Origin of the sequence: Providencia sp. PROV129 (genome assembly GCF_028482245.1) — a bacterium.
GTDB classification, from domain to species: Bacteria; Pseudomonadota; Gammaproteobacteria; order Enterobacterales; family Enterobacteriaceae; genus Providencia; species Providencia vermicola.
Window position 1 is genome coordinate 230686 of the sequence record NZ_JAMPQD010000006.1, and the last position, 57671, is coordinate 288356.

51 protein-coding genes (2 of these 51 only partly in view) are annotated in these 57671 nt (G+C 39.4%); 32 read left to right on the plus strand and 19 right to left on the minus strand.

The annotated features are described in order from the left end of the window. The 3 genes in view from PSF27_RS03920 to fepB are tightly spaced (each overlapping or abutting the next) and all read right to left on the minus strand, a layout consistent with a single transcriptional unit that may run on beyond the window. Window positions 1-826: the 5' portion of a FecCD family ABC transporter permease gene (locus tag PSF27_RS03920; RefSeq protein ID WP_241016838.1), read on the minus strand. Its footprint begins 215 nt before the window's first position; 826 of the gene's 1041 nt are visible here — the first part of the coding sequence; the start codon lies at window positions 824-826; its stop codon lies off the left edge, out of view. Continuing rightward, the gene (locus PSF27_RS03925; RefSeq protein ID WP_272680893.1) at window positions 823-1869 is read right to left on the minus strand and encodes a FecCD family ABC transporter permease; all 1047 of its coding nucleotides are present in this window, start codon (window positions 1867-1869) and stop codon (window positions 823-825) included. The genes PSF27_RS03920 and PSF27_RS03925 overlap by 4 nt, the downstream gene beginning before the upstream one ends. Further along, complete coding sequence (fepB, locus tag PSF27_RS03930; RefSeq protein ID WP_272680894.1) at window positions 1832-2794, minus strand: Fe2+-enterobactin ABC transporter substrate-binding protein; 963 nt, start codon at window positions 2792-2794, stop codon at window positions 1832-1834. Before fepB ends, PSF27_RS03925 begins: the two co-directional genes overlap by 38 nt. Before the next feature lie 116 nt (window positions 2795-2910). Here fepB and PSF27_RS03935 point away from each other — a divergent pair, with 116 nt between their 5' ends. Then, a complete protein-coding gene (locus PSF27_RS03935; protein WP_272680895.1) occupies window positions 2911-4218 on the plus strand; it encodes an NtaA/DmoA family FMN-dependent monooxygenase in 1308 nt (435 codons plus the stop codon). Between the two features lie 37 nt (window positions 4219-4255). Here the strand turns inward: PSF27_RS03935 and pdxK are convergent, their stop codons facing one another. After that, window positions 4256-5104, minus strand: coding sequence for a pyridoxine/pyridoxal/pyridoxamine kinase (gene pdxK, locus PSF27_RS03940; RefSeq protein WP_272680896.1), 849 nt, complete (start codon window positions 5102-5104; stop codon window positions 4256-4258). 633 nt (window positions 5105-5737) lie between these two features. Here pdxK and mdtJ point away from each other — a divergent pair. Then, complete coding sequence (mdtJ, locus tag PSF27_RS03945) at window positions 5738-6166, plus strand: multidrug/spermidine efflux SMR transporter subunit MdtJ (RefSeq protein WP_206084191.1); 429 nt, start codon at window positions 5738-5740, stop codon at window positions 6164-6166. Between the two features lies 1 nt (window position 6167). Further along, window positions 6168-6500 carry a multidrug/spermidine efflux SMR transporter subunit MdtI gene (mdtI, locus tag PSF27_RS03950; protein WP_206084192.1) on the plus strand — a complete coding sequence of 111 codons (333 nt, stop codon included), beginning with the start codon at window positions 6168-6170 and terminating at the stop codon, window positions 6498-6500. A 217-nt stretch (window positions 6501-6717) separates the two neighbouring features. Here mdtI and PSF27_RS03955 read toward each other — a convergent pair whose 3' ends face one another. Continuing rightward, complete coding sequence (locus PSF27_RS03955) at window positions 6718-7065, minus strand: RidA family protein (RefSeq protein WP_206084193.1); 348 nt, start codon at window positions 7063-7065, stop codon at window positions 6718-6720. Between the two features lie 151 nt (window positions 7066-7216). Here PSF27_RS03955 and PSF27_RS03960 point away from each other — a divergent pair, with 151 nt between their 5' ends. From PSF27_RS03960 to PSF27_RS04005, 10 genes are all read left to right on the plus strand, one after another. Next, window positions 7217-9139, plus strand: coding sequence for an ATP-dependent DNA helicase (locus tag PSF27_RS03960; RefSeq protein ID WP_272680897.1), 1923 nt, complete (start codon window positions 7217-7219; stop codon window positions 9137-9139). A gap of 88 nt (window positions 9140-9227) precedes the next feature. Further along, the gene (gene tsaB / locus PSF27_RS03965) at window positions 9228-9926 is read left to right on the plus strand and encodes a tRNA (adenosine(37)-N6)-threonylcarbamoyltransferase complex dimerization subunit type 1 TsaB (RefSeq protein WP_272538470.1); all 699 of its coding nucleotides are present in this window, start codon (window positions 9228-9230) and stop codon (window positions 9924-9926) included. A gap of 214 nt (window positions 9927-10140) precedes the next feature. Then, window positions 10141-10737, plus strand: a complete 597-nt coding sequence (locus tag PSF27_RS03970; protein ID WP_206084196.1) for a Slp family lipoprotein — start codon at window positions 10141-10143, stop codon at window positions 10735-10737. Window positions 10738-10912: 175 nt separating this feature from the next. Continuing rightward, window positions 10913-11788, plus strand: a complete 876-nt coding sequence (locus tag PSF27_RS03975) for an SDR family oxidoreductase (RefSeq protein WP_272680898.1) — start codon at window positions 10913-10915, stop codon at window positions 11786-11788. Window positions 11789-12181: 393 nt separating this feature from the next. Next, the gene (gene fadD, locus PSF27_RS03980; protein ID WP_206084198.1) at window positions 12182-13870 is read left to right on the plus strand and encodes a long-chain-fatty-acid--CoA ligase FadD; all 1689 of its coding nucleotides are present in this window, start codon (window positions 12182-12184) and stop codon (window positions 13868-13870) included. A 91-nt stretch (window positions 13871-13961) separates the two neighbouring features. Beyond that, window positions 13962-15083, plus strand: coding sequence for a ribonuclease D (rnd, locus tag PSF27_RS03985; RefSeq protein WP_272680899.1), 1122 nt, complete (start codon window positions 13962-13964; stop codon window positions 15081-15083). Window positions 15084-15517: 434 nt separating this feature from the next. After that, window positions 15518-16258: a Slam-dependent surface lipoprotein gene (locus tag PSF27_RS03990; RefSeq protein WP_272680900.1), complete on the plus strand. Its 741-nt coding sequence runs from the start codon at window positions 15518-15520 to the stop codon at window positions 16256-16258. An 89-nt stretch (window positions 16259-16347) separates the two neighbouring features. Continuing rightward, the gene (locus PSF27_RS03995) at window positions 16348-17760 is read left to right on the plus strand and encodes a porin family protein (RefSeq protein WP_272680901.1); all 1413 of its coding nucleotides are present in this window, start codon (window positions 16348-16350) and stop codon (window positions 17758-17760) included. Window positions 17761-17778: 18 nt separating this feature from the next. Further along, the gene (locus tag PSF27_RS04000) at window positions 17779-20778 is read left to right on the plus strand and encodes a TonB-dependent receptor domain-containing protein (protein ID WP_272680902.1); all 3000 of its coding nucleotides are present in this window, start codon (window positions 17779-17781) and stop codon (window positions 20776-20778) included. A gap of 67 nt (window positions 20779-20845) precedes the next feature. Continuing rightward, on the plus strand, window positions 20846-21628 hold the full coding sequence (locus PSF27_RS04005) for an energy transducer TonB (RefSeq protein ID WP_272680903.1): 783 nt from the start codon (window positions 20846-20848) through the stop codon (window positions 21626-21628). A 144-nt stretch (window positions 21629-21772) separates the two neighbouring features. Here the strand turns inward: PSF27_RS04005 and minE are convergent, their stop codons facing one another. Genes minE through minC form a run of 3 tightly spaced genes read right to left on the minus strand, consistent with a single transcriptional unit; the run spans window position 21773 to window position 23601 of the window. After that, window positions 21773-22057 carry a cell division topological specificity factor MinE gene (minE, locus tag PSF27_RS04010; RefSeq protein WP_206084203.1) on the minus strand — a complete coding sequence of 95 codons (285 nt, stop codon included), beginning with the start codon at window positions 22055-22057 and terminating at the stop codon, window positions 21773-21775. 3 nt (window positions 22058-22060) lie between these two features. Then, complete coding sequence (gene minD, locus PSF27_RS04015) at window positions 22061-22876, minus strand: septum site-determining protein MinD (protein ID WP_206084204.1); 816 nt, start codon at window positions 22874-22876, stop codon at window positions 22061-22063. Window positions 22877-22899: 23 nt separating this feature from the next. Continuing rightward, on the minus strand, window positions 22900-23601 hold the full coding sequence (gene minC, locus PSF27_RS04020) for a septum site-determining protein MinC (RefSeq protein WP_206084205.1): 702 nt from the start codon (window positions 23599-23601) through the stop codon (window positions 22900-22902). Between the two features lie 129 nt (window positions 23602-23730). Here minC and PSF27_RS04025 point away from each other — a divergent pair, with 129 nt between their 5' ends. Genes PSF27_RS04025 through PSF27_RS04040 form a run of 4 tightly spaced genes read left to right on the plus strand, consistent with a single transcriptional unit; the run spans window position 23731 to window position 26276 of the window. Continuing rightward, a complete protein-coding gene (locus tag PSF27_RS04025; protein WP_206084206.1) occupies window positions 23731-24000 on the plus strand; it encodes a YcgL domain-containing protein in 270 nt (89 codons plus the stop codon). 49 nt (window positions 24001-24049) lie between these two features. Then, window positions 24050-25138, plus strand: coding sequence for a lytic murein transglycosylase (locus PSF27_RS04030; protein WP_206084207.1), 1089 nt, complete (start codon window positions 24050-24052; stop codon window positions 25136-25138). A gap of 20 nt (window positions 25139-25158) precedes the next feature. Then, a complete protein-coding gene (locus PSF27_RS04035; protein ID WP_206084208.1) occupies window positions 25159-25815 on the plus strand; it encodes a fumarylacetoacetate hydrolase family protein in 657 nt (218 codons plus the stop codon). A gap of 20 nt (window positions 25816-25835) precedes the next feature. Next, window positions 25836-26276 carry a YcgN family cysteine cluster protein gene (locus tag PSF27_RS04040; RefSeq protein ID WP_206084209.1) on the plus strand — a complete coding sequence of 147 codons (441 nt, stop codon included), beginning with the start codon at window positions 25836-25838 and terminating at the stop codon, window positions 26274-26276. 36 nt (window positions 26277-26312) lie between these two features. On the opposite strand, the gene PSF27_RS04045 is transcribed toward PSF27_RS04040, so the two are convergent. Continuing rightward, window positions 26313-27062: an SDR family oxidoreductase gene (locus tag PSF27_RS04045; protein ID WP_272573650.1), complete on the minus strand. Its 750-nt coding sequence runs from the start codon at window positions 27060-27062 to the stop codon at window positions 26313-26315. Between the two features lie 973 nt (window positions 27063-28035). On the opposite strand from PSF27_RS04045, the gene PSF27_RS04050 reads away from it, so the two are divergent. The 7 genes from PSF27_RS04050 (at window position 28036) to PSF27_RS04080 (ending at window position 35973) form a co-directional block, all read left to right on the plus strand. Beyond that, window positions 28036-28494 (plus strand): hypothetical protein, encoded by a 459-nt coding sequence (locus tag PSF27_RS04050; RefSeq protein ID WP_272680904.1) that lies wholly within the window; start codon window positions 28036-28038, stop codon window positions 28492-28494. 378 nt (window positions 28495-28872) lie between these two features. Beyond that, window positions 28873-29082, plus strand: a complete 210-nt coding sequence (locus PSF27_RS04055; protein WP_272680905.1) for a hypothetical protein — start codon at window positions 28873-28875, stop codon at window positions 29080-29082. 178 nt (window positions 29083-29260) lie between these two features. After that, window positions 29261-29491 carry a putative hemolysin gene (locus PSF27_RS04060; RefSeq protein ID WP_272680906.1) on the plus strand — a complete coding sequence of 77 codons (231 nt, stop codon included), beginning with the start codon at window positions 29261-29263 and terminating at the stop codon, window positions 29489-29491. A 1563-nt stretch (window positions 29492-31054) separates the two neighbouring features. Continuing rightward, window positions 31055-31675, plus strand: a complete 621-nt coding sequence (locus PSF27_RS04065; RefSeq protein ID WP_206084215.1) for a fimbrial protein — start codon at window positions 31055-31057, stop codon at window positions 31673-31675. 114 nt (window positions 31676-31789) lie between these two features. Beyond that, window positions 31790-32491 (plus strand): fimbrial biogenesis chaperone, encoded by a 702-nt coding sequence (locus PSF27_RS04070; protein ID WP_272680907.1) that lies wholly within the window; start codon window positions 31790-31792, stop codon window positions 32489-32491. Window positions 32492-32500: 9 nt separating this feature from the next. Continuing rightward, on the plus strand, window positions 32501-34987 hold the full coding sequence (locus tag PSF27_RS04075) for a fimbria/pilus outer membrane usher protein (protein ID WP_306803666.1): 2487 nt from the start codon (window positions 32501-32503) through the stop codon (window positions 34985-34987). Further along, window positions 34978-35973 carry a fimbrial protein gene (locus tag PSF27_RS04080; RefSeq protein ID WP_206084218.1) on the plus strand — a complete coding sequence of 332 codons (996 nt, stop codon included), beginning with the start codon at window positions 34978-34980 and terminating at the stop codon, window positions 35971-35973. Before PSF27_RS04075 ends, PSF27_RS04080 begins: the two co-directional genes overlap by 10 nt. A gap of 182 nt (window positions 35974-36155) precedes the next feature. Here PSF27_RS04080 and PSF27_RS04085 read toward each other — a convergent pair whose 3' ends face one another. Then, a complete protein-coding gene (locus PSF27_RS04085) occupies window positions 36156-36467 on the minus strand; it encodes a helix-turn-helix domain-containing protein (RefSeq protein WP_206084219.1) in 312 nt (103 codons plus the stop codon). 497 nt (window positions 36468-36964) lie between these two features. Then, entirely contained in the window at window positions 36965-37564 is a 600-nt protein-coding gene (locus PSF27_RS04090) for a DJ-1/PfpI family protein (RefSeq protein WP_206084220.1), read from the minus strand. 179 nt (window positions 37565-37743) lie between these two features. Between PSF27_RS04090 and grxB the strand changes: the two genes are divergently transcribed. Beyond that, window positions 37744-38382 carry a glutaredoxin 2 gene (gene grxB / locus PSF27_RS04095; protein WP_206084221.1) on the plus strand — a complete coding sequence of 213 codons (639 nt, stop codon included), beginning with the start codon at window positions 37744-37746 and terminating at the stop codon, window positions 38380-38382. 82 nt (window positions 38383-38464) lie between these two features. On the opposite strand, the gene PSF27_RS04100 is transcribed toward grxB, so the two are convergent. Together PSF27_RS04100 and PSF27_RS04105 are read right to left on the minus strand one after the other, a co-directional pair. Further along, window positions 38465-38902: an META domain-containing protein gene (locus PSF27_RS04100; protein WP_206084222.1), complete on the minus strand. Its 438-nt coding sequence runs from the start codon at window positions 38900-38902 to the stop codon at window positions 38465-38467. Between the two features lie 15 nt (window positions 38903-38917). Next, window positions 38918-39916: a 2-hydroxyacid dehydrogenase gene (locus PSF27_RS04105; RefSeq protein WP_272680909.1), complete on the minus strand. Its 999-nt coding sequence runs from the start codon at window positions 39914-39916 to the stop codon at window positions 38918-38920. Window positions 39917-40148: 232 nt separating this feature from the next. Between PSF27_RS04105 and PSF27_RS04110 the strand changes: the two genes are divergently transcribed. From PSF27_RS04110 to PSF27_RS04120, 3 genes are read left to right on the plus strand one after another with little or no spacing between them, the layout of a single operon-like run. Next, window positions 40149-42749, plus strand: a complete 2601-nt coding sequence (locus PSF27_RS04110; protein ID WP_272680910.1) for a YdbH family protein — start codon at window positions 40149-40151, stop codon at window positions 42747-42749. A 49-nt stretch (window positions 42750-42798) separates the two neighbouring features. Continuing rightward, a complete protein-coding gene (locus tag PSF27_RS04115) occupies window positions 42799-42972 on the plus strand; it encodes a YnbE family lipoprotein (RefSeq protein ID WP_206084422.1) in 174 nt (57 codons plus the stop codon). Beyond that, window positions 42969-43298 (plus strand): YdbL family protein, encoded by a 330-nt coding sequence (locus PSF27_RS04120; protein WP_206084225.1) that lies wholly within the window; start codon window positions 42969-42971, stop codon window positions 43296-43298. The genes PSF27_RS04115 and PSF27_RS04120 overlap by 4 nt, the downstream gene beginning before the upstream one ends. A 72-nt stretch (window positions 43299-43370) precedes the next feature. Here the strand turns inward: PSF27_RS04120 and PSF27_RS04125 are convergent, their stop codons facing one another. Beyond that, the gene (locus tag PSF27_RS04125; RefSeq protein WP_272680911.1) at window positions 43371-43970 is read right to left on the minus strand and encodes an FMN-dependent NADH-azoreductase; all 600 of its coding nucleotides are present in this window, start codon (window positions 43968-43970) and stop codon (window positions 43371-43373) included. 229 nt (window positions 43971-44199) lie between these two features. On the opposite strand from PSF27_RS04125, the gene hrpA reads away from it, so the two are divergent. Further along, window positions 44200-48084, plus strand: coding sequence for an ATP-dependent RNA helicase HrpA (gene hrpA, locus PSF27_RS04130; protein ID WP_272681001.1), 3885 nt, complete (start codon window positions 44200-44202; stop codon window positions 48082-48084). Between the two features lie 280 nt (window positions 48085-48364). Here hrpA and PSF27_RS04135 read toward each other — a convergent pair whose 3' ends face one another. After that, window positions 48365-49756, minus strand: a complete 1392-nt coding sequence (locus tag PSF27_RS04135) for an amino acid permease (protein ID WP_272538457.1) — start codon at window positions 49754-49756, stop codon at window positions 48365-48367. Between the two features lie 310 nt (window positions 49757-50066). Next, window positions 50067-51017 carry a DUF1471 family protein YdgH gene (gene ydgH / locus PSF27_RS04140; protein WP_206084228.1) on the minus strand — a complete coding sequence of 317 codons (951 nt, stop codon included), beginning with the start codon at window positions 51015-51017 and terminating at the stop codon, window positions 50067-50069. A gap of 384 nt (window positions 51018-51401) precedes the next feature. Between ydgH and pntA the strand changes: the two genes are divergently transcribed. Beyond that, on the plus strand, window positions 51402-52931 hold the full coding sequence (gene pntA, locus PSF27_RS04145) for a Re/Si-specific NAD(P)(+) transhydrogenase subunit alpha (RefSeq protein WP_206084229.1): 1530 nt from the start codon (window positions 51402-51404) through the stop codon (window positions 52929-52931). A 13-nt stretch (window positions 52932-52944) separates the two neighbouring features. Then, a complete protein-coding gene (gene pntB, locus PSF27_RS04150; RefSeq protein WP_225819499.1) occupies window positions 52945-54333 on the plus strand; it encodes a Re/Si-specific NAD(P)(+) transhydrogenase subunit beta in 1389 nt (462 codons plus the stop codon). A gap of 63 nt (window positions 54334-54396) precedes the next feature. Here pntB and PSF27_RS04155 read toward each other — a convergent pair whose 3' ends face one another. Further along, entirely contained in the window at window positions 54397-55596 is a 1200-nt protein-coding gene (locus tag PSF27_RS04155; RefSeq protein WP_206084230.1) for an MFS transporter, read from the minus strand. 168 nt (window positions 55597-55764) lie between these two features. Here PSF27_RS04155 and PSF27_RS04160 point away from each other — a divergent pair, with 168 nt between their 5' ends. Next, a complete protein-coding gene (locus tag PSF27_RS04160; protein ID WP_206084231.1) occupies window positions 55765-56388 on the plus strand; it encodes a TetR/AcrR family transcriptional regulator in 624 nt (207 codons plus the stop codon). A 58-nt stretch (window positions 56389-56446) separates the two neighbouring features. Here the strand turns inward: PSF27_RS04160 and uspE are convergent, their stop codons facing one another. After that, a complete protein-coding gene (uspE, locus tag PSF27_RS04165; protein WP_206084232.1) occupies window positions 56447-57394 on the minus strand; it encodes a universal stress protein UspE in 948 nt (315 codons plus the stop codon). A gap of 125 nt (window positions 57395-57519) precedes the next feature. Beyond that, window positions 57520-57671, minus strand: the end of a protein-coding gene (locus PSF27_RS04170) for an FNR family transcription factor (RefSeq protein ID WP_068443675.1). The gene runs 604 nt beyond the window's last position; only the last 152 of its 756 coding nucleotides appear in the window; its start codon lies beyond the right edge, outside the window; its stop codon occupies window positions 57520-57522.

The window sequence follows — 57671 nt, forward strand, 5'->3', positions numbered from 1 at the left end:
CAAAGGCAATTGGACCTGCACAGGCCGTAGCTAATGAGGCGAGCAGGACAGCACTGAAAATCATCATCCATCTTACCCGTGCGACATTGACACCAAGTTGCTGTGCCATATCATCACCCATTTCCATTAATGTGAGTGATTTTGCGTGTACCATAATGAAAGGTAACAAAATCAATAGGCCGATAAAAACAGGGTAAACATGTAGCCATGTGCGTGCATTTAACGAGCCAGCAAGCCACAGATTCGCAATCGTGGCATTATCAATATTGCCTTTCACTAATAATAACGCATTAAAAGCATGCAATATTGCCCCGACACCAATACCGGTTAGGATCAGTGTATAGCCTGACATCTTTCCCTGTTTTAGGGATAAAACATAGACGACTAAAGCAGTGGTTAATCCGCCAAAGATAGTTGAAAAGGCAATGGCAGGGACGCTGCCATTGAAAATGATAATTTGTAACAATGCGCCCGTTGCAGCCCCTGTTGTGAAGCCAATAACGTCGGGTGAACCTAAAACATTACGTGATATAGATTGAAATATCGCCCCGGAAACCCCAAGTGCAGCACCGACGCCGATAGCGGTTAATAACCTAGGTAAGCGAATATCCATGACGATTTTTTGTTGGATGGTGCCCTGTTCTTCACCCATTAAAATATTAATCAGGTTTGGTAACGCAATAGAGAATTTGCCTGTTGTGACCGCCCAAAATGAAAGCATAGTTATGATCAACAGTAATAAACCACATATCACCGTGTCTCTGGTGGAAATTACCCAAGAATAGCGGCGAAAATGCAGGGTTTTGAAGTTATTTTTGTTTTTCATAGCGTAATAATCCGCCAGCGTCTAACCAGATAAATAAAGAAAGGCCCGCCAATTAAAGAGATCATGATACCAGCACTGATTTCCCCAAGTGTGCCAATGATTCGGCCAGTACAATCGGCAATGAGCAGAATGGTCGCACCGAGTAACATTGACATTGGCAATATACGTCGGTAGTCACTACCAACCAGAGAGCGAGCAAAGTGAGGCGCAGTCAGTCCCAAAAAACTAATTGGCCCAACGGCAGCCGTTGCGCTCCCAGCGAGTAATACGATGGCAACGGCAGAAAGAAGCCAGACTCGGTTTTGGTTTGCGCCAAGAGAATGGCTTAGGTCATTACCTAAAATGACCACATCCAATGCTCTCGTCAGGGATAAGGCAATCGCACAACCTATCAAAACCAGACCGCTGATCGGAAAAAGGACATCAAAACCCCGACCTTGCAATGAACCGACAACCCAGTGGCGAAATTGGTCAAATACCTGTTCATCACTATTTACGGTCACCATGTGCGTGATAGCGAGCAAAACAATCGAGAGAGCAACACCGGACAACACCATCCGAATGGGGTTCAAGCCTTGGCGGACTCCGGCTAAAAGATACACAATTACGCCTGCGATACCCGCACCCAGTAGACCGAACCACATATAAATTGTCACATCGGTGATACCTGTGAATGCGATAACCAGAACGATAGCAACCATTGCCCCTGCGTTAATGCCAAACAGGCCCGGATCAGCTAAAGGGTTACGTGTTATTGCTTGCATTAGTGTCCCCGCGGCACCAAGAGCAATACCAATGACAATCGCAAGTAAGGTTCTAGGAAAACGCAGGTAGCGAACTAACAAGTGTTCACTACTTGTGTTATCAAACTGAGTGAAAGATTGCCAAGTCGTTGAAATAGCAACAGAACGGCTACCAACACCAAGGCTAATAATGGCAAAAGTGACTAATAATAAGCAGCAAATAACCACTGGCCATTTTAGGGAAGTTCGCGTTAATGGCATATCAGGACTCATGCTTTTTAAAACGCGCAACAATGTCATTAATTATTTCTTGCGCACTGTAATAATCAACACGGAATGAATTTGCACCTAGGCCATAAACTTGCTTATTTTTGACTGCATTGAGATTGGCGAGGATCGGGTCTGCCATAAAGTTTTGCGCTTCTTTATCGGTTCCACGTAATAAAAAAGTGGTTGGCGCATTCAGTTGGGTCAGGTGCTCATATTGTGCCCAAACAAAGTCAGAGACAGGTTTATCTTTCGGCTGCCATTCAGAAGGCGCACTTTCAATGCTAAACCCAAGTTGCTGCAGTAAGATGGCGTGAGGACTAGTTTTTAGTGAAACGGGGTTAACTGTTCCGGGGCCAAAATAGGCAATAATATTTGCTTCGCCATCAGGAAGCTGTAATTGGCTTTTACTTTCTTCGATAAATTTATCGAAACCCTCTAAGAGGTCGGTGGCGGCTTTTTCTTGCCCTGTAGCTTGCCCTAATTGCAGGGCCAGACTCTCCCAACCTTGTTTGCCATAATCTAATACAATCGTTGGTGCAATTTGTTGAAACTGTGAAACTTGTGGGTAAACAGTATCACCGCCATTTATGGACACGACAATTAAATCAGGTGCGACAGCATAGGCCATTTCCAAGTCCACACTGCCAGCAGACCATAACTTTTCAACGCCTTTTTGTTTTGCAATAGCGTCCCATTGTGCAAAAAATTGCCCGTTTGCCGTGGTGGAGCTAGCTATCACTGGCGCATCAATGGCGAGCAATGTACCAGTGATTGAAACAGAGGCGGATAAAATACGCGTTGGTTTACTTTTTATTTCGACCATAGAACCATCCACACTGGTAAAGGTTCTAGGCCATGACTGGCTATCAGCGCCGACAAGGGCGGTTGCCGAAACGATGCTTGAAACACTCAGGGTAGAGAATAGTGTGATAGCGCAGACAAATGTTTTCAACATGGCAGTTTTCCAAACAAAACAGGCTGTTATTAATAGATTAAATATTGTTGTTAATGATAATCATAACCAATATCATTAACAACAAGTATTGAAGTGATCATTAAGGGAAAATGCGAGTGAGAACACAAAAAACGATTTGTATTGGCCTATCACTGTCACCAACTTGGGTAAGTACGCAAAGTGCCAAACAAGATCCTAACCAACGAGAAGCTATTCTGAACCCCAGTTATTATATTGCGCTATCCAAACGCGCAGAGGCGGCAAAACTGGATTTTTTATTTCGACCAGATGCCCAGTTTTTGAATATCGATAAAGGAAACCAAGCCCCAGCTTTTGGCGGAATAGACCCATCTTTATTGATAGCATCAATTGCGCATGCAACAAATCACATTGGTTTTGTTTCCACGATTTCGGCCTTATTTTACCCACCTTATATTGCTGCGAGACAGTTACAGTCTCTAAACTGGATAACTAATGGTCGAGTAGGTTGGAATATTGTCACTGCGCTCAAAGGTCAGCAAAATTTTGGCTTGAAAACGTTACCGGATTCAGAGGAGCGCTATGAAATTGCCAAAGAATTTACGGCTGTTGTTGAAGCTCTATGGGCAAGCCATCCCAATAGCCAACCAGATCAATATCAATCCAGTGAAAGTCGCTACAGCGGTTCATCTATCCAACAAATTAACCACCAAGGGCGCTATTTTAATGTGGAAGGCCCACTGAATATTCCTGCTAATTCGCAGCCTATTCCCTATTTTCAAGCGGGAGCATCACCTGCAGGGCGTGATTTTGCCGCTGCTGTTGCGGATGGTATTTTTGCCGCCACACCGGATATTGACTGTGCAATAGAATTTTATCAGGACATTCAGCGCCGTGTTGTAAGTGCAGGGCGGGAACCTAATGCGGTTAAGGTATTACCAGGTTTGAGTTTTTATTTAGCCGACAGTCGGGAAGAAGCTTATCGTTTGTTTGAACAAACTCACGCCAATGCGGACTCACGAACTAAATTCCGTTATATAGAATCATTAATTAATTTAGACCTAAGCCAGCTACCAATTGACACCGTGATCACGCCCGAAATGTTACCTGAAGGTACCGAAGCGCCATATAGCCAAACGCATGCTCAGTTATTAAGGCGTTATATTTGCCAGCACCAACCTACGATCCAAATGCTGTTATCCGCTCCAGAGGTCAATGGCTCTTCACATTGGCGGGTGATTGGTACGGTGAGTGATTTAGTTGATGAAATTGAGAGGTGGACAGACAAACAAGCTTGCGATGGTTTTATCGCTTTGCCGTGTGGTTCAGAACAATCATTAACGTTATTTCTCGAACAAGTGGTCCCTAAATTAGTCGAAAAAGGGATATTCAGGGCAAATTACCAACAACAAACGTTATGGGAGCGCTTACAAAGTGTCGGGTGATGAAACCAATAGGCCTCAGATGAGGCCTACTCGATCATTACAACACGAGTTCACTGCGGCCAGTAGCAGCCATGTGGATAATCGCTTGTTCTATGCGTAAGCAGGCCATTTTTGCGGCGTCAGGAACGGATAACCCAGCTAATAGCTGCGCTGTAAGTTCTGCACCAAACAAATCACCCGTCCCTTTTGGTGTGACAGGGTAACGTTTGTGGCGGATCACTGCGACATCCCCTTTGGTGACACAAACGACCTCAATATTATCTTCATCGGGTTGGAAAGCACTGGTGATGATTACCCATTGTGTGTTCCCTTGCAATAAACTACGTGCAGCGGCTATTGCATCATCCAAGGTATCAACGTGTTTGCCACTTAAGGTTATGAGTTCGAATTTATTTGGAATAATCCCTGTCGCTAAAGGGATAACGTGATCACGATAAACTTCGGCAATTTCAGGGGGAATATAAAACCCGCTATCCTCATCGCCCATCACAGGGTCAACAATAACTGGCAGGTTTGGGAACGTTTCACGAACGCGAGCTAGCCAGTTAGCTAAGTCTTGTGCTTTCTCTGGTGAGCCCAAGTAGCCTGTTAAAATGGCCCTAACGGAATCTAAACTGCCGCGTTCAACAAAGCCGTTTAAATAGCCACGAAACCATTCACTGGGTAATTCGCCGCCATAACAAGTGGCATAATGAGGGGTATTGCTAAGAACAACAGTTGGAACCGCCGCGACGCGCAACCCTTGTTTTGTCAGTGCAGGGACGGCGATGCTGTTACCGACACTGCCATAAATCACTTGTGATTGAATGGATACAACATCATAAGGTAATGGTGTTGAATCCACGGCATTTTGAAAACTGTTAGAGGTAAGACTAAAGGTGCTCATGACGCTCTCTTAGATGTATGTCAATCATATAGCTACTATAAGAAGCTTGTTCAACTAGGTTGTCAATGTTAAAGATCAAATAGCACGGTGATGTAGTAATGAGAGAAGAAAAAGTGGTGAAATTATAATTTTTCATCAAAAAATTTCGATGGGAAATTTACCACAAACGCTTGGTTATTCGCCTGCTAGTCATTAATTCAAGGGTTAATTAGCATATTAATGAATAATTATGCATATTTTTATTCAATACAAAATGTGTTTATATTCATTGACTTAATAAAAATGGCATGCTAAAAATAGTGTGTAATCAACTATCAACATGAGGGTTCGGAGTAAATTGGGTGGATGTCCGCCTGATGAAAAGAATAAGATATCATGCTTAGCTCAACTAGCGGCAAGATCAGCAAGTCCCAAAAAAGAACGACACACAGGCTTTTCCTTTCAGCTATCCTTTCCAGTGAACACTACTGGTGTGGTGCATTATAGCGTCTCTCTCGATTATTCATTTCGCTGAATAAATTCAGCATCGTATTGTTTTTATTTGAATTTTCAACAACTGCGTTAACGCTTTTTGTTTGCATGATCTGTACAAAAAACAGGCTATGACGCGGCTGTACATAGAGAGATATTATAATGATTTATTGGATATTTTTAATATTAGCTATCGTAACTGAAGTTATTGGTACCTTATCAATGAAGCACGCCAGTGTGAGCGGCGATTTCACTGGCATGGTGGTCATGTATGTGATGATAGCCACTTCTTACATTCTTCTCGCCATCGCAGTGAAAAAAGTTGCATTAGGTGTTGCCTACGCTCTTTGGGAAGGTATCGGTATTTTGTTCATTACCACTTTTAGTGTTATGTGGTTTGGTGAAACATTATCACCTATGAAAATAGGTGGGTTGGTATTATTGATCACTGGTATTGGCCTGATTAAATCAGGAACCAAAAAAGCGACAGTTCGTGGATCGGCTCAAAAAGTAAAACAGGCCACTCAACATGCGGTCAACGCAGCTAAATCAAGTGCCTTAGTTGGACGCGAAGCTAAGTCGGAGGCGTAATATGGCCAGTCATTTTGAATGGTGGCATGCAGCGTTTTTGATCTTAGCGGTGATATTGGAAATTATAGCGAATATCTTGTTAAAAATGTCGAATGGCTTTAAACGATATTGGCTAGGGATACTCTCGCTGTTGGCCGTACTTGGGGCATTTAGCTCTCTTGCACAAGCAGTAAAAGGTATCGAGCTATCCATCGCTTATGCGCTCTGGGGAGCTTTCGGGATCATCGCGACAGTAGCAGCAGGGTGGATACTGTTTAATCAACGCCTGAATTATAAAGGCTGGGGTGGAATAGTGTTACTGTTGTTAGGAATGGTGTTGATTAAGATGTCTTAATGCGCGTCATATTTTGTGTTGTAGCATTGTTGGCTGCTCTTGCTAACCCAAGTCACATACTATTATATGCTCCTTGGGATTAGCGCGATTGCCGCTTAGCGACACCACAAACTATTTAGCGCATGAATGTGTGTAAATGTATCGCTGTTCGCACGGCGGATCTAACAAAAAAGGGCTAACCAAAAATGGTAGCCCTTTTTTCTATGAAGAAATTGACTTAGTCAATTGCCGCAACAACTTTGATTTCAACCTTGTACTCGGGTTTCATCAACAGAGCTTGAACAGTGCAACGAACGGGGGCGCTACCTGCAACAACCCATGCGTCCCATGCTTGGTTCATACCCGCAAAATCGGCTTTATCCGCTAGGAAAATAGTGGCATCTAGAATTTTACTTTTATCAGAGCCGACACGCTCTAACATCACATCAATCGCGGCAAGTGTGTTAGCGGTTTGAGCGATAATATCGGCATCCAAATTTTCGGGAACACTGGTGTAATAAATCACATTATTGTGAATAACAGCTTCCGACCAACGATTATCGGGGTCAATACGTTTAATAGTCATAATTATTCCTTATTATTTATTCTGTTCAAGAATAACAGCTTGCGAGCGGGATGAAAATCGCTTGATCACTGAAACTACAATTAGAACAGCACAGAGCCATAACTCATGGTAAAGTGAGCGTCTTATTTTTGCTAATGAATAGGTTTCTGTAGTGCGCGACGACTTTTCCTCTGACGGCTTTTTGGCTAAAACAATTTCAGGCTTTCAACCTCGCGCTGCACAAGTGACAATGTCTAATGCAGTCACTGAAGCTATTGAACAACAACAGGTTTTAGTTGCAGAAGCAGGGACTGGAACAGGGAAAACGTACGCGTATTTAGTGCCTGCGCTAAGAAGTGGCAAAAAAGTGATTGTTTCTACGGGCTCAAAAGCACTGCAAGACCAACTTTATCATCGTGACCTGCCAACCATTATTAATGCCATGAATTACACTGGGCGTACGGCTTTACTTAAAGGGCGCTCGAACTACTTGTGTTTAGAACGATTAGACCAGCAATCATTAGGTGGCGGGAGTTTAGAACCTGAAATTCTATCAGCCGTTGTGCGATTACGCAGTTGGTCTATCGAATCTGAGCTAGGTGATACCAGTACTTGCCATGACATTGCAGAAGACAGCCCTGTATGGCCTTTAGTGACTAGCACCAATGATAACTGCCTTGGCAGTGACTGCCCGCGTTATCAAGAATGCTTTGTGTTAAAAGCGCGTCGTAAAGCCTTAGAGGCGGATGTTGTGGTCGTTAACCATCACCTGTTTATGGCTGATCGCGTTGTTAAAGACACAGGTTTTGGCGAGTTGATCCCAGAAGCTGAAGTAATGATTTTCGACGAAGCCCACCAAATTCCTGATATTGCTAGTCAATATTTTGGCCAGCAGCTGAGTAGCCGCCAATTACTCGACCTTGCTCGCGATATGATAATGGCCTATCGCACGGAACTAAAAGACCAGGTTCAACTGCAAAAAAGTGCCGATAGGCTTACACAGAGTACTTTAGATTTCCGTTTAAATCTGGGGGAAAACAGTTTCCGTGGAAATCTGCGTGATTTGTTAAAGTTAAATGAAGTCCAACGAGCTCTAACACTACTCGATGATTCCTTGGAACTTTGCTATGAAGTAATCAAAACCTCGCTAGGACGTTCCCAAAGTTTAGACTCTATCTTTGAACGTGTTACCGTTTATCGTAATCGTTTGAATCGATTAAAAGATGTCACAATTCCAGGTTACAGTTATTGGTTTGAAAGTTATGGGCGTCACTTTTTATTGGCGTTAACGCCACTTACCGTTGCAGATAAATTCAGCGAAATGATAGCGGGTACGCCAGCGAGCTGGGTATTTACCTCTGCCACGCTGTCTGTGAATGAAAAATTGAGCCACTTTACTGACCGTTTAGGGCTCACTAAAGCGAAAACGTTGTTGTTAGCCAGCCCCTTTGATTACGAAAGCCAAACGATGTTGTGTGTCCCGCGTTTTTTACCTGAACCAAATCAACGGGGAATTGCACAGAAACTAGCAACAATGTTGCGGCCACTTATCGAGAAAAATCAGGGGCGCTGTTTTTTCCTCTGTACGTCTCACTTAATGATGCGAGAGCTGGCTGAGGAATTTAAAGCCTCGTTGACTTTGCCCGTTATGGTGCAAGGCGAGAGCAGTAAAAACAAACTACTTGCACAGTTTATTGCGGCAGGCAATGCAGTCTTAGTCGCAACGAGTAGCTTCTGGGAAGGTGTCGATGTGCGCGGCGATGAGTTAACCTGTGTGATTATCGATAAACTGCCTTTTACTGCGCCTGATGACCCACTTTTAAGAGCTCGTATTGAGGATTGTGAGCTAAGAGGTGGTGATCCGTTTGCGGATGTGCAGTTACCAGATGCGGTGATCACGTTAAAACAAGGGGTGGGGCGTTTAATTCGTGATACCAGTGACTACGGTGTGATAGTGATTTGTGATAATCGCTTAGTAACGCGCCCTTATGGTGAAGTGTTTTTGCGTAGCTTACCGCCTTCGCCACGAACACGCAGTCTAACCAAAGCGATAAATTTTCTAGCAGAAAAAAGTGTGCTAGCAGCCGAGAAATAACTGTGTTTTTCTGCGAACCTATCGGCGGTTTATGCTACTATAAGCCGCATCTTTCAATTGAAATCTGTTAATTTGCCGGAGTTTAGGCATGTCGAGTCGTATTCTTGCTGTCGATACAGCAACTGAAGCCTGTTCCGTCGCACTATTATGTGGTGACGATATTATCTCACGTTTTGCTATTTCGCCTCGTGAACACACGCAAAAAGTTTTACCAATGGTAGAAGAAGTGTTAACTGAAGCGGGAGTCACTCTTAATCAACTGGATGCGTTAGCTTTTGGTCGCGGGCCAGGAAGTTTTACTGGAGTACGTATTGGGGTAGGTATCGCTCAAGGCTTAGCATTAGGGGCTGATTTACCAATGATTGGCGTGTCATCATTGATGGCGTTGGCGCAAGGTGTATTCCGCACAACCCGTCAATCAAACGTGCTGGTGGCGATAGATGCCCGTATGTCTGAAATCTATTGCGCGCAATATTCACGTACTGCTGAAGGTGTTTGGCAAGGCGAAGAAACGGAAGCTGTCTTATTACCTGATGATTTTAAACGTAAGTTTGCAGGTATTTCAGGGCAATGGAGTTATGCAGGCACAGGCTGGGATGCATATCCATCCTTACTCAGTGGTGATGAACCCATTAAGAACAGCCAAATAACATTGCCTGATGCTCAAGACATGTTACCGATTGCAGCACAATTATGGCTTCAAGGTAAAACTATTGCGGTTGAAAATGTGGAACCGACCTATTTGCGTAATGAAGTGACGTGGAAAAAACTGCCAGGTCGTGAATGAGTCTAACAACGACATGATCAAAATAATAGGCTATTTTTTAACAGATAGCCTTTTTTAATGCATAAAAAACACATCGAATCATTCATAAAGATAGGTTATGATTAATAAGTATCCTATTTATATCTATCCAATTTAACATATCGTGTCTTCTTTGCTACAGACTATTTTAAACCGTATGACCTGAATTTATACTGTTGCTAATCGGAGGTAGTCTATGAACATTGAATTGAACTGCCGTAATGTACTGAAAGGCCTTTTTGTTGCCAGTGTATTAACACTAACTGGGTGCGTTTCTATACCTGCATCAATCCAAGGGTCAGTTCAAAACCCCGCTGATAGCTTAACATCCATTCAAAATGCCCCTGAAATGTATATTGGTCAGGAAGCACGCTTTGGCGGTAAAGTCCTCGCAGTAGCGAATGAGCCTACACGGACACGTTTAGAAATTGCGGTGATGGCACTGAGCAAATACGATGCAGCACCAGAACTCAATGCGCCTTCAGTTGGGCGTATCTATGCCTATATTAACGGTTTTCGTGAGCCAAGTGACTTTACGAACCGCTATGTCACTGTTGTTGGGAAAGTGACGGGAGAACAGCAAGGGAAAGTTGGGCAAGTTCCTTATAAATATGTCACCCTTGATGTTACAGGTTTTCAACGCTGGAATGTCGCGCAAAGTGTGATGATCCCGCCATCAGGCCCATGGGGTTATGGTTATTATGGCGATCCGTACTACTATAACCACCCATGGGGTTATGGTTACGGCTACCCAGGTGGCCCCGCACAAGTCCATACTTATCTTACTGAATAACCAAGATATTCCCAAAGCTGGCATAGGGGTACAATATGCCAGCTTAATTCCCCCTTCAGGAAAAATAATAATAACGATGTGATAAATATAGTTGTTATTGTTGGCATTTCAGGTTTTCTCTTCAATAATGCACTTTATTTGTGGGAGAAAGATCTGTGTGTCCGCGGGAGAGAAAATGCAAAAAGTCTTCGTTGCTGGCGCAACAGGGTACTTAGGCCAGTACCTTGTTTGTGAATTGAAGCGCCAAGGGTATTGGGTTAGAGCATTAGTGAGAAATACAGGTCAGGTAAATTTAGTGACGGCAGCGGATGATATCGTTGTAGGTCAAGTGACTGAGCCGACAACATTGATAAATGTGGCTGAAGGGATGGATATTGTGATCAGCACCGTAGGCATAACAAGGCAAAAAGACGGTATGACCTACATGGATGTGGACTACCAAGGTAATTCAAATCTGTTACGAGAAGCTGAGCGTTCCGCAGTTCAACATTTCGTTTATGTGTCTGCCATTGATGGTGACAAATATCAGGATTTAAAAATCTTCCAAGCAAAAGAGCGATTTGTGAATGAGCTAAAACGTTCACCAATCGCGTCGACGGTTATTCGACCAAATGGTTACTTCAGTGATATGTGCGATTTCCTTAACATGGCAGCATCAGGGCGCATATACTTGTTTGGTGATGGTAAGGTTAAAATTAACCCAATATCTGGTAAGGATTTGGCCAAATTTATTGTCAGCGGACTATCTCAACCGCAAAATACGCTCTCTGTTGGGGGACCAGAAATCCTCTCATTGAATGAAATAAGCCAAATAGCGGCTCAAGCACTAAACCGAGAGATTAAAATCAAGTATTTGCCTGATTGGATACGAAAAGCCACTATTCTACTTGCTAGACGATTAACAAGTCAGAAAACATACGGTCCCATCGAGTTCTTTTTGACCTTTATGGGGGAAAATCATATAGGCCAACAAGTGGGCTCAGACCGGCTGAGTGATTTTTATCAAGAAGAAGCGAAGAAATTGCCCAGCCGTAAGAAAAAGAATGCATGATCCCTTTCGTGTATTATTTGTTTGGTGTTATCTATCGATTAGCATTAGATATAAATACGTAAAAAATGATTCAAGTAATATTTTATTCCTTATTCACTTATAATTCTGCGCTTACAAGCTGAATTGATTGCAGTATTTTCTGAACACACCTCCAAAATTTGCCAATATCAGTGTATAATTAGGCATAACTTATGCAGATTTACATCTGATTAACGAAATTTAAGAAAGCAGGGCGGCGTATGTCGCCTTGTTTTTTCTTGAAGGAACAAAATTTATTTAGTGATAGACCTCTCAACCTTGACATTGTCTGTTTTTCAAACTGGTACAATGAGTTAATAATTTGTTAAAAGAGATGTTGGGTATAATAACTTCACTAAATTTAGGAGCAACATTTTGGAAAAAATCTGGCTAAAAAATTACCCTGCTGATGTGCCGGAAGAAATCAATCCTGATCGCTTCGCTTCTTTAGCAGAGTTACTGGAAAACGCAGTTTCCCAATATGCCGATCAGCCTGCATTCATTAATATGGGGGCAGTGATGACGTATCGGAAATTAGAAGAAAGAAGCCGCGCTTTTGCTGCCTACTTACAAAATGGGCTTGGTCTTAAAAAGGGTGACCGCGTTGCCTTAATGATGCCTAACTTATTACAATACCCAATTGCTTTATTTGGAATATTGCGTGCGGGTATGGTTGTTGTGAATGTTAATCCACTCTATACCCCTAGGGAGTTAGAACACCAGCTTAATGATAGCGGCACAACTGCGATTGTGATTGTCTCGAACTTTGCCTCTACTCTTGAAAAGATCGTTTATAACACCAAAGTTAAACACGTGATTTTAACCCGTATGGGGGATCAACTTTCACGGCCGAAAGCGACGATTGTAGATTTTGTCGTTAAATACGTAAAACGCTTAGTACCAAAATACAATTTACCCGATGCCATCTCGTTCCGTCGTGCTATGCATTACGGTTATCGGATGCAATATATTAAACCCAATATTGCAGGCAGTGATTTAGCCTTCTTGCAATATACTGGGGGGACTACCGGGGTGGCTAAAGGGGCGATGCTAACTCATCGCAATATGTTAGCAAATCTAGAACAAGCAAGAGCGGCGTATGGTCCTGTATTGAAATTTGGCGCGGAATTCGTGGTGACTGCATTACCGCTGTACCATGTTTTTGCTCTTACAGTAAATTGCTTGCTTTTCATCAATGTGGGTGGAGTTAATTTATTAATCACCAACCCGCGGGACGTGCCTGATACAGTCAAACAGCTTGGTCGTTATCCCATCACATCAATTACTGGGGTTAATACACTCTTTAATGCTTGGATCCATAATGAAGAGTTTCAAAAGTTGGACTTCTCGCGCTTAAGATTATCGGTCGGCGGTGGAATGCCAGTGCAAAAGGCTGTGGCTGAAAAATGGCAAAAGCTGACAGGTAAACATCTTCTTGAGGGTTATGGCTTAACAGAATGTTCTCCGCTAGTTACGGGGAATCCATATAATCTCACGGCATATAGTGGTAGTATTGGCTTACCCGTTCCATCCACGGATGTGAAATTTCTTAATGATGAAGGTCAAGAGGTTCCGCTGGGTGAGCCTGGCGAAATGTGGGTAAAAGGCCCTCAGGTGATGAAAGGTTATTGGAATCGTCCTGACTCTACCGCTGAGGCGATAATTGATGGCTGGATAGCCACGGGCGACATCGCAGAAATGGATAGTGAAGGTTATATCCGCATTGTTGATCGTAAAAAAGATATGATCATCGTGTCGGGTTTTAATGTTTATCCAAATGAAATTGAAGATGTTATTGCAACTCACCCTGACGTCATTGAATGTGCGGCGATTGGCGTACCAAGTGAAAGCACAGGGGAAGCAGTGAAAGTTTTCGTTGTCACGAAAAATGCGAATTTGACGGGGGATGAACTAAAAACATTTTGCCGTCGTTCATTAACGGCGTATAAAGTCCCTAAAATATTTGAGTTTCGTGATGAATTGCCTAAATCAAACGTTGGGAAAATTCTCCGTAAAGATTTGCGCGATGAAGAAAAATTGAAAAGAAATAAGTCACCTGCTTAAAAGTGATTTAGAATGTATAAACATAACGAATAGATGGCGCCGGTTTATACCGGCGTCTCTGTAATGAAAATAGAAAAAAGAGAAACTTGTTTTGAATTATCGTTTAGTGACCACAGATAGCGAACTAGCCCAAATATGCCAAGACGCCAGTGATGCACCCTGGCTTGCATTGGATACCGAGTTTGTTCGTACAAGAACATATTATCCTCAATTAGGTTTGCTACAGCTGTATGATGGGAAGCAAGTTTCATTGATTGACCCACTCTCAATATCTGATTTCAGCCCTTTTAAAGCGCTGTTAACGGATCCAAATCAGCTTAAATTCTTGCACGCAGGGAGTGAAGACCTTGAAGTGTTTATGCATGATTTCGACTGCGTACCCGAACCGATGATTGATACCCAAGTGGTTGCAGCTTTTCTGGGCTATCCAATTTCATGTGGGTTTGCTTCATTGGTTGCAGAACATCTTGGCATTGAGCTGGACAAAAGTGAATCACGGACAGATTGGTTAGCGCGGCCGCTAAGTGAGAAACAATGTGACTATGCAACCGCGGATGTGCTGTATTTACTGCCATTAGCTGAAATTCTTATGCAGAAGGTCACGGAGTCAGGGTATTTAGAAGATGCTAAAGACGAATGCCAGCGTGTGGTTGCCCGTCGCCAAAAACTGCTGAAACCCGAAAGAGCCTACTTAAACATTCACAATGCGTGCCAGTTACGTGATGAGCAACTGGCATGCTTGCAATTACTTGCCGATTGGCGTTTGAACCAAGCTAAAGCACGGGATATGGCGATTAATTTTGTCGTAAAAGAAGAACATCTGTGGAAAGTTGCACGTTTCCTACCAACCACTCTTGGCGAGCTAGATAGCCTTGGTTTGACAGGACAAGAGATTCGTTGTCACGGTAAGCGTTTGCTAAGCATAGTTGAGCAAGCTAAGAAGCTTGATCCAAGCCTATACCCAACACCAGTGGCGAATATTACCGAACAAAGCCAATATAAAAATGTCTTTAAAGAAATTAAAGCAGTAGTTAAAGATATCGCTGAAAATGAAAAGTTTAATGCAGAGCTATTAGCATCGAGGCGACAAATAAATCAGCTACTATCTATTCATTGGGGAATTAAATCTTCCTCCACGCCACCTGAATTATTGACAGGCTGGCGCGGTCGATTACTGGCAGAGCCCATAGCTAAATTACTAGCAAGCGTATAGCGTATCAAGGTACAAGAAGGGCGCTTCTTGTACCTAATCATTAGAATAACCAAGTCTATTTTACTCAACTTTATTTTTATGTTTATTATTCCTCAATGAGCTTGTAAAAACACCACCGCATTTACTCATAAATATAATCATTCCATTTTCATCTAATAATTGTAATTACTCTTAAAAATTCAATTAACACTTTATTTAAGCCTCAACAAATAAAGTTACGCGTTGTAGGGCTATTGATTAACCCACTAAAAATAAAAAGATTATTTTGCTTTATGGCCTAATAATATAATTTTGAATTATATCCCCCGCATTTGTAAATGAAAATCATTTTTATATACTGAATCTTGAATATTAAAGGAAAGAATAATCTTTTATTTAATGTGTTTTTTAACCGCGTTATTTAATTCACACTTCAGTTGAAAAAGGATTCACAAATGAAGAAATTATCATTAATTACCGCCGCTGTATCTTTCTCTGTATTTTCTGTTGGTGTTATGGCTGAAACAGAATCAAAGCAAAGCTTAAGTTACGAATTTAATGAAACAAATATTATTGTCGGGAAAACTCAATCAACTATGGGGCCTCATGCTGGCAGTATTGGCGCACCGGGTATCGGCTCTCGCTTTATGAGAGAAGGCAAAACAATTTCATTTTCAGGCTTAAAAAACTTAGTAACGCAAAAGCCAGATAACGTTTATATTTTGGAAAGCGGCGGTAGTCCACATGGCAGAATGGGCAAATTCCAATTTAGCCAGGTTGCAGATGCCGAGGTATATTTTGGTGACTGGTCACAAACTGGTTTAGCGGATGATGCAATGCACACGGTTTATTTCTCCGGTGCGAATGCAACAACAGAAGTCCCAACCAGTGGCCAAGCGACTTATACCATAGCAGGTGTTAACCAGTTTGCGGGTGAAGCAAAACAGACAGGTTGGTTTAATGCTAATTTTGCGGATAAGTCATATACAGGTGCATTAGAAGGAACGAATAACCACTCCATGATGGGGGCCATTGAAGAAGATGGTAAATTTAGCGGTACTGCCATTGCCAATGAAACACATCATGGTAACAGCATGGGACAATTCTTTGGTGATAATGCAGAACAAGTGGCCGGTATTCTTTCTTATGACAACAATCGTGAATTAGATACGGCATTTGGTGGCCAGAAAGACTAATAATTACTGAAAATATAATTGGATAAAAAAAAGTAGGCAAAAGTAATTTTGTCTACTTTTTATTTTATCGAACAAATGGTGATTTCTTTATGTTAGCTTTTAATAAAAAAATATTTTCAATATGTATTATTTTATTGTTGCTCACTTTTCAATTTACTGCATTTGCAGAGCCAAAATTAAAAGAGGAACTTATTGGTATTTTAAATAGTTATAATAATAAAGAATATAAATTAGGAATAAATAATGTGAAAAATAGCAAAAAAAGCATCGACGAACTTGGTTTTATTCTTTATGATCTGGTTCATAAACACGAATTCGAAAAAATAGATGCTATTATCAATGGTTATATTAGTCATCAAAAACATGACAAAGAACTAGTAAAGTATATTTATTCTGTAAAGGCAATTTCAAAGAAAAAATATAGTGATGCTATTAAGCTATATAATGAAATTTTGGCTCAAAAACCTAATATGTTGCTAGTTGAATTAAAGCTCGCACGAGCATTGCTTTATGTTAAACATTATGAGTCGGCACTATCTTTATACCAAAGCGTACAAAATAAATACGGGGATAAAATATCAGGAAAACTCGCGGGTTATATTAATCGTCAAATAATAGATTTAAAAAATAAAAATCATTGGCAAGGCACTATTAAACTTGGTTCGAGTTATGATTTTAATTTAAATGAAGCATCAAACAGCCGAGAAACACACTGTTTTCATGGTAAGTGTATGAATAGTACCAACCAATCTATCGCTGGTGGAAAATGGCATTATTATATTAAATCAGCAAAGCGTTTTCCTCTCGTGGGTAACCATTCAGGGTTATTATCATTGGGCGCGGTTGGGGTAGAACCGATGAAAACAGTCACGGTTAGAAAAATGAATATATTTGTTAGCGGGGGTTATCAATATGAGGACGCTAACGCCAAAGTCCGTATACAGCCTACAGTTGAGGCGAAGTGGCATGATAACCAATATTATAATTTAAGCCTAGGGGGGAAAATAGCGACAGAGTATACGCTAAATCACCAGGTGAGCTTTTTAGGTGATATCGATTATAAAAATAAAACTTACCCTCACGAGTATAGTTTCAATGATGGTGATAAATGGGTTTATTCAATTGTTGGTACCTATTTAATCAACCCTCGGCTAATCGCTTTTGGGGGCATTCATGGCGCCAATAGGGAAAAACAACGCAATAGTGATAGCTATTCACAGTATGGGGTCAGAGTTGGTTTTTTAAAAGTCACTGAATTGTGTGATTTACTTGTTGTGCTAGGTTACAAGCAAACAAATTTCAAACAGTTTGATGCATTTTTAAATGTAAAAAGAAAAGACCACAATGGATATTTAAATACCCAAATGACCTTTGATAATAACAAAGTATTAAGTTTTACGCCTTCAGTTTATTTCAATAGCCAAGTGAATAAAAGTAAGGCGGATATTATTTATTCTTTTAAGCAAAGTGAAGTCGGTGTCAATTTCACCAAGAAATTTTAATTTTCACCGGAACAAATAATGAAAATAAAAACTGTGATAGCCATTAATATCGCGACAGGGTTATCTATTGGTAGTATTACACACTTAGTCTATGCACAACAAAGCGAAAACATCGGCTCTATTGTGGTAAATGATAAAGCGACCACTATCAAAGAGCGTGATAGAAAAGGGGCAGATGACCAATATGATAAAGACGAATCGAATATTTACATCAGTAAAGAAGAAATCGAACGCTATAAAGGCACCAACCCTGCAGATACCATAAACCATGCGGTAGGGGTGTACAGCGGTGATGCCCGTAATAGCGGGGCAATAGACCCCAATGTACGAGGGGTACAGGGGCAAGGGCGCGTCCCGGTAACTGTCGATGGCACAGAACAGGCTATCACTGTGTGGCGTGGCTACAACGGGGCGAATAACCGTAATTATATCGACCCAAATATGATTAGCAGCATTAAGGTCATGAAAAGCGCAACGCTAGACCGCGATGTGCGTACCTCCACAGGTGGTGGGGTGGCGATAACGACCCTAGGCATTGATGATGTTGTGGATAAATATGAGAAGTTTGGTTTTGATATTAAGTTAGAAACATCGAGTAACTCCACAAAACCGAGGGTTAATCATTTAAACCACGGTATAGACTATCGCGATGATAAGCGACTATTGAGTACGCTAGACATGCAGAAGTTTCGTGGAATTTATTTTCAAGATCACGAAATGCTTGTTGATGCTCGTAGTAAAGGTAATGCCAATTTCTTTAATCTGCAAGATAACGCAGCGCGCATTGCCATTGGGACACGGCAAGAAAAGTTTGATTTGATGTTGGCATACAGCTACCGCAACCAAGGCAACTATTTTGCAGGGCGCCGTGGGGCGAATAAATTTTATGATGATATTATTACCTATGACCCTAATAACACAAATAAGGCGATAGACCCATATATACCCTTTGTTGCTAGGATTTACGGGCCAAATACAGAGGTGGCAAATACATCAAATGAAATGTCGACATGGCTGGCTAAATTAAATTTGATGCTACCTTATGCACAAGACTTATCCCTTGGTTATATGCATACATCAAGTCACTATGGCGAAATCATGCCATCGCAAATTCGTTATCATGATTTAGAAGGGAAAATTCCGCAATGGCCTTTAGCTAAATTGGCGTTAAATACTTTTTACGCCAATTATTCGTTCAAACCCGAGTCCATTGGTTGGGTTGATTTCCGATTAGGTTATTGGTTGACAAAAACTAATTTAAACACAAATACCGCAGGTGGCCAGCCTAGGGAACCAATGGAAAGGGATTGGAATTATGAATTTGGTCGAGATAAAAATGTGGCTAAAAATCCTGCTATCAATGGCACCTTAGTTGATGGGATTAAATTAAACCAACTTAACGATCGCTATGGTGTTTCATTATCCAATAAGTTTCAAATTACACCTGAATTTAAAGTGATTTTAATGGGAAGCTTAATTGATGAAACCATTGGTAGCCGTGAAGATATTTTTAATTCGGATTCTAGCCCAAAGGGGAACATGTTCCGTGCTATCCCTAGGGAAGGTAAGCGTCGGGAATATAATGGTACTATTCGGTTTGATTGGCAGCCTACTGATTGGTTAAGCCTGAATGCGGGGGCTCAATATATTAGTTACTGGTCAAGAGATTTATTAAAAGAGAGGCGCATCGCGGCCAAAGATGTAAATTATGCACCTTATAGCCATATAATAGCTAAAAAATATAGCTTGTCTCGTATATTAACTTCAGCAGAATATCATCTAATACAAAAATATGTCGATGATAAAGGGCGAACGTTTAATGATTTAAAAAATAATTCACATGCTCAGACTAGGTTAGTTGAAAAAGCACTGTCAATGCCTCCCTCTACTATAATAATGGGGAAAATAGTAACTCCTGATGGAAAAAAGCAAGAATATAGAATTGTAGAGAAGAACCATTTAGCGGAATGGAAAGTAGATGAAAATAATAGGTTTATACGTAAAAACAATCCATTCTATAATGGCGAAATTGATTTAAAAGAAGATGCTATAGACCCCGTAACAGGGTTAATAGCAAAAAAAGTAGCGGTAATAAGTAGTATAAATAATGAAGTGATGGTTGCAGATAAACAAAAATTTAAAGTGCCAAAAAGAAATGAAGAATCGGCTTGGGCGCCAGCGTTAGGAGCAACTATTTACCTAACAGAGAACGACCGAATATTTGGGCGTTATTTAGAAACCGTTAGAATGCCAAGTATCTTTGAAGACACGATTGGTTTTTCGGGAGGAAGAGAGCCGAATTACACGCCACCGGTTTATTTGCCAGAACGCAGCCATACGATAGAACTGGGGTATGTGCGTAATTTCCAAGATCTCGTTGCGGCAGAAAACCATGCCGACTTACGCATAAATTACTATAACACGGTTGTCACAAATGCATTTGATAGGAACTACAGGTTAGTCTTTACGCAGGTTGATAAACATAATACGGCCGGTCTGGAATTATTAGCGCGTTATGATAATGGCTGGGTATTTGGTGACTTAGGGGTTGATTACCGCTTAAAAAATGAAGTTTGCGATGAAGTCTCACTGATGGTTATGGACCCCTATAACAAATTTGGTGGCTCAGAGTGTACAACAGCAGGGTTCCCTGGCGGCTATTTGCGTACCCAATTGCAACCTAAATACAGCATCCATGCCAACCTAGGTTTACGCTTCTTAGATGAACGTTTAGAGGTAGGTAGCCGTATGCGTTATCACAGCAAAGCAAAAAATGAGGATGAAGCGGAAATGATAGATAAATATCCATACTCATATGCGCCATTAAACAATGACCCGATGAGTTGGAATGCTGTTTTTACCGCGGATGCTTATGTGAATTATCAGTTTAATAAAGACCTATCCCTTGAATTATTAGCCACAAATTTATTTGATGAATATTACATTGACCCATTAACCCGCAGTATGATGCCGGCCCCAGGTAGAACGATACGCTTCAATGTAGCTAGTCGCTTCTAAAAGGGATCCCCCTTCGTTGATGTAGTTATGTTGTGGCATTAACGAAGGGGCTATTAGGGATATTAAAATGATTACTTTACGTTTTAATTTTAAACTTGCAGTTATGGTTTCGCTATTATTTCATTTTGGTATTGTTTTTTATTGTTTAAGTGCAGAGAAAACACGTTTCGCACAAATTTATACGCCAATAAAAGCGGCGATAATCTCTTTTGCACTGACGCAAAATGTAATTGAAAAGCAAATAAATGATGTCACATTACATAATGAGTTAACAGGTGGATTGCTCTCAGAACCACAACAAAATGAAAATGCTGTAATTAAAGTTGCGAATAAAAAAAGCACGCACAGTGATGAAAATAAAGTTTCAGCAACTCAGAAAAAAAACATCGAGAAAAAAGATGAAAAACAACCAAATAAAAAGGTTATTAAGCAGCAAAAAGAACAGCAACAAAAAAGTGAAAAAAACGATGATGTAAAACAAGAGCAACAAGCAGGGCAAAATAACACGTTCTCTGATGCCGCAGGCGAACAGGGGGCACAAAATACGAGGGCGGTTGGGGACAGTATAAGTGCGAGTCACCAATCTTATATTGATAAATTACTCCGTGAAATAGAGCGCCATAAACGTTATCCCAGAAAAGCGAGAAATACCAATATTCAAGGAACGGTAGAGGTGAGTTTTACGCTAACGCCATTGGGGGAGATAACCAAGGTAAGTATTACTAAGTCCTCTATGCATGCTCAACTCGACCAAGCAGCGTTAACGGCAATAGCGAAGAGCAGTTCTGTTGGTATACCGCCAGAAGGCTTTAAAAAACAGGTTACATTAGCAATTAAATTCAAGCTATAAATTGCCGAACCGTGGTGGTTTTCAACCTGAAAAGATGACTAATATTTGTGGCAAAGGTGAGCCTGAGCCTATTGTTATATATTGCTAATAAACTATTGGTAATAAAAAGCAAGCCGCCATACAACATAGCGGCTTCTTTGCGAATTATTTTTCTGTTGTAGTCGTTTTAATTTCGTCACCTTCTGGTAGCGTAACGTTTAACTCAAGAACAGAAATATCATCGTCTTTTTGTTCAAATTGTACTGATAACATCTCAGGATCAACTTGGACATACTTGCAGATAACCTGCAAAATATCGCGTTTCATATCAGCAAGGTATGCGGGTTCGCTATCACCACGGCGGCGTTCCGCAACGATGATTTGTAATCGCTCTTTTGCGATATTCGCTGTCGTCTTTTTTCTCGACAGAAAGAAATCCAATAAAGCCATTATTTACCCCCCAAATAGGCGTTTTAAGAAGCCTTTTTTCTCTTCTTCAATGAAACGGATAGGGCGATCTTCACCTAAAATACGCGCGACACAGTCATCGTAAGCTTGGCCTGCTTCAGACTCTTTATCTAAAATAACAGGTTCACCTTGGTTAGATGAGCGCAAAACAGATTGATCTTCTGGAATAACCCCAATCAATGGAATGCAAAGGATTTCCAGCACATCTTCCATACTTAACATATCACCGCGGGTCACCCGCCCTGGGTTATAACGGGTCAGTAGAAGGTGTTCTTTTATTGGGTCTTGGCCTTTTTCTGCACGACGTGATTTAGAGGCTAAAATACCTAAAATGCGGTCTGAGTCACGAACTGAAGACACTTCTGGGTTGGTCGTAATAATGGCTTCGTCAGCAAAATACAGCGCCATTAATGCACCACTTTCAATACCTGCAGGTGAATCGCAGACAATAAAATCAAAACCAAGATTATCACCGAGCTCATCAAGAATCTTTTCCACGCCTTCACGGGTTAATGCGTCTTTATCACGCGTTTGTGAGGCAGGTAAAATAAACAGATTTTCGGTACGTTTGTCTTTAATTAAGGCTTGATTTAGCGTTGCATCACCTTGGATAACGTTGACGAAGTCATAGACAACTCGACGTTCACACCCCATGATGAGGTCAAGGTTACGTAGACCGATATCGAAATCGATTACGACAGTTTTTTTCCCTTTTTGTGCTAGGCCAGTTGCTATGGCCGCGCTTGAAGTGGTTTTACCAACACCACCTTTACCAGAAGTCACTACAATTATGCGTGCCATGAATAATTCCTTGTAAATAAGGTCTAATTTAAATATTCGATGTTAAGTTTGTTATCAACTAAACGAAGTTTAGCTGCTTTGGCGAGAAATTCAGCAGGGATTTGATCGCTCAGCCAATATTCACCTGCAATAGAGACTAACTCTGCTTGCAAATGCGTACAATAAATCTGACTTTCAATATCACCAGAAGCACCTGCTAAGGCACGACCGCGCATCACACCATATATATGAATATTACCATCTGCTAACAGTTCTGCACCTGCACTTACATTACTTGTGACGATAAGATCACTATTTGGTGCGTAAATACGTTGCCCAGAACGAACAGGGGTATTGATAATTCGAGTCTTACGATAAACGGGCTCATTTTGTACCGCGGCAACACTTGCCTCAGCCTGAATTTCAACAGGTTTCTGGCTTTTACCTTCACTTAATATTGGTAAGCCTGCTTCATTGGCTTTTTGGCGCAATAAAGGGTCTGTACACCCACTAACTCCAACAATACGTAACCCCGCAGAAACCACAGATTTATGTATGCTGTATAAATCTGCATGTGCAGTTAATTCCGCAATATTGATGACAACAGGGGCATTTTTAAAGAAATCAGGAGCCTGACTTACTTTTTCTTGCAGCGCTTTTTTGATGAGTTTAGGCTCTTCACTGTATAAGTGAATAACTGAAAGAGTAAAACTGCTGCCTTTAAGTTCTATTGGCGATTGTGGCATCTATCTAGACTCAGCAAATTAAAATTTCCGAAACAATCCTCGGGTGAAGATATTCTGTAAAACAATAGCATGTTATAGTTACTACATTCTTCAAGCAAGCTAATGAACTAAGAAAAAGAGTTAAATATAATGATTTGTGCAATTTATAGAAGCCCTAAGCGTGAACAAACCTATCTTTATGTTGAAAAGAAAGATGATTTTTCACGCGTTCCTGAAGAGTTATTAGCCCAATTTGGAACACCTCAATTTGCTATGGTGATTGCGTTAGACAAGCGTGAAAAGCTTGCTAATGCTGATTTATCACGAGTTAAGGCTGACTTACAAGAAGTTGGTTATTACTTACAATTTCCGCCTCCAGTGGAGGATCTGCTTTCAGAACATAAAGAGCTTAATATTTAAAGTAATTTAAGAAAAACCTGAAAAGCTTTGTGTGCTCTGGAGGATACAAATGAAACCAACGTTATTATATACATTAGTCGCTGGTTTGCTTTTAGCAAGTTGCTCAGCGAAACAACATGGAACGGTTGCGACTCAACCGATTACTGCGGAACAAAGTGCGGCGATTATCCAAGAAGTTGCTGCACTAGATAAAGCGTTTCCTATTGAGCAGCGTGAACCTTCGCAATTTCCTGCTTATGTGGAATTATTGAAAGAACATGCTATTGCTCAAGGGATCAAACCCGCCACGATCGAACGTGGTTTTGCAAATATTCATTTTATCGAACGAGTGGTAAAAGCGGATAAAGGGCAGCCAGAAAAAAGAGCAACGGTCACATTAGCAAGCTACCTGAAAAATGTCCTTCCGCAATCACGTATCAATGCGGGGTATGATAAGTATATTGAAAACAAGGCGCTGCTTGATTCAATTAGCCAAAAATATGGTGTTCCACCGCAATTTATTGTTTCCCTTTGGGGGCTTGAAAGTGGCTTTGGGCGCTCACAAGGAAAAGAAGACGTCATTTCAGCGCTCGCCACGTTATCTTTCGAGGGTCGCCGTGAAGCGCTTTTTAGCAAGCAATTGCTGGCAGCACTAGAGATAATGGATAAGGGGTATATCCCTGAAGACCAGCAATTAAAAGGCTCATGGGCTGGTGCGATGGGTCAGAGTCAGTTTATGCCAACATCCTATTTGTCTTATGCGGCAGATGGTGATGGCGATGGAAAGATGGATATTTGGAATAATAAAGCGGATGTTTTCGCCTCAATCGCCAATTATTTATCAACAGAAGGTTGGCAATCCCAATTACCATGGGGCTACCAAGTCAGTTTACCAGCGGACTTTGGCCGAGCTTTAGAAGGCGTTAAAGCAGAACAAGGCAAAACTGTCAGTGATTGGCAGCAATTAGGGGTTAAGTTACCTGCATTTGCACAACTATCGCCGGATGTAAAAACATGGGTTGTTATTCCGGATGATCCTGAAGGTAGAACATTTTTAGTGACAGAGAACTTTCGCACCATCATGCATTGGAATCGCTCATACTATTTTGCATTGAGTGTTAGCCTGATGGCCGATGGCATCGCTCAAAAAATACAATAACGATAATAGGAGTTACCCTTATGTATCAACATCGTGACTGGCAAGGTGCTTTACTTGATTTTCCAGCAAACAAAGTTGTTTGTGTAGGTAGTAACTATGCCAAGCATATCAAAGAGATGGGCTCAGCTGTACCCGAGGAGCCGGTTATCTTTATCAAACCTGAAACTGCACTTTGTGATATCACTCAATCGATTGTTATTCCAAAGGATTTGGGTGCTGTTCACCATGAAGTCGAAATGGCAATTTTGATTGGCATGCCATTAAAAAATGCGGACGAAGACCGTGTTTCTCGTGCAATTGCAGGTTATGCCGTTGCACTGGACTTAACATTGCGTGATTTACAGGCAAAATTTAAGAAAGCGGGTCAGCCGTGGGAAAAAAGTAAAGCGTTCGATGGTTCTTGCCCAATTTCAGGGTTTATTCCAGTCAATAATCCAAGTGAATTGCAGAATGTTCAGTTATCACTGGAAATTAATGGGGAAATTCGCCAAGAAGGCTCAACGCGTGATATGATCACGCCGATTTTACCTCTTATTAGCTATATGTCCCGCTTCTTCACATTACGTGCAGGGGATGTCATTTTGACGGGAACCCCAGAAGGTGTCGGTCCATTGGCCTCTGGTGATATGTTAAAGCTATCGATTAATGACCACTCGCTGACAACTCGAGTTATTTAAGTATAGGATTGATAAGTATTATGTCGCAGTTCTGGCAGGTTAAGACACTAGATGAAATGACAGATGATGAATGGGAATCTTTGTGTGATGGATGTGGGCAATGTTGCTTACATAAATTAATGGATGAAGATACTGATGAAATCTATTTCACCAATGTGGCTTGCAACCAATTAAATTTGAAAACCTGCCAGTGCAAGCATTATGAAAATCGCTTTGAGTACGAGGCGGATTGCATCAAGCTCAACCGTTATAATTTAGAAACTTTTGAGTGGTTACCAACGACTTGTGCTTATCGTTTATTGCTTGAAGGAAAAAGCTTACCTGCTTGGCACCCGTTAAAAACAGGTTCCAAAGCTGCAATGCATAATGAAGGTGTGTCTGTGCGGCATATTGCCGTTAGGGAAATTGATGTGGTTGATTGGGAAGACCACATCATGAATAGACCAAAAGGTAGGGGTTAACGACTCCGATTTTTCGTTGAAAGTTAGTATTGCTTTTTACTTGATGGCAGAATTGCCGCCATCTACAAACAGCGCAGTTCCTGTCACAAAGCTTGACATTGAACTGGCTAAAAATAATGCGGCTGAAGCGATTTCTTCAGGCTCAGCCAATCTTTTCATAGCATGTAAATTAGCAGCCCAATCTCTTTGCTGTTGATCGCCAGCCATATCTGTATTTACACCGCCAGGTAATAGAGCATTTGCTCGAATATTTTGTGTGGCATAATCCGCAGTGATCCCTTTAGCCAAGGCAATTAAAGCAGTTTTCGCTACGCCATAGGCCGTCATATAAGGTAAAGCTGAGCTAGTTCCTACAAAGCTAGATGTAAAGACAAGTGATCCACCACCTGTTTTAATCATGGCAGGAATTTGGCTTTTCGCCCCCATAAATGCAGCGGTAATATTTGCATTTTGTACTTGAAACCATTCTTCTAACGTAAAGTCCGCTAAAGGTTTTAAAGTACCAACAGAGCCTGCATTATTTATTGCAATATCAAGCTTACCAAATTCATTAAGTGTTTTATCGATGATGGCACTATGCGTCTCTTCTACACAGATATCACCCACATGATAAATGACCTTACCGCTATATCCTTGTATTTCACTTACAATCTTGCGGAGGTTTTCTTCGCGTCTTGCAGTTAAACAGACAGATGCTCCATGTTTAGCAAATAGAAGGGCTGTCGATTTACCTATGCCAGAAGATGCTCCCGTAATAATTGCAACTTTGTTTTTTAATAACATCATGATGCTCCTTAGTTTATGTGTATAAACCATAACTTAGGTGAGACGATAGCAATCTCTGTTTCTTGCTTTATAATTTAATGATAGGAATTTAAATATGTAGAGAGAGATAGGACTATCTTTGATGAATACCTTTTTATGATTTTCTTTAAATATATTCAATGATAGTTGGGCTAAATAGAAGGTCTAATGTGGTTGCTATTTTGGGAAAAGCGGCTCTTATTGCAGTTGAGACGATAGAGCCTTTCTTAGTTTTTAAATTATCACTATTGGTTTTATAGTCATTGTACAAATAGGGACGGAAAGAGAACTGCGTGCCTTTTTTCTATCGGATAACAGGCACGCAGTTTGTTAGAACGTTCAGATAAATAAACCTGTTTTTGCTGGTGTATTAAATATGGGAATAAATGATTCCAACACTCAGTGCTAGAATTGACCAAAACCCGATAAATAGAGTGTACTTCGTTATCATGGAGTTTACTCCTGTTGTTTGATGTTAGTGTATCTACTTAATTTATTTTAAGTTAAATACACAAGTGAATAAGCTAACAAATTTTTACATCTATTACAATGTTGTATAAATTTACATTTAATTTAAAATTTATATAGTCAAAAGTACTTAATTAATTGTTATTATTCGTCAAATTTGCTAGATTTCTTGCTTATTTTCGATGAAATTATGAAATAACATGAAATCTATATATTCACTGCTTTGTTTATGCATCATCTCAGGATGTTCTTCGAATCCAACTTTTGAACCTAATAAGTCTACATGGCCAAAGCCGCATAAAGATTTGCGTACATCGGAGCAAAAGCGCATAGATAGAGAAGCAGTTCACGAACAACAACGCGCCGTTATGAGAGGGGAAAGACCAGACTACGGCGTTTTTGAACGTTACTAGTGGGGGGATTGTTAAATATCCACGATTTTTTATAACTAGCTAACTTATATTGTTCTTATTGTTCCTGATAGGAGGTGAATTTTAATTATGTTCACCGTAAATGGTTTTTACTTATGATTACAACCTTCTTTCGCATACTCTGTTTTTTAATATTGATACTATTTGCGTTTGTACTTGGTGTCTCATTAAACCTTAATCCTCAATTGGATGTAACGGCTCAGGCTAAATTGATGGTGGCAAACTTTATGTATCAACCACAAGCGACAGAGTTTAGAAATGTGAAACTGTATGCAGCAGCTGTAGGCTCCCCTCATAATATAATAGGGAATGTGTGTGGTGAAGTATTCACCTTTAAAGATGAAGCACCTTACCAGTATGAAAAATTTATTATTCAAGTCGCAAAAGATAAAAATAAAAAGAATATTTTATCTTTTCCTTTATTTGATTTTGAAGGTGAGATGATCCCTGAAGCTGATTTTCAAAAAATTTGGCAACAACGTTGTGTGAATGAAATTCCAGTAATGGCACCATAACATTAATATAAAGGCGTAGTTTTTTATTCTCTAATTATAGGTATTAAAATGGAAGCATCCTTACCTGGACTTGATCTAATTACATTATTGGATATCCTTTTTTCTACATCACAGTTTCCTTTATTAGAAAGGTTTAGTCATCATGCATTAATGATTAATTATGCTTTTTAGCTAATCACTCATGATTGCCTTTAAATAGTTAGACTAATTTTTTAATATAATTTTAGTTATCAAATCTCGTCGAAAATAGTTTGTGGTGTTGTTAATACGCTGCGCATTTTTTGTTAAAATATAAAGTGTAATGGTAAGTATAAGCTTTGCTTTTATTTAGGTTGTTAGTTAACATATCCTAAATTAATGTAATCTAAGGGGAACAGAATGAAAACGTTTGGTGTCGTTTTAACGATTATTGGGCTCATTACTGCTTTTCTATCATATAATATGGATGTAAGTATACCTATCGTCTATGGTGAGAATATAAAAGATGCAGGCCTTGCATTTGATAGGCATAATTACATTATTGGGAGTCTTGTTGTTGCTTGCTTAGGGATTTTAATTGTTATTTTTGATAATCGTAAGAAGAAATAATTTAGTTTAGGAATTTATTCATAACATAAGTTGTTTATAGTGCTTGGGCTAGGGCCGTAAATATATAGCCTGGTAATGTTTTTATGGGTCATTTTAAGAAGGCTCATTGAAGGAGTATTGGGATGTTGTTTTTCGTCGTGAGATGAATTGACTTAACTCAACCTAAATAAGGATGTGTATGAAAAAATACCTGGTCTTTTCAGCTTTAGTTTTAGTTGTGGGGTGTACCGCAAAAGAAACGAATATGACAAAGCCGATTGGAATGGCTAATCCGGCTTCAGTTTATTGTGGGAAAATTGGTGGAACATCTGAAATTATTGATACTGGGGAAGGGCAAGTGGGTATTTGTACATTACCTTCAGGTGAGAAGATAGAAGAATGGGCCTTATACCGCAGAGATCAACAATAAATTATCTAGTCTTTCTCCTAAAGCAAAAATCTGTTTTGGTTTTTGCTTTTCCTTAATCAAAAATAAATCATTTTTCACTCACCTTTTACTGTTATTGGCCGATAATAGTAGTGTCGTTATCTATTCGATAGTTATCATGAGTCTAGTATAAATTTTGTAGAGCGTCTTAAGTGCTTCGATGGCAACATTTTTATCGTTTCATATGGCTTTTAATGTTGAACATGATCGAACTATCGTAAATTGTTGATGTAAAATATTTTTATGGGGCATTGTCTCATTATGTTCAAAAAACGATACTAAAATAGAGTTAGCTACTTTATGTTATGTAATAGGGGTAAAAATAGGTCTTATTGCACGAATCGAATATGTATAAAAACGATATGATGCAATTTAAGATAGGATATTGTTTATTTACTGGTCTTTTTTTGATGTATTTAAGGTGGTTGATCACACTCTTACACACTACATGCGTAAATTAAGAATATTCTTAATGCTAAAAATGAAGGTTAATATCTTTTTTTGGGGAGGTGTTCGTTTTAAGAAATCATGATGGTTTTCATATGGTTATGAAATGCGAAAATTGATATAGAACAGTTTGTTTTTTATACTAACTAATGGCTTTTTTTATTCTATATCAAAAACAATGATAATTTTTTTTTACATTGTTTCTATTATTGATACTCTCATTAAGATGTATTACTTGTTTGTGCTGTTGAATGAATAAAGCATTTTATTGCGATTTTATTATTATTTTTCCATCTATTTTTTTTTAGCCTTCCATTTATATATTTCTATTTGGATTAAATCAGATTCAAATAATTCTTTAATTCATATGCATTAAATATTATTCTGTATAAATCTAATTACTGATATGATTAACCCTAAATACTCGTTTTAGGTGTTTTCTTGGGGTTAAGCATAATAATTCGCTATTATCATTTTTTAAATCTTTGAGAATGTAATCATTATCCTTATGAAGATGCATTAAAATAATTTATATTTAATGTTCTGTTTACTATTCTAAATATGATGTGTCTGGATGATATTTTGCGATAAAAAGTATCCAAATGTAAGTCAAATGTCTTTTTTTTCACTATAAGTCAGAAAAACGTGTTTTATAAAAAACCATTTAAGTTTAAATTTAAATATTTAAATTCTAGAAAATTATTATAAATCACTTTTTTATCTAAAAATTGAACTTTTTACGTGTAAATCAGCGAAAACAACACATCAGATGCCTCAGTCAATAGATCATTTTCAATAGGTATCACCTATCAAATAATTTGATATGTAATGATAAAAACGATTTAATAAAATTTAAGTTATTATGTATCCTCTTTTCGAGATCATATAGAGCATATGATTATTAATTGAAAATAGGACTAATTAAGAAACATCTTTATTTGTATTAATGCAGAAGGTTTCAAAATGAAACATAAGCCTTAATATTCGTATATTTATTGTACGATAGGATTTTTGTTTTCATTTTTACCACTAAATAAAACAAAAACTTAATGAGTTCTTGTAAGTGTAAGAATAAAAATCTCATATTAGGAAATGAAAATGAAGAAAGTATTACTGACTGCAGTTGCAACAACAATTATCGGTTTATCAACAGCTAACGCTGCTGGTACAAACGTTGGCGGTGGCCAAGTTAACTTTCACGGTAAAGTGACTGATGTTTCTTGTACTGTTTCTGTTGACGGCCAAGGTAGCGATGCTAGCGTTTACTTAGCGCCAGTTTCATTAGCAGAAGTTCGTGACGGTGGTGCAGACGTTTTACTGAAAGCTAAGCCATTTGTTATTGATGTAACTAATTGTGTTGCTGCAGATGTGCAAGATAAAGCGAATGATGCAGCAATTGATAAAACATTATTAAATGTTAACTGGACTGGTGGTAACTTACTGCAAGGTGCATCTGGGAAATCAGAAGGTTACTTAGCAAATACTGAAAGCACAGGTGCTTCTAACATCCAATTAGCACTATCTGTTGATGATAGCGCTGACTTAACAGGTAAAATTATCCCTGGTAACCCAACACAGAAAAAAGTTACTGGTGATGTGACAAAAGTTGAGAATGGTGCTCGTTTCCAATATTACGTTGGTTATGCAACTTCTACACCTAAAACGGTAACGACAGGTGAAGTTAAAAGCTATGCTACTTATGAAATCACTTACCAATAAGAGATCAGTAAGTTAATTATTTATTAGTGTTATTCCTATGACATTATTTGAATATTAAGTAAATATTACTTTAATAAGCGGTAGCTATACTGCCGCTTTTATTTTGAGGTTTAAATGAAAGCAATAGTTTTTATATTCTGCTTCATTTTCAGTATGCATTCATTTGCTAATAATATTATCGTCAATGGCACACGGTTTATTTACCCTGGAAATGAAAAAGAAATTACCGTGCAATTAAACAACACAGCGGATCGTCCTGCGATTGCACAAGCTTGGCTTGATACCGGTGATGCATCAGAAACGCCAGACACGATAAAAACACCTTTTCAAATTACACCGCCAATTTCACGTGTAGAGGCTAAAGGTGGCCAAACATTACGAATCAAATTAATGGATAAAGGAAGTATTCCTCAGGATAGAGAAAGTTTATGGTGGTTAAATATTTTAGACATTCCACCGGTGGCTAAAGGTAAGGAGGCTGATAATCAGAATGTATTGCAATTAGCGATCCGCTCTCGCTTTAAATTCTTTTATCGCCCAACGGGGCTAGGTAGCCGTGAATTAGCGCCAGAGCAACTTGTCATCAAATCAAGTGGTAAGAATATTATTATCGATAATCCGACTCCTTACTATATTACGGTTACAAAGATTTCAACAGATGGTAAGTCTGGCTTAAATGAAAAAACTGTTTTATTAGAGCCCAAAAGTCAAACAACGGTAGAATTAAAAAAAGTCGTAAGTTCAGGAAGTAACATCGTAATTAATAATATTAATGATTATGGATCAGATATTGCGGTGAAAACTACCGTTAAATAGGAATATATGATGAAACAGCGAGAGTTAATAAATAAATATAGCAATACGCTCTCTGTGACCTGCTTTGTCACTGCATGTATGGTACCTACATTTTATGCATGGAGTGAAGAAGATACAACCTATGAGTTTAATAGTGGTTTTATTATAGGTAGTAAAGAAGACGTTGATCTGGCGCGATTCAATTCTTCAGGAATTAGCCCTGGAAAATATTCAGTTGATGTTTACACAAATAACAACTGGAAGGGGCGCTATGATCTCAATTTTGAAGAGCAGAAAGATGGTCGATTAGCGGTGTGCTACACGCCAGCAATGCTTTCTGACTTTGGTATTAATACTGAAAAATTGAACCCAACACTTAACCAAGATAGTGACAGTTGCTTACCATTAAAAGATTGGAATAATGAAAAAGATGTTGTGGATATTTTCCACGCATCGACACTACGTTTAGATATTTCTGTTCCACAAATTTATGAGCAGCGAATTTCCCGTGGATATGTTTCTCCTCAGTTTTGGGAAACAGGGATCCCTGCATTGAATGTAAGCTATATGGCTAACTATTATGATAATCATACTAGTGGTTCTCAAGGAACTGATAACGCCAGCGCTTACCTTGGATTAAATGCTGGGTTAAGCTTTGATGGTTGGTTGTTCAAGCATATTGGCAACCTTAACTGGCAGCGCCATGATGGTACGAATTGGAATAGCAATCAAACTTACTTACAAAAACCTATTGCAGGATTAAAATCAAAAGCGACTGCTGGGCAATTTTATACAGATGGCGATCTATTCGATAGTATCAGCTTACGTGGTGCAAAGCTGGCGACAGATGACAACATGTACCCTGATGGGATGTCAACATATGCGCCTGAAATTAGAGGTATAGCACAAAGTAATGCTTTGGTCACTGTCAGGCAAAATGGCTCTATTATTTACCAAACAACTGTCTCTCCAGGTCCTTTTAGCTTAACGGATGTTTATCCATCAGGTTATGGGAATGATTTGGTTGTAACAGTAAAAGAAGCTGATGGTAATGAAACGACTTTCAGTGTGCCATATTCATCGTTAGCGCAATTATTACGCCCAGGTTTCACTCGATATCAAGTTGCTAGTGGTAAAGCAGATGCTGATGGATTAAGAAATCGTCCCTTTATTATGCAGGGAACTATTCAGCATGGTTTGAATAATACATTTACACTTTATGGCGGTGTGACAGCATTTGATGACTACCAGGCTTATTTAGTTGGTACAGGTATCAATACTGGATTTGGTGCAGTTGCAGTTGACTTAACACAATCAAGAACTGCATTTAAATATAGAACCGAGAATGGGCAAAGTTATCGTTTAACATTTAGTCGTTTATTCACACAGACAGATACTAACCTAGTATTAGCTGCTTATCGATATTCAACAAAAGATTATTACAATATTAATAATGCATTGTATGCAATAGATAATGATAAGCGTGGCGTAGAAAATACGCTAGGCCGCGAAAAGAATGGCTTTAGCTATACAATAAACCAAAACTTACCAGAAGGGTACGGTGGGATTTATTTTACTGGCCGTATCTCTAATTATTGGGATAAATCAGGAACTGAAGAGCAATATCAACTGAGTTATAACAATAATTATAACCGTCTCTCATATGGTATCGCGCTGATGAGAGTATATGCAGATAATACTAATAATAATAAAAAAGACGACCGTATAAGTTTAAATCTGAGTTATCCCCTGTATTTTGGCGAAAGCCAGAGTGCAACATTGACGTCAAATACAGTATTCAATAACGAAAAATTTGGTTCAACTCAAATTGGTGCGAGTGGTGCATTCGATAAAGAGAATAACTGGACTTATGGTATAAACACTTCGGTTGCAAATGGTGGTGAGAAAAATATTGGTTTGAATACGGGATACCGTACCTCACTCGTAAATACCAACGCTAACTATAGCCAAGGCCAGGGATACCGCCAATTTGGATTGGGTGCTAATGGTTCTATGGTTGTGCACTCGGGGGGAGTGACATTGACGCCTAATAGTTCAACAACATTAGCGTTAATTGAAGCAAAAGGTGCTGAAGGTGCATCCATTATGGGGGCGCCAGGAACTCGTGTAGATAGTAATGGTTACGCTATCGCACCTTATGTAAGAGCTTATCGTATTAACAATGTAGAAATCGACCCTAAGGGCAGCCCAGAAGATATTGTTTTCGAAAATACAACAAGCCAAGTTGTACCTTATGAAGGCAGCGTAGTTAAAATTAAGTTTGGTACTAAAGTAGAAAAAAATATTGCATTTAATGTCGTAAGACCTGGCAATAAATCATTACCGTTCGGTGCTAATGTGACTGATAAAAATGGTGAGTCAATCGGTATTGTTGGGCAAGGCGGAACTGTGTTTATTAGCAGTGAAACCGCGAAAGAAGCATTTATTAAATGGGACAATGGCCAGTGCTCGTTCTCTTTAGAAGCTGGAAACAGCAAGGAAAGTTTATGTCAATAACGAAACAATATCGTTTGTATATCGGAATTGGATTGCTTCTTACTGCAACTTATGCTTCTGCATATTGTAATCGTACTTCGACTCGTACATATGAACTTAATATGCAGATGGGACGGGTCGTGGTAGATCCTAATTTAAATGTTGGGGATACAATCGCTGAACAAACGTGGGATATGAGAGAAAACTCAAGTGCTATTTATGCATACTGTACTCGAAATACACCGATCTCAGCATTAGTTACTATGTCGAGTCTTGTTCCTGTAGGGAATAAAATTTATCAGACAAATGTTCCTGGAATTGGTATGAAATTTCACCGTGAAGGTGCGATAAGGATGACATACCCAGATACATTTTATGCACCAACATCAAGTAACTACTACTTAGCTGGGTCGAAGTTTATTTTAACTTTAGTGAAAACGGCTCCTGTTACAGGATCTGGTGTTATTGCGAGTGGTTACTATACATCTTATGGATATATTCCAAATAACAATCCATTTTTAGTAACGAAGTTAGATGCTGAAGCAATTACAATAGTTTCTCCTTCTTGCCAAGTAGAGGGGGGGAATGAAAAAAATGTTTATTTGGATCCAATTAAACGTTCTCAGCTCAATGGTGTAGGTACAACTGCAGGTGAGAAAAACTTTGATATTAGATTGATCTGTAGTGGTGGTGTTAGCTATTCTGGCTTTGCAAATGTGAATATGACTTTTAATGGTGATGTACCAGACAAGATGAATAACCGACAAGGTGTTTTGATTAATCAAATTAAGTCATCAAATGGAGCGGCTGGCGTCGGGGTACAGGTTTTAGAACGTAATACAAATAAACCACTTATATTTAATGACAAGTATAGAGTTGGAGTCTTAGCAGATCGACAAACAAAGTATCTTGATTTAAATTACAAGGCTCGATACTACCAATATGGCAGTTCAACTTCAGCTGGTGAAGTAAATTCAAAAATGGTATTTAATATCACTTATGATTAATTGAATAGGTTTTTTGAGGAATATTCAAGAAACTAATTAATATGTATTGAGTTTAAATTATTATAAAATGCCAGTTGTTATTATAACGACTGGCATTTTATTTAACTCAAACTATAAAAATAACATGGTGCTGATGCATCCATGTTATTTTTATAATTAATGACTATCTTAATAAAAATTTTTTAGGGACGGTTTTTTATTGGAGCAATGACACTCTCTGCTGTATATTTTAATTCTTGGCTAGTTTCATTAGATAGCTTGTTTTTATTTGATTTTGAACTAGTTGTATAACCATGAAAAAACCATTCGATTGGGCAATCCAAAACTTCAGCGATATCAACTAAATGGTTAATAGGTATTTTATTTATACCATTCTCATATCGAGATATTTGTTGCTGACTTAAATTTAATTTATTAGCTAAATCAGCGCCAGAAAGACCAAGCTCTTTTCTCCGGTTTTTTATTTTTATACCGATAATACTATGAATGTCCATATGACATCCTCGATTTTTGTGAAGGGTTATTATTTGATATTTTTAGTCAACTATTACGAGAATAGTATATTAAAAATTAAAGCGATTTGAAAGTTTTAATGCTCATAATTATGATAAAAATCTCTGTTTATAATAAAATAATTAAAGTCATTGTTTTTAGTGTGGGATATCTACGATATTAAAAGAAAAAATTCACTTTTAATTGTTAATATAGCCAATAAAATTAATAGCACTGGTGTTATCAAGTTATCATTATAATATTATTTCAACAATCTAATTCAGCGTGAATTTTAAATCATTGATTAAAATCAATATATTAAGGTTTTATTAAACGTAAGTATTCAATTTTTTAAATGAGTTAATGCATAGATAATTCATTGTTAATATTCTGATCCTTAATATCTAATCTAGATAATTAAATATTGATTATACTCATTGATAAATAACATAATGTAATAAATGTTCGATAAGGTAGAGTATAAAAACTAAAAAACATCTTATATGATGTTTTTGGCAAAAGGGTCGTTACTCGGATCTTGATTCCATATATATTCCATTCTTAATGCAATGCTTTTAGCTATTTCAACACCATAAAAATCACTGACGATTTGTAGAGACATATCAATACCTGCACTGATACCAGAAGATGTATAAAACTTACCATCATGAACCCAACGTGCAAGCGGTTGCCATTTAACAAGATGATTTAGACTGGTTACCCATTCATAAGCAAGTTTGTTCGTTGTTGCTTTTACTCCATTTAACAGTGAGGTTTTTGCCAGTATGGCAGAACCTGTACAAACCGAAATGGCAGTATCTGCAAATTCAAACTGTGTTTTTACCCACTGGATATAATCTTCATCCATAGAAAGAGGGCGGGAGCCTTGCCCTCCAGGGATCAATATGTGCCGATAGGATGGAGTTGAAATCATGTGCGTATTAACAGTTACACCTTGAGAGCTTGTCATTGGCATTCCTGTTGGTGAAATAAAATCAATTTGGCAATGGTCGAGCCGACCAAATACTTCAACAGGCCCCATCACATCAAGGGTTTCAAATCGATCAAACAGGATAATAGCAATATTGTTTATAGGCATAGGGGATTGATTTCTTATTTTCAAAATAGGTATTCTGCCATAATGCTATTTTTTAGATTGGGATTTTGTGCACTAAACACTAAAGTGTCTAAAAACAAAAATTAATCCCAAAATATGTGCATTAACATATACTAGTATTAAGGTTCTACTGGCGCTTATCACTATCCGTGAGGTGAAAAATGAAACTGTATATCTATGACCACTGCCCATTTTGCGTTAGAGCAAGAATGATTTTGGGCTTAAAAAATATTGCAGTAGAGCAAATCGTTCTGTTGGATAACGATCATGAGACACCCATCCGAATGATCGGTAAAAAAATGCTACCGATCTTAGAAAAAGATGACGGGAGCTATTTACCAGAAAGCCTAGACATTGTGCATTATATTGACCAGCTAAGTGAAAAAAAATACGCTACGGGGGTTTTATCACCACAAATTGAAACTTGGTCTAAAGCCGTATCTGGTGTCGTCTCTAAATTAGTGACTCCCCGTTTTGTCGAAACGGATTTCCCAGAAATAAGCACAAATGAAGCTAGAGCTGCATATAAAGAGAGAACGTCAAAATCCTATGGTGACTTGGCTGAATTTCGAAAAGAAACACATACTTTACTCGTCGAACTCGCACCTCAAATGTCATTATTAGATGTCTGGCTAGAAAACCGCGGCGAGACTATTGATATAAACGATTTTTATATCTTTCCTACGTTACGTAGCCTAAGTATTGTTGCTGGCTTAGCTTTCAGTAGCAATATCCGTAATTATATGGATAAAATGTCACATATCACGAAAGTGGACTTGTTGTTCGATAAGGCTAAGTAGTTTTGAATAGATATAGGTCTATAAAAGCCGTACCCATTTGAAATCACATTAATGAGTACGGTTTTGTATTTAGAATATGAGACTAATTGACGTAATCACGCAAGGAATACACTAATTTGTAATGTCCTTGAATTAAGACGAGTTGATTATTTTTTAAATTAATAGTCGCACCTTCTATAAGCATGCGTTTTAACATGGTATCCCATTTAGACAAATCTTCATCAACACATTCAAGTTCCGTCTTGGTCAGGTTTTTAACGGTGATATTAGCGTTATTAATATAGCCTAATCCATTAAAGTCATTACACATTGAGGCAGAAACAAACATCTTTTCTCCAAAAGCGATGTAAGGAACAGTTTGTTTTGCTTTAATGGGTTTACCGTCAACTTCAGTTAAAACATAGCGATGGTGAACTAAAGCATCTCGAATCGATTTATCGTCGTTCTTCGCATCGACTTGATGTGTTTGGCAAGCCGCTAATAATAAACCCAATAAGGTCAGTGGAATTAAACGTTTCATCAATCCAACGTCCAATTAAGCATTAACAATATTCGGGCAGGCTTTGCCATGGCTAACCTGATCAATATTGCTAAGAGTTGTTTGACTAATACTGGTTAAAGCCTCTTCAGTTAAAAATGCTTGATGGCCTGTAAATAATACATTGTGACAAGATGAAAGGCGGCGGAAAACGTCATCTTGAATCACATCATTAGATTTATCTTCAAAAAACAAATCACGTTCATTTTCATAGACATCCATGCCAAGTGAACCGATTTTTTGTGATTTCAATGCATTAATTGCGGCGACAGAGTCAACTAAGGCTCCTCGACTTGTGTTGATGATCATGACCCCTTTTTTCATCTTACTGAAAGCGCTTTCATCGAGTAAATGATGATTTTCAGGTGTTAAAGGGCAATGAAGAGAGATAACGTCTGATTGTTTATATAAAGTATCTAAATCAACATACTCTGCACCTAAGTCTAAAACTGTTTGGTTAGGGTAGGGATCGTGTGCAAGTAAGCGCATGCCAAAACCTTTTAAAATACGTAAAGTCGCTTGCCCAATTTTGCCCGTTCCGATGATCCCTGCGGTACGATTATGCATGTTAAAGCCAGTTAAACCCTCAAGCGAAAAGTTCGCATCACGGGTTCGTTGGTAAGCACGGTGGATCCGGCGGTTTAGGCACAGCATCATTCCAACCGCATGTTCAGCAACCGCTTCTGGCGAATAAGCTGGAACACGAACAACGTGAATTCCAAGCTCTTTTGCAGCTTCAAGATCAACATTATTAAACCCAGCGCAGCGTAAAGCTAAAATGTGAATATTTAAAGCTGCAAGCTCTTCTAAAACAGCACGATTGGCTTCATCATTAACAAAAATACACACTGCGTCAGCCCCCACGGCATTTTTGGCGGTTTGAACAGTTAATGGAAAATCAAAGTATTCAATACTAAAATTAAATTCTGAGCCTTGATTAACTTGCTCCATGTGCTTGCGATCATACTGTTTGGTACTATAAGAAACAATTTTCATCGAAGAGACTCCAATTTTTAGGAACCAATAAAAATAGTAGATAAAATAGTGTACCTACAAAAGATAAACTCAGAATAAGACAATTAAGTTTGTAAATCACCTAGAAATTAAGAAAATAGGTATCTGTTTACATATGAATATGGTTTATGCTTTTTAGACAACGAGTTAATGTAAAGATTGAATTAAAATTCAACAATCATGGTACTGAGCTAATCTCACAAGGACGAAGTTGATGCAGGTATTTAAAAGAGCTGGCAAAATTTTACTCTGGTTTTTCGGAGGGAGTGCTGTTCTCTTAGCTATATTATGGATAACAGTCGCACGCTGGCTTCCTGTTGTTGCTTCTCATTACTTACCAAAGCCACTTCAATTATCATTTTTAGATCCAAGAATGGCTCAGGGGCAATTACAGATCGCTGAGCTCAGTTTAACAGCAAAGAATTGCAAACTTGTTGATTTGCAAAATGCTCGTCTTTCTTTTTTCCCACTTCATTTAAATATAGATAATGTTAACGTTTCTACAGAGTGTATTAGCGCACTTGAATCGGATGAAATGGCATCTGGAGAACCGCTAAATATTGCTGAGCTGATTGACAAAATTCCTCTTTTTTCTATGGTCATAAATAATATCAATATCCAACCATGGGATGACTACCAGGGGAGTATTTGGTTACGCCGTTCAGATAAAAACATCCCTTTGCAGTTTGATTTTAGAGGAGATAATTTAAGATTATCCTCGCTGATTACTAAAGATAAACAGTTGGTGATCAGTGAGTTCTCGGCATTTTTACCAGAACAACAGCAAACAATAACATTAACAGGTGATGTTCAATTACCACTCATTGCAAGCCAACTTCCACAAAAAGGAATGTTGGAGGCCAATTTTAAATTATTAAGCCCTGAAAAACATTTACAAGCAAAATTAGCATGGCTAGATGAAAATGGAGTGTTAATTGTCACTGACACGGATATGCAAAAAACGGTACTGAATCTTCCATGGGCATTATCACCATCAATAGTTACCGTTTCACAAGGAAAATGGCAATGGGAAGAGGCAGGGATACCCATAGAAGGTGGTGTCAGCTTTCAAATTGAAAATTGGGAAAAACCATTAGGCGATATGATTTTTTCTGGCCGTTTGAATATGTTGACGCAGGCGAAGAAAGGTAAGGGGAATATTGTATTAACGCTACCAGAAACGCATCTTGATTTATTAAATACGGATGTTGATTTTAAGCTAAATGGGCAAGTTAAATATGATGATATGGTTCTTGATATTAATCTGCCTGCGAAAATTTCAGGACAATTAACCTCACCTAAAATCTCTTTACTATCAGGCTCATTATTAAGAGCTTATGGGCGAGCATCGCCAACGATCATGTTAAAAGAGATCCGTTTACCTTTGGCTGGAACATCTTTAAGCGAAGAAGGAATATCGGGAAGGCTACAGGCAATATTAAAAGTGCAAGAGCAATATTGGGGGGACTTTGATATTCACCTTGATGGTAAAGCCAATAAATTTACCCTTGATAATGGTAAGTGGTTTTGGAATTACTGGGGAAATGCCAAATTACCTTCATTAGCAGCACGTTGGGATATTAAGGGCAATGGTAGTTGGCAAGACTCATTAATTACCTTAAATAATCTGACAACAGGCTTCGATCAAATTAAATATGGTTTGTTATCGATGAGTGCCCCACGCTTAAAACTCATAAAGCCATTGCAGTGGCAAAGAGATGGGACAAAAGCTAGCTTTAATGGTGCATTACAATTAACCAGTAATCGAATGCAGTTTGGTGTCGAAAGTTATTTACCAAAAATAACAGTGAACGCGGATATTAAAGGAAAGTCACCTGCTGAATTTCAATTAAAAGGTGATTTAAGCACGCAAGATGTGGGGCCCATTGTTATTTTTGGGCGTTGGGATGGTGAGCGTTTAAGAGGGGAGGCACGCTGGCCAGAACAGTCTGTCACCGCATTTCAAACATTAATACCTGCCGATCTTGGACTCGAACTTAAGCAAGGTAAGTTATTCTCACAAGCGGCATTTTCAATTACCCCAGAGGATGGGTTTATTGCTGGTGGACATTGGCGTGTGGAAAATACAAGTCTTTGGTTAAAAGATGGTGAGTTATCTGGCTTAAATTTTGTATTACCATGGCGTTTAAAGCAAAGCACATGGACTTTTGGGGAAAAATCTCCCGTAGAATTGCGAATTAAAAAGCTCAACAACCTTTTTGAACTGACGGATATTAAAGCCGACTTAGTTGGAACTTATCCGCCAACAGATTCAGCACCACTGAAACTCACAAATGTTGGGTTTAAAATGTTGGGCGGTGATGTCTCTATGGACTTATTACGTTGGCCGCAAACGGATGCATCGACGATACGATTACATCAAATTGAACTGAGTCAATTATTTACCATACTAAAAGTATCTCAATTTGCCGTTTCAGGCAAAGTAAATGGTGAACTTCCGTTTTATCTGAATAATCCTGAGTGGATAGTCAAGCAAGGATGGGTAGAAAACAATGGTCCTTTAACCTTACGGTTAGATACACAATTTGTAGAATCTATTCAAAAAGATAATATTTCTGCGGGGTCTGCCATTGGCTGGTTACAGTATTTAGAAATAAAACGTAGCCGTACCGATGTGAATATCACTAATCTAGGGCAGCTAACGATGAAAACAATCCTTGAAGGCTTTAACGCTCAAGAAAAGAAAAAACGGGAGGTGCATTTAAACTACCAACATGAAGAAAATATTTTTCAGCTGTGGCGTAGTTTACGATTTGGTAGCTCTTTAGAAGAATGGCTTGAAAAGAACCTATGAAGGTTTAAGGAATAACGTGAGTACATTAAAAGTAAGTACAGTGATTATTATGGCTTTTTTCTTAGTGGCATGTTTGCGAGTAGAAGTTGCGACACCAGATAAGCCAATTAATATTAATATGAATGTGAAAATAGAGCACGAAATACAGATAAAAGCTGACAGGCAAGTTGAAGAGTTACTCAAAGAAAACAGCGACTTATTCGGGGAGGTCAGCGATAAATGAGCCGAATAATAAAAGTATTAACTCTGTGTTCACTATTAAGTGTATTTTCAGCATTTTCACTTACGGTGGATGAAGCAAAAGAAAAAGGGGTTTTGGGTGAAACGCTATCAGGCTACTTAGCGGTAGTAAAAACTGAGAATGTTGAAGCCGTTAAATTAGCAGAACAAATTAATCGTGAACGGGAAAAAAAGTACAGCGAAATTGCGTCCAAAAATAACCTTAAAACCAATGAAGTCGCTCGAATAGCAGGGCAAAAACTAGTCGAAAGGGCGAACGCTGGGGAATATGTGCGAGGTATTAATGGTCAATGGCTAAAGAAAAAATAAAAATACGCACTCAGAAAGTGCGCAAAGTATAACAAAATAACAAAGGTAGTTTAGGTTGTTTTGATGATTGATTTAGACAATAAGGCCATTAATATGTTGTTGAGCTTGCTGGTGGGCTTTTTCGACTGAATCATTACCTAAAGCTGTGCCTTCGGCAAAAACAAATTCAATATCTTTAATACCCAGAAAATTTAAAAATAAAGTCATATAAGGCACCATGGTATCTGCTGGGGTATCTTTATATATTCCACCACGGCTGGTTAAGACAAATGCCCGTTTATTTTCCAGTAAACCGACAGAGCCTTGTTCTGTATATTTAAATGTATGGCCTGCTCTCGCAATAAAATCAAAGTAATGCTTTAAGTGTGAGGGGATCGTAAAATTATACATTGGCGCAGCAATAACAATGACATCATGTGCTTTTATTTCTTCAATTAAGGAATTAGACAGGTCTAAATGTGCTTGTTGTTGCTCTGTTTTCGTGTCACTAGGGCCAAAAGCTGCTAAAATTTCACCATCAATGGCAGGGATTGGCTCATTGACGAGATCTCGAACAGTCACAGTGTCCTCAGGGTTCTTTTCTTGCCATTGTTGAATAAAGTAATCGGCTATTTTATTGCTTTGAGAATTGTCTGCCAGAATACTTGATTTTAATAGTAATACGTTACTCATTATGGTCCTTAAATTTATTGATGTTGCTTTACGTATAATCATACGTGATAGCTAACTGATTGATAGAAAGAAAATTAGACTGCCTTCTTCAAAAAAACTGATGGTATTATTTATGTAATAACAAGAACTAAAAAATAAAACGAAATATTGCTGCTATACGACGAAGTAAAAGGCCGTCGTGCATTGTACTTGATTAAAAATAAGGGTTTAAAGCGTGAAATCCATACTGATGGCATTAAATGCTGAAATAGGACAAACTTCACTGCGTGATCAGTGGTTACTGAAAAAAAGAATTCAAGGTATTGCAAAAATCCGTGATGAAAAATCACGTAATGCGGTACTCGATGTGATTAAAGCAGATATTGAATTAGCAAAACAAAAAGTTGCGATAAAAAAACTGAACCCACCTAAAATTGTCTATCCAGATAATCTTCCTGTTAGTCAAAAGAAAGACGTTATCTTGGATGCAATTAAGAAGCACCAAGTGGTGATTATTGCAGGTGAAACAGGATCAGGGAAAACAACACAGATCCCGAAAATTTGCCTCGAGCTTGGCCGCGGTCTCCAAGGTTTTATTGGTCATACTCAACCAAGACGGTTGGCGGCCCGTTCGGTTGCGACCCGTCTTGCTCATGAATTAGAGTGCGAGCTTGGTACTAATGTGGGTTATAAGGTACGTTTTAGTGACCAAGTGAGTGAAACAACTCAGGTCAAATTAATGACAGACGGTATTTTGCTGGCGGAATTACAAAATGATAAATTGCTCCTGCAATACGATACCATCATCATTGATGAGGCCCATGAAAGAAGTTTAAATATTGATTTTATTCTAGGCTATTTACGCCAATTATTACCAAAGCGGCCTGATTTAAAAGTTATCATTACTTCCGCAACCATTGATCCTGAACGTTTTTCTAAACACTTTAACCATGCTCCAATTGTCGAGGTTTCAGGGCGTACTTATCCGGTTGAGGTGCGTTATCGCCCTATAATTGGGGATGATAACGATAACGAACGTGACCAGATTGATGGGATCATTGATGCAGTAAATGAATTATCTGTTGAAGGTAATGGCGACATTTTAATTTTTATGAGTGGAGAGCGGGAAATTCGTGATACCGCAGATGCACTATCCAAATTGTCATTGCGTCATACGGAAATTTTACCTTTATTTGCAAGGTTATCTAATAGCGAGCAGAACCGAATTTTTCATCCTCATGGTGGCAGACGCATAATTTTAGCGACTAACGTTGCGGAAACATCACTCACAGTTCCAGGTATCAAGTATGTTATTGATACGGGTTATGCTCGAATTAGCCGTTATAGCTATCGAACTAAAGTCCAACGCTTACCCGTTGAAGCCATTTCACAAGCATCAGCCAACCAGCGTAAAGGGCGTTGTGGACGGGTTTCCGATGGTATTTGTATTCGATTATATTCAGAGGAAGACTTTCTTTCTCGCCCTGAATTTACCGATCCTGAAATTCTAAGAACTAATTTAGCTTCCGTTATTTTGCAAATGACCTCTATTGGGCTAGGGGATATTGCTGCATTTCCATTTGTTGAAGCACCAGATAAGCGCAATATTCAAGATGGTGTGAAGTTACTCGAAGAGCTCGGTGGTATTAAACCACATAAACAAGTGGATAAAGGCTATCAACTTACGGATATAGGCCGACAACTCGCGCAATTGCCCGTTGATCCGCGATTGGCGCGGATGGTGATTGAGGCGCGAAAACACGGTGCAGTACGTGAGACGATGGTTATTGTATCGGCGCTATCGATTCAAGACCCAAGAGAACGCCCATTAGATAAGCAGCAAGCTTCTGATGAAAAACACCGTCGCTTCCATGATAAGCAATCGGATTTTATGGCGTTTTTAAACCTTTGGGATTACCTCAAAGAGCAACAAACCCAGCTTTCGAATGCGCAATTTCGCAAAATGTGCCGCCAAGATTTTCTAAATTATTTACGCATTCGTGAATGGCAAGATCTTTATACCCAGTTACGTCAAGTAGTGAAAGAGCAAGGCTTTGCAATTAATAGTGTTGAAGCGGATTTTCGAGGGATCCATGTTTCATTATTATCGGGCCTGCTTTCTCATATTGGGCAAAAAGATGCAGATAAACATGAGTTTACTGGAGCAAGGAATGCGCGCTTTACTATTTTCCCAGGCTCTGGTTTGTTCAAAAAACCGCCTAAGTGGGCCATGGTTGCAGAGTTGGTTGAAACATCAAAATTATGGGGGCGTATTGCCGCCGCTATTGATGTTGAGTGGGTTGAGCCTCTAGCGGCGCACCTGACTAAGCATAACTATAGTGAACCACATTGGTCAAAATCAGAAGGCGCAGTGATGGCATCTGAAAAAGTGACATTATATGGTTTGCCAATTGTGGCATCACGGCAAGTGAATTATGGCAATATTGACCCGCTGCTTTGTCGTGAATTGTTTATCCGTCATGCCTTGGTTGAAGGGGATTGGTTAACACGTCATGCGTTCTTTAAAGAAAACCTGAAATTGCTGTCAGAAGTTGAAGATTTAGAACATAAATCTCGCCGCCGCGACATCCTTGTTGATGATGAAACCCTATTTGCCTTTTATGACCAACGTATTCCAAACGATGTGATTTCATCTCGTCATTTTGATAATTGGTGGAAAACAGCGTCAAAACAGCAAGCTGACTTGCTGAATTTTGAAAAGAGCATGTTAATCAAGGAAGATGCAGGCAATGTCTCCGCGCTTGATTACCCCAATTATTGGCATCAAGGTGATTTAAAATTCCGCTTAAGTTATCAGTTTGAACCTGGAACAGATGCGGATGGCGTGACGGTATATATTCCGTTAGCAATTTTAAATCAGGTGCAAAATAGTGGGTTTGACTGGCAGGTGCCAGGATTGCGTCACGAACTGATTGTCGCATTAATCAAATCATTGCCTAAGCCTATCAGACGAAATTTTGTTCCTGCTCCTAATTATGCATCAGCGTTTCTTGAGCGAGTAGCAGAGCCAGAAGGAAATGTATTAGATAAGCTAGAAAAAGAGCTACGACGGATGACTGGCGTTACGGTTGATCGTGATGCTTGGCAGCTTGACCAGCTTCCTGCGCACTTAAAAATGACTTACCGCGTGATTGGTGAAAAAAATAAAACCATCGCAGAGGGGCAAGACCTTGATGTTCTAAAAAGCAGTTTAAAAGAAAAAGTACAAGAAACGCTTTCTGAAGTTGTTGATGATGGTATTGAGCAATCAGGATTACATATCTGGAGTTTTGGCGAACTACCACAACGCTATGAGCAAAAGAGGGGCGGTTATTCAGTGAAAGCCTACCCAGCGTTGGTTGATGAAAAAAACAGTGTCGGTATTCGGGTGTTTGAAACGGAATTTGAGCAGCAACAAGCCATGTGGAGTGGTGTTCGTCGATTATTATTGCTTAATATTCCTTCTCCAATTAAATATCTCCATGAAAAACTACCCAATAAATCTAAATTAGGTTTGTATTTTAACCCTTATGGTAAGGTATTAGACCTTATTGACGATTGTATTGCTTGTGGGGTTGATCAACTGATCTCCAACTTTGGTGGTGCTGTATGGGATGAAGCGCAATTTGAGAAGCTTAAAGAGTTTGCTCGTGCAGAACTCAATGACGTTGTGGTCAATATTGCGAAGCAAGTTGAACAAATTCTAAGCGCGGTGTTTGCCATTAATAAACGTTTGAAAGGGCGGGTAGATTTTTCCATGGCACTAGCACTTTCTGATTTAAAAGCGCAAATGGGGAACCTAGTCTTTAAAGGGTTTGTGACCGCACATGGCTGGAAGCGTTTACCTGATGTGCTACGTTATTTAAATGGCATTGAACGTCGCCTTGAAAAACTGGCTATTGACCCGAATCGTGATCGCGCACAAATGAGCAAAATTGAGCATGTGCAAAATATGTGGCAACAATGGCTAACGAAACTTTCACCTATTCAAAAAAATATACCAGAGGTGCAGGAAATTCGCTGGATGATTGAAGAATTACGTATAAGCCTATTTGCTCAACAATTAGGAACGCCATATCCAATTTCAGACAAACGTATCATTCAAACGATGGAAAGTTTGTCACAAAAACTCTAACGTATTTTTTAATTTGGATGAATAAAACCGCTTTGGGCTTATAGTCTAAAGCGGTTTTTTATGTCTAATCGCATATTACTGACACTTTAGTTACAACATACTATTTTTTGATAAAATTTATATACAATTGCGTAAGTACAACAGTTTTAGGTCACTAATCATAAAATAGGAAACAGTGCATAATAAAGTAAGGATAGGCTGAGCGAATAGAAAACTCGATATAATACGGGGAGTTGTATTGAATGAAGGAAAGGAGGGCAGAGACCCTCCTTGATAGCCATCAAGCCACTAAGTAATAAAGGGCAGGAAGGGATGCCCCCATGATAGCGAACGCCATAGTGGTTTCAATGGCCTTTAATGGAGCCTTACAAGACTGTTGTTGACGTGCATAGAAAAACACCAAGATTCCTGGAGCATATAACACAACGGATAGCATAAGATTGATTAACCCAGAGGCATATAATAACCATAGGCCGTAAATACTTGCAACGAACCCAACCATTAATAATGCTTTGCTGTGCCTTTCAAATGCGACTTTCATTAAGAATGCACCGACTAGAAAATACGGTACTAAAATCATTTCTGAGGCAATTGTCAGTAATGTATTGTAATTACTGCCACTGAGCCAAATTAAGACCAAAGAAAGCTGTACCGCGCCATTCGTTAGCCATAAAGATGAAGAAGGGGCATCATTTTTATTTAGCCGATTGAAGACTTTAGGGAAAGATTGATATTGTGCTGCAATATAAGGTACCTCAGCAGCCATAATAGTCCAGCTAAGGTAAGCGCCACAAACTGAAATGATGAGACCTGCAGCGATAATGATATCGCCACTTGAACCAATCAAATTAACCATTAAAGTGGCCATTGATGGGTTTTTAATCTCTGCCAGTTCAGCGCGAGGCATTATACCGAGTGATAATAATGTAACAAGTATATAAATGATGAGTGCAGAGCTAACGGCGAATATCGTTGCTAAACCAACATCACGGCGGTTTCTCGCTCGAGCGGAAACCACAACAGCGCCTTCGATACCAATAAACACCCAAAGGGTAATTAACATGGTGTCTTTAACTTGTTCCCAAACAGGCATTTTTAGCTCAATCCCACTAAAATCGGCACTAAAAATGTCGAGTTTAAACGCAAAAAATGCTAAAACGATAAATAGCCCGAGGGGAACGAGTTTTGCCATGGTGGCTAATTTATTAATACCTGCAGCGGTTTGTACGCCTCGTAGGACTAAATAATGAACAAACCACAGCAAGATAGATTCACCAATCAATGCCTGCCATGTATTCCCATCACCAAAAATGATGTTATCAGGGGTGTCGGTGAAAAAGCTGATCGCAGCAAAAACGATAACCAAGTAAGAGACATTGGCCACAACGGCACAAAGCCAATATCCCCACGCGGAACAGAACCCAACAAGTTCACCAAAGCCGACTTTTGCATAGGTAAAAATGCCACCATCAAGATCAGGACGAATGCGCGATAGTAATAAAAGGGCAAATGCGAGAAATAAGATACCAACGCCTGTAATAGACCAACCAATGATTAATGCCAGTGGGCTCGCCACTTCAGCCATATTCTGAGGAAGACTAAATACACCCGCACCAACCATTGAGCTAAGAACAAGGGCGGTTAATGCAGTAAGGCTTAATGTATTTTTCAAAGTAAATCCTGAATGTTCAACAATCAAAAGTTAAAATGACGTTAAAACGCCATTACAGTAATGAGTTTAACTAACAGCGTACAATAATCTAGAGAGATTGACTGCCATAATTTGAGTGGTGGATTCTACGAATGAAATGGCCGATATGCAATGGGAAAATATGCATTTTATCAGGTGATTTATTCACTTTTTCGTTAATTCTGAAAAAGCACGGTAAGAAATGAGATAAAGAGAGGGGCTGAGCTGTAATTATGGGCGAAAAAAACCAGCCTAGTGATTTAGGCTGGTTTTTAGAAGAGTACACTATTTATTATTTAAATAGGTCGGCGCTAATGGTTACGCTTCCGCCATTAGATTGCCATTCTCTTGTAATATGGAAATATTTAGCACCTTTAGCTTCAGCACGTTTCGCAATTTGATAACGTACTTCAGGAGTATTGGTGTAGTAACCAGAGAATGTAATTGAGTCAAATGGAACCATCTGCGCAGCAGCTGTTTTATTAACTTCTTCAATTACATAACCACTTGGTAACGTTACGCTAGTACGCCCTGGTTGGCTACTTGATGTTTCAAAGAAACGACCAACAGCAGTTGTTGGTTCTTCTGATGAAGCAACCCCTGGGATACGCACTTTTTTCGCAGCTTCTCCACCTTCAGCTAACAGAGCTCGCCCTGCATCTGAATCGGCTGGAACAACAGCTTCCTCATTAAGAACTTGGCGTTTTGGCGCGTCTTTCTTATAGATATAAGCTGTTGCTAATGTATTACCACCATCATTCATTGCGATATTACGAACGACATAAAATGAAGCCGCATTCTTTTTGAGAGCTTGTTTCGCGATGGCTTCATATAAATCGGGTTGAGAAGGGTAAAAACCACTTACAGTGACAGTATCGAATGGTTCGTACTGTGCTGCATCGGTTTTCGACATTTCTTCAACGCCACCGAATACTCGGCGTTTTGGTTCATCGACACTTGGTGCATCTTTGGCATAGACATCAGCAACAACACGCATGTTGCCGCTATCGCCTATATCGTCAAGGCTTTGAATGTAAAAGGCATACGCCCCCATTTTATCAGCCCTACGGGAGACGGCATCGGATGCTTCATAGATAGCATTAAAGCGCCCGGTGACTGTTATACGCTCATAAGGTTTTAATTCAGTAGCCTGTTTTGGCGTCAACTCAACAGCCGCCTGAGTAGCAGTTATACTAGTTAATGATAGCACCGCGGCTGCGATGACCGTAGTTTTCAGCTTCATACAAAATCCTTCCGCCTTGCGCAATTTATTATAAACGTGCTGAATCTTAGTTGTATCACATGTACGTGATTATTACACGTAACTGAACCTGTTGTCTCATGATTTTCTTTTTATAAGAAATAAATAATTATTGACTAGTCAAATTTACCAGATTTTTTAAAGTATCCAGTATTTTATTGACCTAAAACTAAGATTTTCACTGTGAATTCCATTTACTGTCTAAGAATCGCGATCAATTATGGATCAAGAAGCATATTTTCAGTAGGTTATTAGGACATTTAAAATCTGTTTATGCACAAAATAAGACTTTTCTCTGTGATAATGGTCATTATTTTAGCAAACACCTATAAACAACATTACATTAGGCTTTAAAAAGGGAACATTATGCGTATTGGTATACCAAGTGAACGACTTGCCAATGAAGCGCGTGTTGCTGCTACACCGTCAACAGTCACTCAACTTCTTAAGTTGGGTTTTTCTGTTTGTGTAGAACACAACGCTGGTCATTTAGCGAGTTTTGATGATACCGCCTATGAGCAAGCTGGGGCTGAGATTGTCGATCGTGACACCGCTTTTGCCGCGGATATTGTTTTTAAAGTCAACGCACCATTTGAAGATGAAATCCCGTTGTTAAAAGAAGGGGTGACACTGGTGAGTTTCATCTGGCCAGCACAGAATGCTGAGCTAATGGATGCTTTAAAAGCACGTAATATCAACGTGATGGCAATGGATGCTGTACCTCGTATATCTCGTGCCCAATCATTAGATGCATTAAGTTCAATGGCTAATATCGCAGGGTATCGTGCCATTGTGGAAGCGGCTCATGAATTTGGTCGTTTCTTTACAGGGCAAATTACTGCCGCAGGTAAAGTACCGCCAGCGAAAGTCATGATCATCGGTGCAGGGGTTGCAGGGCTTGCGGCCATTGGTGCTGCGGGTAGCCTTGGTGCAATAGTGCGTGCATTCGACACTCGTCCAGAAGTGAAAGAGCAAGTTCAAAGCATGGGCGCTGAATTCCTTGAACTCGATTTCAAGGAAGAAGCGGGTAGCGGCGACGGTTATGCAAAAGTCATGTCTGAAGCCTTTATTAAGGCGGAGATGGAACTGTTTGCTGCTCAAGCAAAAGATGTTGATATCATTGTGACCACCGCATTGATTCCAGGTAAACCAGCACCAAAATTGATCACCAAAGAAATGGTCGAGTCGATGAAGCCAGGCAGTGTTATCGTGGATTTAGCTGCTCAAACTGGTGGCAACTGTGAATTAACACAAGCGGATAAGCTGGTTGTTACTGACAACGGCGTCAAAATTATTGGCTATACCGATTTACCAAGTCGCTTACCAACGCAATCTTCACAGTTATACGGTACTAATCTTGTTAACCTGATGAAATTGTTGTGTAAAGAGAAAGACGGCGAAATTAATATTGATTTCGACGATCTGGTTATTCGCGGTGTGACTGTCATCAAACAAGGTGAAATTACGTGGCCTGCACCACCAATTCAGGTATCTGCACAGCCGCAGGCGAAACCGAAAGCAGTGGAGAAAGTTAAAGCACCTGAGAAGAAAATGTCGCCAACGCTGAAATATGGTTTGATGGCGTTAGCGATTATTCTTTTTGGTTGGTTTGCAAATTCTGCACCAAAAGAATTTTTATCACACTTTACCGTATTCGCGCTTGCGTGTGTCGTAGGTTATTACGTGGTGTGGAACGTGACACATGCGTTGCATACACCACTGATGTCAGTGACCAATGCAATTTCAGGGATCATTGTTGTTGGTGCGTTACTGCAAATTGGCAGTGGCGGCTGGGTAAGCTTCTTATCCTTTATTGCCATATTGATCGCAAGTATCAATATTTTCGGTGGGTTCACTGTAACTCAGCGTATGTTAAAAATGTTTCGTAAAGGGTAAGGGGTAACTTATGTTGTCGAGTGGAATTGTGACAGCGGCGTACATTGTTGCTGCTATCCTATTTATTTTTAGTCTAGCGGGGCTATCACGCCATGAAAGTTCTCAACGAGGGAATACTTATGGCGTGATTGGTATGGCGATTGCACTTATCGCGACCATTTTGGGGCCACACAGTGCCAATGTAGGCTGGATGATCATTGCGATGGTTATTGGGGCCGTTATTGGTATCCGTTTAGCAAAAAAAGTTGAAATGACCGAAATGCCAGAGCTGGTTGCTATTTTGCATAGCTTCGTCGGTTTAGCGGCAGTGCTCGTTGGTTTTAACAGCTTTATCGCAAGTGAAGGCCATGCTGATGCTGTGATGGAAAATATTCATTTAACTGAAGTTTTCCTCGGTATCTTCATTGGTGCGGTGACCTTTACGGGTTCAGTGGTGGCTTACGGTAAGTTATCAGGCAAAATGTCATCTAAACCAATGATGTTGCCAAACCGTCATAAACTCAACTTAGCTGCGCTGGTGGTTTCATTTATTTTATTAGTGATTTTCGTTAAGACGCAAAGCGTTGGCTTGCAAGTGTTCTTAATGTTAATCATGACGGTGATTGCATTAGCCTTTGGTTGGCACTTAGTGGCTTCTATTGGTGGTGCAGACATGCCAGTAGTCGTTTCAATGCTGAACTCCTATTCAGGTTGGGCAGCGGCAGCGGCAGGCTTCATGTTAAGTAATGACTTGCTGATTGTGACAGGGGCTTTAGTGGGCTCATCGGGTGCTATCCTGTCTTACATTATGTGTAAGGCGATGAACCGTTCATTTTTCAGTGTGATAGCGGGGGGCTTTGGTACAGATGGCTCTTCAACAGGTACTGAAGAAGAAATGGGTGAGTACCGTGAAAGTACCGCCGAAGAAGTCGCTGAAATGTTGAAAAACTCAACTTCAGTGATCATCACACCAGGCTACGGTATGGCAGTAGCTCAAGCACAGTATCCTGTAGCAGATATTACAACCAAACTGCGCGAACGCGGTATCAATGTCCGTTTTGGTATTCACCCAGTTGCTGGGCGTTTACCAGGCCATATGAACGTGTTACTGGCTGAAGCAAAAGTCCCTTATGATATTGTATTAGAAATGGATGAAATTAATGATGATTTCTCTGACACTGATACGGTATTAGTTATTGGGGCGAATGATACGGTTAACCCTGCGGCGCAAGAGGATCCAAATAGTCCAATCGCTGGAATGCCAGTTTTGGAAGTTTGGAAAGCGAATAATGTGATTGTATTTAAACGTTCTATGAATACGGGATATGCAGGTGTGCAGAATCCATTATTCTTTAAAGAAAATACGCAAATGTTGTTTGGTGATGCGAAAGACAGCGTTGATGCTATCTTACGTGCGTTGTAATCACTGAATAATTAAATAAATATTGTGGGGTTATTGGCCTATGCCAGTAACCCCATTTTTTAATCATTTATTTGTGCAAAAGCGAGCGCAATTGGTTAAACCGCGTGCAAAGGTAAAGACCAATAAGAAAGCAAGCGTCGCAATCGTTAACATACTGGCCATGAGAACGCCACCATTGAAGTGATCCATCACATAGCCCCCAACTAAACTACCGATCGTAATTAAAATTAAAAACATAAAAGTAATTAAGGCGGAACCTTTTTCTGTTAGCTCAGGCACATGGACATGCATCCACATATTAATCGTGGCAGGAACCATACCCGCCGCTACACCCCATGAAAATACGAATATTACGCTCGTTGCCCAATTAAAATCTAAGGCAGATAATGCTAAAAATGCTAAAGCTAACAGTAATGCGCTGATGGCAAAATTATAGCGAACGTTATATTTCCCCACGTAACCCGCTAAAATGTTGCCTACGACACTGGCAAGGCCAAAAAATAGCAATAATGCAGAAATTTGCCCTTCAGCAAATCCCGCGGTTTGTTTGAAAAATACGGTAAAATAGTTATAAGCCGAAAAATGCGCTAAGAAAATCAACGTGAATATGATCAACCCTTTACGTGCAATAGGGTGTGACGGCATGAGTAATAATTCATTCCACTGCATGGATGAAGAAGGCTTCAATGAAGGTAACGAAAAATATTGCATCAATAGCGCTGCAATACCCGCAATAACTAGCGCGATGTATGGCATTCTCCAACCGTAGTTGTCAGATAACAACGCCCCTAAAGGAACTCCAATGACGGTCACTAATGTCACCGCAGAAAAGAAGATAGTTACAGAAGTGGTAATCGCCATATTTTTAGGAGCCAAACGGATCACAAGGCCAGCAGCAACCCCCCAGAAACCACCTAATGCGATTCCTAGTGCAAATCGGCCTAGTAGAACTAACCCAAAACTGGATGCAAACGCAGTAATTGCATTGGCGAATATCATCAGTGCAACTAAAAAGAGTAATACTTGGCGTCTATCAATATTTTTTGCATAAATTGGGACGAATAGTGCGGAAACCATCCCTGCAATTGACGTTACGGTGACTGTAAGGCCCGCTGTTCCTGTTGAAATTTGAAAATCGTGAGCGATGTCATTTAGCACACTAATGGCTAAAAATTCACCAGTCACAATAATGAAGCAGGCAAAAGTTGCAGATAAGAGTGAAAGCCAGTTACCATTGTGCGAAGAAAGATTAATTGTTGTCATGTGCTTTCCATGGAAAATTGAATAAAGTGTAAATGTATAATTTTATAGTGACCGCTATAGAATTATTGCGCTATTCTTTATGCTAATTTAGATGCTGTCAATTGTTTTTATAGTGATCGTTATAAAATGTTTATGGTACACTGTATCGATGACTGGTGAAGTGAGAATATGAATCAGATAAAACGTGGGCGACCTAAAGGGTTTGACCAGCAAGACGCATTAGAAAAAGCCATGTTATTGTTCTGGCAAAATGGTTATGTGGCGACATCGATTAGTGATTTAACCCAAGCACTAGGCATCACTGCGCCCAGCCTTTATTGTGCTTTTGGTGATAAAGCATCATTGTTTAATCAATGCATTGAATATTATTTAACTAATGAAGCGTGCCCCATTTTGTCTATCGTGAAGCAAGCGAAAACAGCGAAAGTGGCGATTGAATTGTTGATGTATGAGAGCGCAAAGAAGCTTATTCAACCAGGTAAGCCCGCGGGTTGTATGTTAATTACTGCGACCATGAATGGTTCTAAGCAAATTGAAGATGTGCAATTGAGTGTGCAAGAAAAGCGCAAAAGCTATCAAGAAATTTTGTTGCAGCGTATGAAAAAAGGCATTGAAGATGGTGATGTTGCGCCTGATGCCCCTATTAGTGCCATTGTAGATTTTTATATTACGGTGATTGATGGTTTTACCATTCAAGCTTGTGATGGCATCGAGCTTGAAAGATTAAACCAAGTTATTTTTAATGCGATGCAAGCCTGGCCAATACTCAATACAAATTTACAGCAACAATAATAATGCTCTTAATAGAAAACCCCCAAAAGTATGGGGGTTAAATACTTAAGGTAATGGTTTAGTCATCATCAGCGGCATTAATAGGGCAAACAAAACCATCAGGTTTTATTGCTAATAAGTCACATTTTAGTTTATCAATAACGTGTTCAGCGGTATTTCCTAAGAACGCTGCGGATAGGCCAGTACGGCCTAAAATGCCCAGTACAACGACACCCGCTTGTAATTCCTCACACATTTCTGGAATGATTTTCTCTGGTAATCCTTCGCGAACATGCGTGTATTTCTCATCGATACTGAATTTTTGTCTTAATTCTTTCATAGCAATTAGGTGCTGACCACGTAGCGCATTATTATAAAGGCTAGGGTCAAAATCAGGCAGCTCAATTGCAATATTCATCGGGGCGACAGGGTAGGCGCTGACAAGATGAATTTCTTGTTCCTTAATAATTCGTGTCGCTAAATCACGCGTTTTTTCCACTAACTTAATATTTAAGTCGTCATGGTAGGATTCTTCATTAGACAAGTTAACCGCAACCACCACCGACCCGTGATCAGGCCAAACTTTATCTTTTACCATCCAAACGGGAGATGGGCATTTTCTGAGTAAATGCCAATCTAGAGGTGTGAAGATAATGGATTCAAAGTTATCGGTCTGATGAGCCATTTTTAATAACAAGTCGTGTTCACCGCTGATGACCTCTTGAATAATGGCCTCATAAGGCTTGTTATGCCAGATCACTTTTATTTCGATATCAATACCCGCTTCGAGGTAGAAGTGGGCTTGCTGTTTAATCCACGCCGCTTTTTGGCTGATGACACCTTTACGCATAGCGTTACGTTCTTCAGGAGAGAGCAGCGTTGTCATGTCATAAGACAAGTCATAGATGGGTAAAAACGCTTTTATCCGTCCACCATTACGCTGCACGATGTAGACAGCTCGTCTTAATGCAGGTTGATCATCCTGATTTGGGTCAATTGCAACTAGCAGGTTTTTATAGTTTGCCATATTGAAGTCCTCTCGATACACGGATATTTCCACATAGATAAACTAAGATATTGGCGTTAAATAGGCAAGAAATCTGGGGAAAAAAACGAAAACGGATCACCATTAATGTGATCCGTTTGGGGAAGCTAGCAAGTAATTGCTGAAACTTTACCTGCAATATCAGTCAATTTAGTCATATCTTCGATAGTGATATATTTGCCTTTTACGCTAAGCATGCCACTTTTTTGGAAGCGGCCTAATAGGCGACTAATTGTTTCGACGGTTAAACCGAGGTAAT

Coding starts and splice junctions, on each gene's coding strand:
- pntA (WP_206084229.1), top strand. CDS start 51,402: ATGCGTATTGGTATACCAAGTGAACGACTTGCCAATGAAGCGCGTGTT.
- tsaB (WP_272538470.1), top strand. CDS start 9,228: ATGTCGAGTCGTATTCTTGCTGTCGATACAGCAACTGAAGCCTGTTCC.
- PSF27_RS04120 (WP_206084225.1), top strand. CDS start 42,969: ATGAGCCGAATAATAAAAGTATTAACTCTGTGTTCACTATTAAGTGTA.
- PSF27_RS04025 (WP_206084206.1), top strand. CDS start 23,731: ATGATTTGTGCAATTTATAGAAGCCCTAAGCGTGAACAAACCTATCTT.
- fepB (WP_272680894.1), bottom strand. CDS start 2,794: ATGTTGAAAACATTTGTCTGCGCTATCACACTATTCTCTACCCTGAGT.
- PSF27_RS03970 (WP_206084196.1), top strand. CDS start 10,141: ATGAACATTGAATTGAACTGCCGTAATGTACTGAAAGGCCTTTTTGTT.
- PSF27_RS04155 (WP_206084230.1), bottom strand. CDS start 55,596: ATGACAACAATTAATCTTTCTTCGCACAATGGTAACTGGCTTTCACTC.
- PSF27_RS03990 (WP_272680900.1), top strand. CDS start 15,518: ATGAAGAAATTATCATTAATTACCGCCGCTGTATCTTTCTCTGTATTT.
- pdxK (WP_272680896.1), bottom strand. CDS start 5,104: ATGAGCACCTTTAGTCTTACCTCTAACAGTTTTCAAAATGCCGTGGAT.
- PSF27_RS03975 (WP_272680898.1), top strand. CDS start 10,913: ATGCAAAAAGTCTTCGTTGCTGGCGCAACAGGGTACTTAGGCCAGTAC.
- PSF27_RS04035 (WP_206084208.1), top strand. CDS start 25,159: ATGTATCAACATCGTGACTGGCAAGGTGCTTTACTTGATTTTCCAGCA.
- PSF27_RS04125 (WP_272680911.1), bottom strand. CDS start 43,970: ATGAGTAACGTATTACTATTAAAATCAAGTATTCTGGCAGACAATTCT.
- PSF27_RS04065 (WP_206084215.1), top strand. CDS start 31,055: ATGAAGAAAGTATTACTGACTGCAGTTGCAACAACAATTATCGGTTTA.
- PSF27_RS04160 (WP_206084231.1), top strand. CDS start 55,765: ATGAATCAGATAAAACGTGGGCGACCTAAAGGGTTTGACCAGCAAGAC.
- PSF27_RS04060 (WP_272680906.1), top strand. CDS start 29,261: ATGAAAAAATACCTGGTCTTTTCAGCTTTAGTTTTAGTTGTGGGGTGT.
- minD (WP_206084204.1), bottom strand. CDS start 22,876: ATGGCACGCATAATTGTAGTGACTTCTGGTAAAGGTGGTGTTGGTAAA.
- minC (WP_206084205.1), bottom strand. CDS start 23,601: ATGCCACAATCGCCAATAGAACTTAAAGGCAGCAGTTTTACTCTTTCA.
- PSF27_RS04000 (WP_272680902.1), top strand. CDS start 17,779: ATGAAAATAAAAACTGTGATAGCCATTAATATCGCGACAGGGTTATCT.
- PSF27_RS04090 (WP_206084220.1), bottom strand. CDS start 37,564: ATGCCTATAAACAATATTGCTATTATCCTGTTTGATCGATTTGAAACC.
- mdtI (WP_206084192.1), top strand. CDS start 6,168: ATGGCCAGTCATTTTGAATGGTGGCATGCAGCGTTTTTGATCTTAGCG.
- PSF27_RS04115 (WP_206084422.1), top strand. CDS start 42,799: ATGGCTTTTTTCTTAGTGGCATGTTTGCGAGTAGAAGTTGCGACACCA.
- PSF27_RS04045 (WP_272573650.1), bottom strand. CDS start 27,062: ATGATGTTATTAAAAAACAAAGTTGCAATTATTACGGGAGCATCTTCT.
- uspE (WP_206084232.1), bottom strand. CDS start 57,394: ATGGCAAACTATAAAAACCTGCTAGTTGCAATTGACCCAAATCAGGAT.
- minE (WP_206084203.1), bottom strand. CDS start 22,057: ATGGCTTTATTGGATTTCTTTCTGTCGAGAAAAAAGACGACAGCGAAT.
- PSF27_RS04070 (WP_272680907.1), top strand. CDS start 31,790: ATGAAAGCAATAGTTTTTATATTCTGCTTCATTTTCAGTATGCATTCA.
- PSF27_RS04080 (WP_206084218.1), top strand. CDS start 34,978: ATGTCAATAACGAAACAATATCGTTTGTATATCGGAATTGGATTGCTT.
- ydgH (WP_206084228.1), bottom strand. CDS start 51,017: ATGAAGCTGAAAACTACGGTCATCGCAGCCGCGGTGCTATCATTAACT.
- PSF27_RS03955 (WP_206084193.1), bottom strand. CDS start 7,065: ATGACTATTAAACGTATTGACCCCGATAATCGTTGGTCGGAAGCTGTT.
- PSF27_RS03995 (WP_272680901.1), top strand. CDS start 16,348: ATGTTAGCTTTTAATAAAAAAATATTTTCAATATGTATTATTTTATTG.
- mdtJ (WP_206084191.1), top strand. CDS start 5,738: ATGATTTATTGGATATTTTTAATATTAGCTATCGTAACTGAAGTTATT.
- PSF27_RS04040 (WP_206084209.1), top strand. CDS start 25,836: ATGTCGCAGTTCTGGCAGGTTAAGACACTAGATGAAATGACAGATGAT.
- PSF27_RS04075 (WP_306803666.1), top strand. CDS start 32,501: ATGAAACAGCGAGAGTTAATAAATAAATATAGCAATACGCTCTCTGTG.
- PSF27_RS04055 (WP_272680905.1), top strand. CDS start 28,873: ATGAAAACGTTTGGTGTCGTTTTAACGATTATTGGGCTCATTACTGCT.
- PSF27_RS04005 (WP_272680903.1), top strand. CDS start 20,846: ATGATTACTTTACGTTTTAATTTTAAACTTGCAGTTATGGTTTCGCTA.
- PSF27_RS04105 (WP_272680909.1), bottom strand. CDS start 39,916: ATGAAAATTGTTTCTTATAGTACCAAACAGTATGATCGCAAGCACATG.
- PSF27_RS04110 (WP_272680910.1), top strand. CDS start 40,149: ATGCAGGTATTTAAAAGAGCTGGCAAAATTTTACTCTGGTTTTTCGGA.
- grxB (WP_206084221.1), top strand. CDS start 37,744: ATGAAACTGTATATCTATGACCACTGCCCATTTTGCGTTAGAGCAAGA.
- PSF27_RS03925 (WP_272680893.1), bottom strand. CDS start 1,869: ATGACATTGTTGCGCGTTTTAAAAAGCATGAGTCCTGATATGCCATTA.
- PSF27_RS04085 (WP_206084219.1), bottom strand. CDS start 36,467: ATGGACATTCATAGTATTATCGGTATAAAAATAAAAAACCGGAGAAAA.
- hrpA (WP_272681001.1), top strand. CDS start 44,200: ATGGCATTAAATGCTGAAATAGGACAAACTTCACTGCGTGATCAGTGG.
- PSF27_RS04100 (WP_206084222.1), bottom strand. CDS start 38,902: ATGAAACGTTTAATTCCACTGACCTTATTGGGTTTATTATTAGCGGCT.
- PSF27_RS04030 (WP_206084207.1), top strand. CDS start 24,050: ATGAAACCAACGTTATTATATACATTAGTCGCTGGTTTGCTTTTAGCA.